The organism is Pseudomonas sp. LBUM1646, from assembly GCF_059716165.1.
Map to the genome: position 1 here is coordinate 5478358 of NZ_CP166810.1, position 57671 is coordinate 5536028.

The following is a 57671-nucleotide window of genomic DNA, read 5'->3' on the forward strand; positions in this document are numbered from 1 at the left end:
TGGTTTCTGCAAGCGCTGCTGACCGTCAGCCTGTTTGCCATGCTGTTCACGTCCGTGGCCGAATGGTTGTTCTGGGACGAATTCGGCGTGCGCTTCAACTTTATCGCCGTGGATTACCTGGTGTATTCCGATGAAGTCTTGAACAACCTGCTGGAGTCGTACCCGATCGGCACGCTGCTGAGCATCCTCGCTGTGCTGGCCGTGGCACTGAGTTTCGCGTTGCGCAGGGCCTTTAGCCGCACTGGATGCACCGCTGCCGCCGCTACGCCAACGACTGGTCAACGCCTTGGGCTTGTTGATCGTCGCCGGCCTGAGCCTGCAACTGCTCAGCCAGGACGCACCGCGCGCCCAGGGTGGTAACGCCTACCAAAATGAATTGGCGAGCAATGGCCCGTACCAGTTCTTCGCCGCGTTTCGCAACAATGAACTGGACTACCCGCAGTTCTATAAAAGCCTGCCGCCCGCCACTGTCGCCGGGCAGATCCGCGCCGAACTCAGTGAACCCAACGCGCGCTTTATCGGCGAAGATCCGCAAGACATCCGCCGCATGATCGACAACCCTGGCACCCCACGCACACCCAACATCGTGCTGGTGACCATCGAAAGCTTCAGCGCCAAGTACATGGGCAGCAACGGCGACGGGCGCAACCTGACGCCAAACCTCGACGCGCTGCGTAAACAGAGCCTGTATTTCAACAACTTCTACGCCACCGGCACCCGCACCGACCGCGGCCTGGAAGCCATTACTCTGGCCATCCCGCCTACACCGGGCCGTTCGATCGTCAAGCGTGTGGGCCGTGAAAGCGGTTTCGCCAGCCTCGGCCAACAGCTCGGTGCCGTGGGTTACGACAGCGTGTTCGTCTATGGCGGGCGCGGTTACTTCGACAATATGAACGCGTTTTTCAGCGGTAACGGTTATCGCGTGGTCGATCAGAGCAGCGTCGATGAAGCGCAGATTAGTTTCAAGAACGCCTGGGGCATGGCCGACGAAGACCTGTACAACCAGACCCTGAAACTGGCCGACGCCGACTATGCCAAGCAGCAGCCATTTCTGTTGCAACTGATGACCACCTCCAACCACCGGCCTTATACCTACCCGGACAACCGGATCGACATCAAGTCCGGCAACGGTCGTGACGGCGCGGTGAAGTACACCGACTACGCCATCGGCCAGTTCCTGGAGCAGGCGCGGCAAAAGCCGTGGTTCGACAATACGATTTTCGTGTTTGTCGCCGACCACACGGCAGGCAGCGCCGGCAAGGAGGACCTGCCGATCAGCAACTATCAGATTCCGTTGTTCATCTATGCACCGAAGCTGATCGAGGCCCGGGAAACCGCACAACTGGCCAGCCAGATCGATCTGGCACCGACCCTGCTGGGCCTGCTGAACCTGGACTACCAATCGACCTTCTTCGGCCGCAACCTGCTGCAGGACAATCCGCTACCACCACGTGTAGTGGTCGGCAACTATCAGCATCTGGGGCTGTTCGACGGCAAGGATCTGGCGATCCTGAGCCCACGCCAGGGGCTGCGTCGGCATGACGATGCGCTGACCGAAAGCCGCGAATCGAAGGCCGAGGCCAGCGATCCGTTGATCACCCGCGCCATCACCTATTACCAAACCGCCAGTTATGGCTTCAAGCAACAGCTGCTTGGCTGGAAAGCGCCCAAGGAGGGCGACAACCAAGTCAGCGAACGTTAATCGAAGGGCCCCGGGCTGATGCCCCGGGGCTTTTTCCCAAGTTCAGGATCCACCATGTCATCAACCGTTGTTCGCCCCGTCTCCCGGCCACTCAACTTCTGGGTGTGTCTTGGGGTTCCCGCCATCGCGGCGATCGTTCTGGTGCTGCTCGAACTGACCGATCTGGACATGAATCTGGCCAGGTACTTTTATGACCCGGTGGCCGGTGATTTCATCGGCCGGCACAGTTACTTCCTGGAAGACATTCTGCATGACCGGGCCAAACAACTCGTCATCGCCTTCTCGGTGTTTGCGGTGATTGGTTTTATCTGTGCGTTTTTTGTCGAGAAACTCAAACCGTTCAAACGGGAAATGGGGTGCCTGGTGCTGTCTTTGGCGCTGGCCACGTCCTTTGTCACGCCGGTCAAGGTTGTGACGGCGGTGCAATGTCCCTGGAGCCTGGAACAGTTCGGCGGCCACGAAACCTACAGCGAGCTGCTCAGCCCGCGCCCGCATACCGACAAACCCGGTCGTTGCTGGCCTGGCGGTCATGCGGCCACCGGTTTCACCTTGTTTGCGCTGTTCTTCGTGTTGCGGGATCGACGTCCACGGCTGGCGCGCAAGGCGTTTATCTTTGCCGCCGCATTGGGCACGGTGTTTTCCATTAGCCGGATGATGCAGGGCGCGCACTTCTTCTCGCACAACGTGTGGACGGCGATTTTCTGCTGGTTGATTTGTCTGGGGTCGTATTACTACATCCTGTATCGACCGGCTTCCAAGGTTGAGCGGGTTACCAAGGCAAAACCGGTTAGCGCCTGAAGATCAAAAGACGTTGACCTTATCGAAGGGAATAAAAAACCCCGCCTGCTTTCGCAGGCGGGGTTTTTTTATAGGGGTAAGGCTGGCTTACATCATGCCGCCCATGCCACCCATACCGCCCATGTCTGGCATACCGCCGCCAGCACCGCCTTCTTCCTTGATCTCGGCAATCATGGCTTCGGTGGTGATCATCAGGCTGGCGATGGAAGCCGCTGCCTGAAGAGCCGAACGAGTCACTTTAGCCGGGTCCAGGATACCCATTTCGATCATGTCGCCGTATTCGCCGGTAGCAGCGTTGTAACCGTAGTTACCCGAACCCTGCTTGACCTTGTCGACGACTACGCTTGGCTCGTCGCCGGAGTTGGCAACGATCTGGCGCAGTGGCGCTTCAACAGCGCGACGCAGCAACTGGATACCAACGTCTTGATCAGCGTTGTCGCCTTTCAGTTCGGAGATAGCCTGCAGAGCGCGAACCAGTGCCACGCCGCCGCCAGGTACCACGCCTTCTTCAACGGCTGCACGGGTAGCGTGCAGGGCGTCTTCAACGCGGGCTTTCTTCTCTTTCATTTCTACTTCGGAACCCGCGCCAACCTTGATCACTGCAACGCCGCCGGACAGCTTGGCCAGACGCTCTTGCAGTTTTTCACGGTCGTAGTCGGACGAAGTGTCGGCCACTTGCTGACGGATTTGCAGAACGCGAGCCTGGATATCAGTCTCAACGCCGGCGCCGTCGATCACGGTGGTGTTTTCTTTGGACAGGATCACGCGCTTGGCATTACCCAGGTGTTCCAGGGTAGTGCTTTCCAGGCTCAGACCGATCTCTTCGGAGATAACGGTACCGCCAGTCAGAACAGCGATGTCCTGCAGCATGGCCTTGCGACGGTCGCCGAAGCCTGGAGCCTTGACGGCTGCGACTTTAACGATGCCACGCATGTTGTTCACAACCAGAGTCGCCAGGGCTTCGCCTTCAACGTCTTCGGCCACGATCAGCAGTGGACGGCCGGCTTTTGCAACGGCTTCCAGTACTGGCAACATTTCGCGGATGTTGGAGATCTTTTTGTCGACCAGCAGGATCAGCGGACCGTCGAGCTCGGCAGTCATGGTCTCTGGCTTGTTGACGAAGTACGGGGACAGGTAACCACGGTCGAACTGCATGCCTTCAACAACCGACAGTTCGTTTTCCAGGCCCGAGCCTTCTTCAACGGTGATCACGCCTTCTTTACCGACTTTTTCCATGGCTTCGGCAATGATGTCGCCGATGGAGTTGTCGGAGTTGGCCGAGATGGTGCCGACCTGAGCGATTGCCTTGGTGTCAGCGCAAGGCTTGGACAGGGCTTTGAGCTCTTTGACAATAGCGATGGTCGCTTTGTCGATGCCGCGTTTCAGGTCCATCGGGTTCATGCCGGCAGCGACGGCTTTCAGGCCTTCGTTGACGATCGACTGAGCCAGAACGGTAGCGGTGGTGGTGCCGTCGCCTGCGTCATCGTTGGCACGGGAGGCAACGTCTTTGACCAGCTGCGCGCCCATGTTTTCGAAACGGTCTTTCAGTTCGATTTCTTTGGCTACGGAAACGCCGTCCTTGGTGATGGTCGGAGCGCCGAAGCTCTTCTCGATGATCACGTTACGGCCTTTAGGGCCCAGGGTCGCTTTTACTGCGTCAGCCAGGACGTTCACACCGGCGAGCATTTTCTTGCGGGCGGAATCGCCGAATTTAACTTCTTTAGCAGCCATGATCGATATTCCTTAAATACTTTGTAGTAGCGGGAAAATGAGCGGGGAATCAGCCTTCGATAACAGCGAGAATCTCGTTCTCAGCCATTACCAGCAGGTCTTCGCCGTCGACTTTCACAGTGTTGCTGCCGGAGTACGGACCAAACACAACCTTGTCACCCACTTTAACGGCCAGTGCACGCACTTCACCGTTGTCCAGCACGCGGCCGGTACCGACAGCGAGGATCTCGCCGCTGTTGGCTTTTTCAGCAGCCGAACCTGGCAGGACGATACCGCCAGCGGTTTTCTTTTCTTCTTCGCTGCGACGGATGACGACGCGGTCATGCAGAGGACGAAGCTTCATTGTCGATCTCTCCTAATTGTGGTTTTCATCGGCCGGTGTATTCCCGGCGGGTTTAACAAATCCGGCGGTGCCGGGTGCGGTTCGTCGAGCGAACCGCGGAAGTCTGTCTGGCATGATCGCCAGAAACCTTGCGGTGACCGTTACATAAGGGCGCATAAGCTTATTACAAGGGCGAGCAAGCAAATTTTTTCATGTTGCTGCCCGCAAACGAACACGGCACCCGAAGGTGCCGTGCAGCTGAAACGCTTTACTTGGGATCGTGGTGTTCGAACTCGCCTTCGATCACGTTGGGCTCGCGGCCCAGCGGTTGCTGTCGTGGAGCAGGACCGCCTCGGGACTGCAGGTCATCGGCGAAGGCACGCTGACGGATCGCCGCCTCTTCAGCGCGTTGGCGCATCTTGTTCGCCAGCAAACGGCGAGACAGAGGCAGCAGCATGATCAGGCCCAGCACGTCGGTGACGAAGCCCGGCAGGATCAACAAGCCGCCGGCCAGGGCCAGCATCAGGCCTTCGAGCATGGTCTGGGCCGGCAATTCGCCGCGGTTCAGGCTTTCACGGGCACGCAGTGCGGTTGCCAGACCGGCGATCCGCAGCACAAACACGCCGAGCATCGAGCCGAGAATGATCAGCAGCAGGGCCGGGAAAAACCCGATTGCCCCGCTAACCTTGACGAATACGAACAGCTCCAACACCGGAAACAGTACAAAGAGCAATAAAAAAGGGCGCATCAAATGGTTCCTCAACGCAAGAATGCCTTGCCAGTAAGCCTTAGATGACGTCGCCACTTCGTGAATTCAAGCGTCGGCTACTTCATTTTTCGGCCAATGCTCGGCGTGAGCCAGGAAAACCAAGGCTTCCCGGACTTGTGTCGGCGTATTACACGGCGCTTGAAACGGCAACCAGTACAGCCCCTGGCCGATGCGCAGGTGCATGCCTTCGGTATCGATGCCGGCCAGTTGCGCCGGGGCTGTCGTCGGCAAACCGGCGAGCTCGACGTAGTGGGCGATGGCTTTGGCGTGGTCGGCATTCATGTGCTCGACCATGCTCACTTCGGCCTTGCCGGCGAACGGGTTGGCCAGAGTCAGTTGATCGACCCAATGAATCGCGCCGAAACCGCCGATATAGCGATGACGTACCGGTTTGAGCACCCAGAAATCGAAATCGTGGGCCTTGTGGTAACTCTGCGAATCCGGGAAATAGCGGTAATAACGCTCGGCCGCCGCTTCGACGGCCGCCTCATCTTCAAGCTTTTCAGCCTCGGCCAGGTAGGTCAGGCGACCGACGGCTTGTGCGTCTTCAGCCCCGCGCTCGCCCACGAACAGTGAGCATTTCGGATCTTTCTGCAGGTTGTGGGTGTGCTGGGCGATGCGGCTGATCAGGATCAGCGGCCGGCCCTGCTCGTCCAGGCAGTACGGAACCACTGAGCCAAAGGGGAAACCGGGCATCGCCTTGGAGTGTGTCGAAAGCACTCCGCGGTATTCCTTGAGAAGCAATTCTCGGGCATTCTTGGCCGCTTCAACGCTCAATTTATGACTCCTTATATAGAATCCGTCGAAAAAACGGACAGGCGCCTGGGGATAAGTTCCAGTACGCCATCGGGGCAGTTCTCATGTGCAGCCAGGCCACATCAGGTGCAGATCGAGAGGCCCTCTAGAAGGAAACCACTTTCTGACCTGCTATTGGGGCATGCGAATGCAACTCACTGACAAAGTAATCATTATCACTGGCGGTTGCCAGGGTTTAGGCCGTTCGATGGCCGAGTATTTCGCCGGCAAGGGCGCGAAGCTGGCGCTGGTCGATCTGAACCAGGAGAAGCTCGACGACACCGTCGCCGCGTGCAAGGCCAAGGGCGTCGAGGCCCGCGCCTATCTGTGCAACGTCGCCAATGAAGAGCAAGTGACGCACATGGTCGCTCAGGTGGCCGAAGATTTCGGCGCGATCCATGGCCTGATCAACAACGCCGGGATCTTGCGCGACGGCCTGTTGCTCAAGGTCAAGGACGGCGAAATGACCAAGATGAGCCTGGCCCAGTGGCAGGCGGTCATCGACGTCAACCTGACCGGCGTGTTCCTGTGCACCCGTGAAGTGGCGGCGAAAATGGTCGAACTGAAAAACACTGGCGCGATCATCAATATCTCGTCGATTTCCCGCGCGGGCAACGTCGGCCAGACCAACTACTCCGCCGCCAAGGCCGGTGTAGCGGCGGCGACCGTGACTTGGGCCAAGGAGCTGGCGCGCTACGGCATTCGCGTGGCGGGCATTGCGCCGGGCTTTATTGAAACCGAGATGACGCTGGGTATGAAGCCTGAGGCGCTGGAGAAGATGACGGCCGGGATTCCGCTCAAACGCATGGGCAAGCCGGATGAGATCGCCCATTCGGCCGCGTACATTTTCGAGAACGACTACTACACCGGCCGGATTCTGGAGATGGATGGCGGGTTGCGCATCTAAAGCAAGATCAAAACCCCGTAGCAGCTGCCGAGGCACGAGGCGGCGTTGCGTGTCCGCAGGACCGCCCTCGGGGCCGCTGCGCAGCCCAACGCAGCCTCGTGCCTCGGCAGCTGCTACGACATCATTTCAGTGGATCAATCGTCGCTGATGGTGATATTCGGCATCGCCGGTGTCGCCGCTTCCTGCAACACGATCCGCGCGCCGACATGGCGGGCCAGCTCCTGATACACCATCGCAATCGGGCTGTCCGGCTCGGCGATCACCGTTGGCTTGCCGCCATCGGCCTGCTCGCGGATGGCCATTGCCAGTGGCAACGAGGCCAGCAGTTCGACGCCGTACTGGGTGGCCAGTTTCACACCGCCGCCCTCACCGAACAAATGCTCGGCATGCCCGCAGTTGGAGCAGATGTGCACGGCCATGTTTTCCACCACGCCCAGCACCGGAATGTTGACCTTGCGGAACATTTCCACGCCCTTGCGCGCGTCCAGCAGGGCCAGGTCCTGCGGGGTGGTGACGATGACAGCACCGGCCACCGGGACTTTCTGCGCCAGGGTCAACTGGATGTCGCCGGTGCCTGGCGGCATGTCGATGACTAGGTAATCAAGGTCGCCCCATGCGGTTTGGGTCACCAGTTGCAACAGCGCGCCGGAGACCATCGGGCCGCGCCAGACCATCGGCGTGTTGTCGTCGGTCAGGAAGGCCATGGACATGACCTCGACACCGTGGGACTGAATCGGAATGAACCACTTCTGATCCTTGACCTGCGGCCGGGTGCCTTCAGGGATGCCGAACATGATGCCCTGGCTCGGACCGTAGATGTCGGCGTCGAGAATCCCGACCTTGGCGCCTTCACGGGCCAGCGCCAGCGCCAGGTTGGCGGCGGTGGTGGACTTGCCCACGCCGCCCTTGCCGGAGGCCACGGCGACCACATTCTTGACGTTGGCCAGGCCCGGGATCTGTGCCTGGGCCTTGTGCGCGGCGATCACGCTGGTGATCTCGACACGCGCAGTGACCACGCCGTCCAGCCCTTCAATAGCCATTTGCAGTAACTGAGCCCAGCCACTCTTGAACAGACCGGCGGCATAACCGAGTTCCAGCTGGACGCTGACGCGATCGCCCTGGATGTCGATGTTGCGCACGCACCCGGCGCTGACCGGATCCTGGTTCAGGTAAGGGTCGGTGTATTGGCGAAGGACGGCTTCCACCGCTGCGCGATTGAGGGCGCTCATGGGCAACTCCGATAGCAAGACTGGAAAATCAGGCGGGTATCGTACCTGTTCTCTCGCTCCGACGGCATGCTTTCAGAATGTGACAAATGTCCTCCATCCAGACGCAATCTGTAGCAGCTGGCGGAGCCTGCATTCGGCTGCGAAGCAGTCGAAAATTCAGGCACCGCGGTGTGTCAGGCTAATCAGGTCGACAGCAATAGCGACTGCTTCGCAGCCGAACGCAGCCTTCGGCAGCGGCTACAAAGGTCCGTGGATGCCGGTCGCGGGGGTGAAAAATATGCGCCAGCGCTTTATAGTGGCCGACCTCCGTTTCATCAAGTAGCCGAGCCCCATGTCCGAGCCACGCAAGATCCTCGTCACCAGCGCCCTGCCCTATGCCAATGGTTCGATCCATCTTGGCCACATGCTGGAATATATCCAGACCGACATGTGGGTGCGCTTCCAGAAGCACCGCGGCAATCAATGCATTTATGTCTGCGCCGACGACGCTCACGGCTCGGCCATCATGCTGCGCGCGGAAAAGGAAGGCATCACCCCGGAACAACTGATCGCCAACGTCCAGGCTGAACACAGCGCCGACTTTGCCGAGTTCCTGGTGGACTTCGACAATTTCCACTCCACTCATTCCGAAGAAAACCGTGAGCTGTCGAGCCAGATCTACCTGAAGCTGCGCGACGCCGGGCACATTGCCCAGCGCTCGATCACGCAGTACTTCGACCCGGAAAAGAAAATGTTCCTGGCCGACCGCTTCATCAAGGGCACCTGCCCGAAATGCGGTACCGAAGACCAGTACGGCGACAACTGCGAAAAATGCGGTGCGACCTACGCGCCCACCGACCTGAAGGATCCGAAGTCGGCCATCTCTGGCGCCACCCCGGTGCTCAAGGATTCCCAGCACTTCTTCTTCAAACTGCCGGACTTCCAGGAAATGCTCCAGGCCTGGACCCGCAGCGGCACCCTGCAAGACGCGGTCGCCAACAAGATCGCCGAATGGCTGGACGCCGGCCTGCAACAGTGGGACATCTCCCGCGATGCGCCGTACTTCGGTTTCGAGATTCCCGGCGAGCCGGGCAAGTACTTCTACGTGTGGCTGGACGCGCCGATCGGCTACATGGCCAGCTTCAAGAACCTGTGCGCCCGTCGTCCGGACCTGGATTTCGATGCGTTCTGGGCCAAGGATTCCACCGCCGAGCTGTACCACTTCATCGGCAAGGACATCGTTAACTTCCACGCGCTGTTCTGGCCAGCGATGCTTGAAGGTGCGGGCTTCCGCAAGCCGACCGGCATCAACGTGCACGGCTACCTGACCGTCAACGGTCAGAAAATGTCCAAGTCCCGCGGCACCTTCGTCAAGGCCCGGACCTACCTGGACCACCTGTCGCCGGAATACCTGCGTTACTACTACGCGGCCAAGCTGGGCCGTGGCGTCGACGACCTGGACCTGAACCTCGAAGACTTCGTACAGAAGGTCAACTCCGACCTGGTGGGCAAAGTCGTCAACATCGCCAGCCGTTGCGCCGGTTTCATCCAGAAAGGCAACGCCGGTGTATTGGTGGCGGGTAATGCGGCACCAGAACTGACCGACGCGTTCCTGGCCGCCGCGCCGAGCATCGCCGATGCCTACGAGGCTCGCGACTTTGCCCGCGCCATGCGCGAGATCATGGGCCTGGCCGACCGCGCCAACGCCTGGATCGCCGACAAGGCGCCGTGGTCGCTGAACAAACAGGAAGGCAAGCACGACGAAGTCCAGGCCATCTGCGCCCTGGGCATCAACCTGTTCCGCCAACTGGTGATCTTCCTCAAGCCTGTGCTGCCGCTGCTGGCCGCCGACGCCGAGGCGTTCCTGAACGTCGCGCCGCTGACCTGGAACGACCACGCCACGCTGCTGAGCAATCATCAGTTGAACGAGTTCAAACCGTTGATGACCCGCATCGACCCGGTAAAAGTGCAAGCCATGACCGACGCCTCGAAAGAAGACCTGACCGCCAGCGCCACCGATACCGGCGATGCGGCACCGGCCGGCAACGGCGAGCTGGTCAAGGAACCGCTGTCGCCGGAGATCGAGTTCGACGCCTTTGCGGCGGTTGATCTGCGCGTCGCGCTGATCGTCAAGGCTGAGCACGTGGAGGGCGCCGACAAACTGCTGCGCCTGACCCTGGACATCGGTGATGAGCAACGCAACGTGTTCTCCGGGATCAAGAGCGCTTACCCGGATCCATCCAAGCTCGATGGTCGCCTGACCATGATGATTGCCAACCTCAAGCCCCGGAAAATGAAGTTCGGGATCTCCGAAGGCATGGTGATGGCAGCCGGCCCTGGCGGTGAAGAAATCTACCTGCTGAGCCCTGACAGCGGCGCGAAGCCGGGTCAGCGCATCAAGTAAGGACTTCGCTGAACCAATCCCACAGTCGTGCCAGGCATGACTGTGGGATTTTCATGTCTGGCCCACCCTCCGTCCTTGCCGGATAATGCCTAACCTTGTTAGACAGGCCTCCTTCTGCCGGCACGATCATGACCGAACTGCTTCTTACGCTTATCAGCGCCGCCCTGATCAACAACCTCGTGTTGCAGTGGCCGCTGGGCGTCGATCCGCTGTTGGGAGCCGAACAACGGCAGGTCCATGCACTCGGCATTGCCACCGCGAGCCTGATGCTGATCGTTGGCATGCTCGCTTACGCGCTCTACCACTGGCTACTGGTGCCACTGGAGCTGACGGCGCTGCGCCTGTTCGTGTTCCTGCCGTTGAGCGTTCTGCTGATCGCCCCGCTGCTGACGTTACTGTCGCGACTATTGCCAAAACTTTCGTTCGAAGGCCTCTGGCCCTTGCTGCTCGGCAATGCCGGCGTACTCGGGCTGACGTTGCTCAATGTCCAGGACGACAAGGGATTTTTCCACGCCAGCGCCCTGAGCCTGGGTGCCGGGCTGGGCTTCTGGCTGGTGCTGGTTCTGTTCAGCGACTTGAGCCAGCGCACACGTGACAACGATGTTCCCCTGCCCTTTCGTGGCTTGCCGATCCAGTTGATCGGCGCCGGACTGATCGCAGTGGCCTTTCTCGGATTCAGTGGACTGATCAAAACATGAGTCTGATTCAACGCATCGACGCCCTCTTGCCCCAGACCCAATGCGGCAAGTGCGGCCACCCCGGATGCAAGCCCTACGCCGAAGGCATCGCCAGCGGCGAGTCGATCAACAAGTGCCCGCCGGGCGGCAGCGAAACCATTGCCGCCCTGGCCGACTTGCTGAAAGTGCCGGTGCTGGAACTGGACATCAGTCGCGGTTCGGCACCGGCGCAGATTGCCTACATCCGCGAGGCCGAATGCATTGGCTGCACCAAGTGCATCCAGGCCTGCCCGGTGGACGCGATTGTCGGTGCGGCGAAACTGATGCATACGGTGATTGTGGATGAATGCACCGGTTGCGACCTGTGCGTGGCGCCGTGCCCGGTGGATTGCATCGAAATGCGCCCACTGCCGCTGGCCACGGTGCTGCCGATTGTTGGCGGCCTGGCGTTCAGTCTTGAAGAACAACGGGCTCGCGCCACCAAGCGCAATCGTGCGCGGCGTCGGTTCGAACAGCGCAACGCCCGACTGCACCGTGAAGAACAACAGAAAGTCGCCGAACGCCAGGCACGCGCACAACGTGCCGCGCAACCCAGCGAAGTGACGGTCAATCCGGTGCAGGCCGCCCTTGAGCGGGTCCGCGCGCAGAAAGCGGCGACCGCTGACGCGGCGTTGAAAAAAGCCAAGATCGATCTGGCGATGAGTCGGGCGCAATTGAACAAGTCGCTCAAGGCCTTCGGGCATCCGCCGACCTTCGAGCAACAGTCGCAACTGATCGTGCTGCAACAGCAGTTCGAAGCCGCCGAGCAGGCGCTGGCGCAACTGGAAAGCACGGCGCCACCCGCTCCGGCACCGGTTGCCCCGGCAAAAGACGCCGAACTGAAACGGGCGAAAATCCAGTTGGCCATGCGCCGCGCCGAACTGAAAAAAGCGCATACCAACGAAGCGTCTGTTGAACAGATCGAAGCGTTGGAGCTGGCATTGAAAAATGCCGAACAGGCCTTGCACGAGGCTGAAGCGGTCAGCGAGCAACCGTTGCCTGACCTGATGCGCGTCGAAAAGCGCCCGATCGACAGCCAGCTTCGACAGCTGAAAACCGAATTGGCCTACGCCCGCGCCGACGTCAGCAAACTTGAACGTCGGGGCGATACGCCCGCAGAGTTGGTGGACAAGGCACGCGTCCGACTACTGGAAGCCGAACGTTTGGTGGAGGCCTATGTCGCCCCTTGAATCGGTGGACGAACGCCTTCAGCAGGCCATGAAGCGGGTATTGCTGGCCACTGTGCCGGGGATGCTGGTGCTGTTTTGGCTGTATGGCTGGGGTGTATTGATCAACCTGATTCTGACGGCCGTGACGGCGCTGGCGGTAGAGGCCGCGGTGCTTAAACTGCGCCAGCGCCCGCTCAAGCCGACCTTGAGTGACGGCAGTGCCTTGGTCACGGCGACGTTACTGGCATTGGCCTTGCCGCCCTATTGCCCGTGGTGGCTGACGGTCAGTGCGGCCGCGGCCGCGCTGCTGTTCGGCAAACACCTGTATGGCGGCGTCGGCAGGAACCCGTTCAACCCGGCCATGCTCGGTTTCGCCCTGGCACTGGTGACCTTTCCCCAACTGATGACGCACTGGCCGTCGTCCCATGGCATGGACCTGCCCGGCGGTCTGTCGCTGGTCTTCGGCTTCAGTTTCAGCCAGACCCCGGATGCCTGGGTCCAGGCCACGGCGCTAGACAGCCTGCGCATCAATAAAAGCCTGACCATGGATGAACTGTTCGCCGGCAACCCGGCGTTCGGCCACTTCGGTGGTCGTGGTGTGGAATGGGTCAACCTGGCGTTTCTGGCTGGTGGCGCCTTTCTGCTCCAGCAACGGGTATTCAGCTGGCATGCGCCGGTCGGCATGCTCGCCAGCCTGTTCCTCATCAGCCTGCTGTGCTGGAACGGCTCGGGCTCCGACTCCCACGGCTCGCCGCTGTTTCATCTACTGACGGGCGCGAGCATGCTGGGTGCCTTCTTCATCGTCACGGAGCCGGTGTCCGGCGCAAAAAGCCCCACTGCCCGGCTGCTGTTCGGCGTGGGTGTCGGGCTGCTGACCTACCTGATTCGAACCTGGGGCGGCTACCCGGACGGCGTGGCCTTTGCCGTGCTGTTGATGAACCTTTGTGTGCCGGCGCTGGAGCGGTTTGTCGACGCCCGGCAGGAGCGAACCGCACCATGAACCGCGCAACAAGCGTCGTGACCCTGGTGTTGTTGGCCTGCCTTGGAATGGCTGCGACCTACCTTGTGCAACACACCAGCGCGGCGCGCATTGCCACTGAACAGCGCTTGATCGACAGTCGCACGCTGCTGGATATGCTGCCGCCCGACAGCTACGACAACCAGCCGCTGGAACAGGCCCTGCCCCTCGAAAACATCCCGCTGAGCAACAGCACGTTGCTGGGAGGGTATCGGGCAACCAAGGCCGGCCAACCCAGCGCCGTGTTGCTGCGCAGCCAGACCTTGGGTTACACCAGCGCCATCGAGTTGCTGATCGTCATCGATGCCAACGGCAAACTGTTGGGAGTCAAAACCCTCAAACAGGCTGAAACACCGGGCCTCGGTGGTCGTCTCGCCGATTGGCCGAATGCCTGGCTGCACAGCTTCACCGGCAAGTCGCGCACCGATCCCGCTGACAATGGCTGGGCATTGAAAAAGGATCAGGGTCAATTCGATCAAATGGCCGGGGCGACCACGACTTCAAGAGCCGTGATCAACGCCATTCATGATGCGTTGCGCTATTTCGATGAGCATCGGCAACAACTGCTGGGGAGCGACTCCCATGAATAAGGCGTCTGTGCAGAACTCATTGATGCTGGCACCACTGATCGGCGCCACCGGCTCCTTGATGACTGCGCTGGGACTGTGGCTGATGTTCGTGGTGGTGATTGCTGTCTATGACGCCGGGATGGGCCCATTACGCGCCCGACTCGTCCCCTGGGCACGCTTGCCTGCCGGCGTCCTGCTGGCGGCCACGCTGACCAGTTGCGCCGAACTCGCCGGGCAATCCTGGTCGCTGCAATGGCAGCAACACCTGGGGTTGTATGCCGGGCTCATCGCCTTGCAATGTGTGGTGCTGGATAACAATGGCTTTTTCGACAACCCCTGGCGTGATCGCTTGCGCCTGTGTGGCCTGTTCGGCGCGCTGATGATGGGCCTGGGCTTGTTGCGCGAGATCATCGGCAACGGCACCCTCGGCGCTCATCTGTCCTGGCTGACCGGTGCGACGGACTGGCCCGGCCTTGTTCTGACCGCCGACGGTGGCCTGCGCCTGGCCACCCTCGCCCCCGGCGGATTCATTCTGCTGGGGCTGTTGATCGCCGGATGGCAGGCCTGGCTTCGCCCAACGCCCTCAAACTGACCCGCTTTCGAGGAAACGCATCACCCATGAATGCCGCAAAACGTTACGAAATCTTCCGCAGGCTTCACGAAGACAATCCTGAGCCGAAGACCGAACTGGCCTATTCCTCTGCGTTCGAACTGCTGATCGCGGTGATTCTGTCGGCGCAGTCCACTGATGTCGGCGTTAACAAGGCCACGGCGAAACTCTATCCGGTGGCCAATACCCCGGCGGCGATTTATGCCTTGGGTGTCGAAGGTCTGTCGGCGTACATCAAGACCATCGGCCTGTTCAACAGCAAAGCTAAAAATGTGATCGAAACCTGCCGCTTGCTGGTGGAGCGCCATGGCGGCGAAGTGCCGCAGACCCGCGAGGAGCTGGAAGCGCTACCCGGCGTTGGCCGCAAGACCGCCAACGTGGTGCTCAACACGGCATTCCGCCAGTTGACCATGGCCGTGGACACCCATATTTTCCGGGTCAGCAACCGTACCGGCATTGCGCCTGGCAAAAATGTGGTCGAGGTGGAGCACAAGCTGATGAAGTTCGTGCCCAAGGAGTTTCTGCTCGACTCTCATCACTGGCTGATCCTGCACGGGCGCTACGTTTGCCTGGCCCGCAAGCCTCGCTGCGGCAGTTGCCGGATCGAGGATTTGTGCGAATACAAGCAAAAGACCTCGGACGATTGAGGCACTATTAGATTTATTGATTTATCGATTGAAAAAATCTTTTTTACCCGCCGGGAGAATGTCGATATAAGGAGCGCCAAAGGCAGTCTTAGCCTGGAGTAACAAAATGAGCACTGGCAAAGAGCAATTGGACGTAGAAGACGACTTCACCCCCGTTGAAGCCGATGACGCTGAACCGGTGGTTGAGGTTGCAAAAACCAACCTGAGCAAGCGCCGCACCATCGACAATCTGCTGGAGGAGCGCCGACTGCAAAAGCAATTGGCCGATTACGATTTTGATCTATGACACCTAAAAGCCTCCCGAAACGGAGGCTTTTTACTTTAAGTCGTCACACCAGGCCATTACGCTGGGCCAGCTCGATCAAATCCACCAGCGAACGCGCATTGAGCTTCAACAACAACCGGGTCTTGTAAGTACTGACGGTCTTGTTGCTGAGGAACATTCCATCGGCAATCTCCTTGTTTGTCTTCCCCCGAGCCAGTTGTTGCAACACCATCATTTCCCGTCCCGACAAACGATCCACCATATCGGCTTCACTGGCATTGCCCAGACTGGACCGAACCGTGTGCAAGGCTTGATTAGGGAAGTAACTGTAGCCTGACAATACAGCCTTTATTGCGCTGAGTAATTCAGTGAGGTCCTGTTGCTTGCAAACATAACCAGCGGCACCCGATTGCATGCAGCGCATCGAAAAATGTCCGGGGGCCTGGGAGGTCAGCACTAACACTTTCAACGGTAACGCCACTGACGTCAGACGCGCGATGACTTCCAGACCATCCAGTTTCGGGATTCCAATATCCAGAATGACAATATCCGGCATATGTTCACGAGCAAGTTGCAATGCATCCACACCATTGTCTGTTTCTGCGATGACTTCGTAGCCATGACGTTCCATTAGCAAACGCACCGCAAGACGAATGACAGGGTGATCATCCACGATCAGCACTTTATTCATGGGCAAGTCCAATTTTCGCTGTTCGAATTTTTAGAGCCCGCACAATAGCCTAGTCGTTTCACCCGTGGCATGCCGTCCCCCCCAGGCACCCGCACCGAGAGACATTCCCTACAAGTAACGCGGATGATTCCTACAAAAAAACCTTGAATATATTGAGCTTGAAAACGTAAAAACCTTAAGAGCGCCGAGCGTCGGGGGCTTTTTTTGTTTCACCTTACATCCAATACAGCGCATAACCGACAGCCTCAAAACTAATCCGGCCTCCATTGACTACGGCGCAATGCTTGAAAGCAGCCGATATTCTCAATATCAAAGCCCATGACCAAATACAAATCGTCAATTATTGGCTATACACCTGTAGAAACAAACACAACCTAAAATAAAACTTTTTGAAACAAGAACATCCAACACACACAAACCCTGAGCATTACAGTTACCCCAAGATACCCACAACCCTTTTATACAAGATCGGACACTTAATAAAAAACAGCATTCAAAACCAAAACACTTATCACTAACAGACACTTTATCTGCACGAGAAAAATATATTATCTTATGAGCAAAAAACATGAAAAAACTCAAAAAAAGAATCTCGAACCCACTGACCATTATTGCTGTATTTGCAGCAATCTCAGAATCATCCGCGGCTGTCTCCCTGCCCTTTCTTGAGAACAATGAACGAGAATTATATATATGGTTTTTGATCAGCTTTCCGTTTTACTTACTTTTTCTTTTTTTTCTCACGCTCAATTTCAACTATCGCTCGCTGTACGCCCCCTCTGACTTTAGTAACGACAAGAGTTTCCTAAAAGTAATTGATAACGTCGAGCATTCAGAAAACAAAAAGTCTGCACCACCAAACGGCTCACCGGCAAAGTTCAAAGATTCCGTTGCCGCCACGGCATCTGAACGCGCCCCTCCAAGCTTTTCAACCCGAGTGAAAGGTGTTCCTTGCTGGTTCTGGAACGCGCAGGATCCGCCAGCCCAGCTGAGTTTGCCGGCGCCGTTAAAAGACTTGAGTATCATCGATGCTCGCGGGGTAAATACGAATGTGGCTTTCGCCGCCTTGATGGAAACAATCCGTAAACCACGGAGCCGACCTGCGAAAGTGATCGTGTTTCTGGTGTGCAGCGAATCGGAGAAATTGCTGAGGGAAGGCACGCTCAAGTATTCAAAACACAGAAATAAAAGCGCTTGCGAGACCTTCTGTATTGTCTACAACTTGAACTCACAGGGCGTGACAGTGCCGGACCAGACGCTTGGTGAATGATCAGGAAAGGTAATGGCTTGAGTCGAAACGAAATAAGCGCTGACAACGAAATGCCGGGCAGAACAACCTATTTAAAGTTGCGGCCCTGTCGACGACAGGGCCACGACCTCAATTACCGCTGCAACGATCTCAGAACAGCTTGCGACCTTTGTTGGCTGCAATCCGCATGCGCAACGCATTGAGCTTGATAAAGCCCGCCGCATCAGCCTGGTTGTAGGCGCCGCCGTCTTCTTCGAAGGTGGCGATGTTGGCGTCGAACAACGATTCATCGGACTTGCGGCCGGTGACGATCACGTTGCCCTTGTACAGCTTCAGGCGCACTACGCCGTTCACGTGGGTCTGGGAAGCGTCGATCATCTGTTGCAGCATCAGACGCTCTGGGCTCCACCAGTAACCGGTGTAGATCAGGCTGGCGTATTTCGGCATCAGCTCGTCTTTGAGGTGAGCCACTTCGCGGTCCAGGGTGATCGATTCGATCGCACGGTGAGCGCGCAGCATGATGGTGCCGCCAGGGGTTTCGTAGCAACCGCGGGACTTCATGCCTACGTAGCGGTTTTCTACGATGTCCAGACGGCCAATGCCGTGTTCACCACCGATTTTGTTCAGCGTCGCCAGCACGGTGGCCGGGGTCATTTCTACCCCGTCCAGTGCGACGATGTCGCCGTTGCGGTAGGTCAGTTCCAGGTACTGCGCTTTATCAGGAGCGTTCTCCGGGGAGACGGTCCATTTCCACATGTCTTCTTCGTGCTCGGTCCAGGTGTCTTCCAGCACGCCGCCTTCATAGGAGATGTGCAGCAGGTTGGCATCCATCGAGTACGGGGATTTTTTCTTGCCGTGGCGCTCGATCGGGATGTTGTGCTTTTCAGCATAATCCATCAGCTTTTCACGGGAGAGCAGGTCCCACTCGCGCCAAGGGGCGATCACTTTCACACCTGGCTTGAGTGCGTAGGCGCCGAGCTCGAAACGAACCTGGTCGTTGCCCTTGCCGGTGGCACCGTGGGAAATGGCGTCAGCGCCGGTTTCGTTGGCGATTTCGATCAGGCGTTTGGCGATCAACGGACGAGCGATGGAAGTACCCAGCAGGTACTCGCCTTCGTAAACGGTGTTGGCACGGAACATCGGGAACACGAAATCACGCACGAATTCTTCGCGCAGATCGTCGATGTAGATTTCTTTTACGCCCATGGCCTGAGCCTTGGCGCGGGCCGGCTCGACCTCTTCGCCCTGACCCAGGTCAGCGGTGAAGGTCACTACTTCACAGTTATAAGTATCCTGCAGCCACTTGAGGATCACCGAAGTGTCCAGGCCGCCGGAATACGCCAGAACGACCTTGTTTACGTCCGCCATGCCATCACTCCACGGGGTTTACGGAAAGCCGTGAAGTCTACCGCTCATACGAAATAATTTACAGTACCGCGACAGCTTATGACGACGAAGCGACAGATTCTGTCGAGCTGGCGACGAACACAACAGGTTCAGGAGGTCGCTGCAGCGCTCGCGGCAGAGGCGGATTGCGGGGCCGGTTTCTCGGTGGGCGCCACACGTTCGAGGCGTACCGCGACTCGACGGTTTTTCGCCCGGTTGGCGGCATTGGTGTTCGGCACCAGCGGGTAGCGCTCACCGTGGAAGCGCATGGTGATCTGTGATTCCTGGAAGCCATTGGCCTTGAAGAAGTCCATCACCGCCAACGCGCGACGGCGAGACAGCTCACGATTGGTCAGGCGATTGCCGCTGTTGTCGGAGTGTCCGTCGAGCTCGATGTGATTGACCGTCGGATCGGCTTTCATGAACTCCAGCATCACCTGCAACTTGGCCTTGGCTTGCGGATCCAGGTCGACGCCTTCGCCAGGGAAACCGATTTCCGATTGTTTCACTTGTTCAAAATTCTGTGGCAACAGCTTGGCCACGCAACCCTGATAGTCATTGAACGCCTTGTTGAACTTGACCGGCAGCAAACGGACTTCGGACACTCGACCATCACCTGAAGCGCGGCGAATGACCGGGCTGCGACCGTCCATCAAACCGTTGATCAGACGCCCGGCCTGCACCTGCGAACTGTTGAACAGCACGTTGCCGCTGCCAATATTGACCGATCCCAGGTTGAGGTCGCCACGCCCCGGCTGCCACGGCGCAGCGGCTGCGAGCAAGGTCGCGGACCCGCCGCCGATCACCGAGTTGTAGGCCTTGAGACGAAAGATCGCCTGTTCGCCGGCACGACGCACGAACTCACCGGAACCGAAATCGGTAATCGGCTGGGTCAGGCGGCATTCGAATTTGTCACCTTCGACCGTCCACTCGATGCTCTCCAGACGGGTCTGGAAAGTGAGCGCCATCGCGGGAAGGCTGGCAAACACACTGAGCAAGGCTAAATAACGCTGGCGCACGGGAGGCTCCACTGGCTTCTACAACAAAAAGACCGACACACACATGTTTACGGCATACCTAGTTCATATCGGTACGTTCCTGCAAAACTTGATAGCGAGTGCCTGAGAGAGTCTTTTCCGGTAGCATTCCCCTCAGTTTGACCCGCCTGGAATCCCCTCATGTCCGACCGCCTGACCCTGCTGCGTCCCGACGACTGGCATATTCATCTTCGCGATGGTGCTGTTTTGTCCAATACCGTTGCGGATGTCGCGCGCACCTTTGGTCGCGCCATCATCATGCCCAACCTGGTACCTCCGGTGCGCAACGCCGCTGAAGCCGACGGCTATCGCCAGCGGATTCTCGCTGCACGCCCGGCCGGCAGTCGTTTCGAACCGCTGATGGTGCTGTACCTGACCGACCGCACCCAACCCGAAGAAATTCGTGAAGCCAAGGCCAGCGGTTTCGTTCACGCCGCCAAGCTGTACCCGGCCGGCGCCACCACCAACTCGGATTCTGGCGTCACCAGCATCGACAAGATCTTCCCGGCAATCGAGGCCATGGCCGAAGTCGGGATGCCGTTGTTGATTCACGGTGAAGTCACCCGTGGCGATGTCGACGTGTTCGACCGCGAAAAAATCTTCATCGATGAGCACATGCGGCGTGTGGTCGAGCGTTTCCCGACGCTCAAAGTGGTGTTCGAACACATCACCACCAGCGATGCCGTGCAGTTCGTCAACGCGGCTCCGGCCAACGTCGGCGCAACCATCACTGCTCATCACCTGCTGTACAACCGCAACCACATGCTGGTGGGCGGGATTCGACCGCACTTCTACTGCCTGCCGATTCTCAAGCGCAACACCCACCAGGAAGCCCTGCTCGACGCCGCCACCAGCGGCAGCGAGAAGTTCTTCCTCGGCACCGACTCGGCGCCGCATGCCCAGCACGCCAAAGAAGCCGCTTGCGGCTGTGCCGGTTGCTACACCGCTTATGCTGCGATCGAGATGTACGCCGAAGCCTTCGAACAGCGCAACGCGCTGGACAAGCTCGAAGCCTTTGCCAGCCTCAACGGCCCGCGCTTCTATGGCCTGCCGGTGAACACCGATCGCATTACCCTGGTCCGCGATGAGTGGACCGCCCCAACCAGCCTGCCATTTGGCGAGCTGACCGTAATCCCGCTGCGCGCCGGTGAAAAACTGCGCTGGCGCCTGCTGGAGGAACACGCGTGAGTGAAGACCATTTCGACGACGAACAGGACGGTCAAGGCGGCGGAGGCAGTCCTCGTCATCCAATGGCGGCCCGATTCCGTGGTTACCTGCCGGTTGTCGTCGACGTAGAAACCGGTGGTTTCAACTCGGCCACCGACGCCCTGCTGGAAATCGCGGCGACCACCATCGCCATGGACGAAAAAGGGTTTGTGTACGCCGATCACACCTACTTCTTCCGCGTCGAGCCGTTCGAAGGCGCGAACATCGAAGCGGCGGCCCTGGAGTTCACCGGGATCAAGCTCGATCATCCGCTACGCATGGCGGTGAGTGAAGAAACCGCGCTGACCGATATTTTCCGCGGCATCCGCAAGGCCCTGAAAGCCAACGGCTGCAAGCGGGCGATCCTGGTCGGGCACAACAGCAGCTTCGACCTGGGCTTCCTCAACGCCGCTGTGGCGCGCCTGGACATGAAACGTAACCCGTTTCATCCTTTCTCCAGCTTCGACACCGCCACCCTCGCCGGCTTGGCTTACGGTCAGACCGTATTGGCCAAGGCCTGCCAGGCGGCCGATATCGACTTCGACGGTCGCGAGGCCCATTCGGCTCGCTACGACACCGAGAAGACGGCCGAGCTGTTCTGCGGCATCGTCAATCGCTGGAAACAAATGGGCGGTTGGGAAGACTTCAACGACTGATCCAGTCGCCGGGTTTATTCCGCCCACAAAAAAACCGGCCTCAACGGCCGGTTTTTTTATGCCTGACGCTTGGGCTTACAGGGCCGCAGCGTGCTCGGTCAGGTAAGCCGCAACACCTTCGGTGGAAGCGGTCATGCCTTTGTCGCCTTTTTTCCAGTTGGCAGGGCAAACTTCGCCGTGCTCTTCGTGGAATTGCAGAGCGTCGACCAGACGGATCAGCTCTTCCATGTTACGGCCCAGCGGCAGGTCGTTGATGATCTGCGAGCGGACAACGCCTTTGTCGTCGATCAGGAACGCGCCACGGAATGCAACGCCGTCAGCGGACTGAACGTCGTAGGCCTTCATGATTTCCTGCTTGATGTCGGCAGCCATGGTGTAACGGACCTGGCCGATACCGCCATTGTTGACCGGGGTGTTGCGCCATGCGTTGTGGGTGAAATGCGAGTCGATCGACACGGCAACCACTTCAACGTTGCGGGCTTTGAAGTCAGCCATGCGGTTGTCCAGAGCGATCAGCTCGGACGGGCAAACGAAGGTGAAGTCCAGCGGGTAGAAGAACACCAGGCCGTATTTGCCTTTGATGGCCGACGACAGAGTGAAGCTGTCTACGATCTCGCCGTTGCCAAGTACGGCCGGTACGGTGAAGTCTGGGGCTTGTTTGCCTACGAGTACGCTCATTGGATATCTCCTGGTCTAATAACGTGAAGAACTGGGTCCGCGTCAGCCTGCCACCCGCAAGCGACATCCCTGTGACACGAACCGCCTTCGCAAGGACCGACCATCATACACGGCGTTTTTGAGCTGTCCTTAACGGTTTTTCAGCGGCGGCAGAAATTCAGACTCGCTGCCGTTACTGTCGCAATGCCATGTTGGAAACCGTTCGTCAGCCATCGACGCTTATAACGCGAAGCTTTCAGAAAGCACTTTGACAATCATTCTCGTTAACATTAAGATCCATCGCAATTGAGTCACAACCAGCGACGGTTCTCACTTATGTATGTCTGCCTCTGCACTGGCGTCACCGACGGTCAAATCCGCGATGCAATCTATGAAGGTTGCTGCAGCTATAAAGAAGTCCGTCAGGCCACCGGCGTAGCGAGTCAATGCGGTAAATGCGCCTGCCTTGCCAAGGAAGTGGTGCGCGAAACCCTGACCAAGCTGCAAACCGCCCAAGCCGCGATTCCATTTCCTGTTGAATTTACTGCCGCATAATTACCGTATTTCAAAGAACCGGACTCAAGTCCGGTTTTTTTATGCCTGAAAATCAACCGCTTAGGGTCAAAACGCGGAACACAAACATTCTTATTCCGATTAATTTTCATATAATTTTCAATAACTTAGGTTTGACACTCCTAATTACGCGGCTCAAACTCTGCCTTATAGTCAGTTAATAAAGGGCAGGACCCCATCATGAAAGGCGACATTACAGTCATCCAGCATCTCAACAAGATCCTTGCCAATGAGCTGGTCGCGATCAATCAATACTTTCTGCATGCGCGCATGTATGAAGATTGGGGTCTGAACAAGCTCGGCAAGCATGAGTACAAAGAATCCATCGACGAGATGAAGCACGCGGACAAGCTGATCAAGCGCATCCTGTTCCTTGAAGGCCTGCCGAACGTCCAGGACCTGGGCAAGCTGCAGATCGGCGAACACACCAAGGAAATGCTTGAGTGCGACCTGCGTATCGAACTCGCCGGTCACGCGGACCTCAAGGTCGCGATCGCCCATTGCGAAACCGTCGGCGACTTCGGCAGCCGTGAGCTGCTTGAAGATATTCTCGAATCCGAAGAAGAACATATCGACTGGCTGGAAACCCAATTGGGCCTGATCGATAAAGTCGGTCTTGAGAACTATCTGCAATCGCAGATGGGCGAAGAGTAAGTTAGCCTTCGCTAAACTCGAGACACTAAAAAGCCCCGCCCTCTTATGAGGTGCGGGGCTTTTTATTGCCCGGGTTTCAGGCTTGCCTGAAACCCATGCAGAAGCGGATCAGGCTTCGGTCTTGCCAGCAGCGGCTTTTTCAACAGCGGCTTTGATCGTGGCCTGCAACGAACCGTCAGCAGCCATTTCAGTCATGATGTCGCTACCGCCGACCAGCTCACCACCGACCCACAGTTGCGGGAAGGTTGGCCAGTTGGCGTACTTTGGCAGATTGGCGCGAATTTCCGGGTTCTGCAGGATGTCCACGTAGGCGAATTTCTCACCACACGCCATGACGGACTGCGCGGCTTTCGCGGAGAAGCCACACTGCGGGGCATTCGGCGAGCCTTTCATGTAAAGCAGAATGGTGTTGTTAGCAATCTGCTCTTTAATCGTTTCGATGATATCCATGGAGCACCTCGGCTGAACTTTCCGACTCAAGGGTCGGCACGGTGGCGCATTGTAACGGAAACCCGAGCGCCATGCTCGGTCTCCCCGACAGACATGCTCAAGCCGCCGCCACGGTCACCGGCACGCCGTTCAACGCCGCATTTCCCGACAACTCATCGAGCTGACACTCGTCAGTCAGGTCATTGGCGCTGGACCCCGGCTGGCTGCTGGCGATCGTCATCTGCACCCCAGGCCGCGCATGGCCCCAACCATGCGGAAGGCTGACCACGCCTTTCATCATATCCAGACTGCCGAGCACTTCAACTTCGATCACCCCGACCCGCGAACTGACCCGCACCCGCTGCCCATCGCTGAGCCCACGGCTGGCCAGATCGTCGGGATGCATCAAGAGTTGATGGCGCGGCTTGCCCTTCACCAGACGGTGATAGTTGTGCATCCACGAGTTATTGCTGCGCACATGTCGGCGGCCAATCATCAGCAGCTCGTCGGCGGCCGGTGCTTGCAGTGCCGCGAAGCGTGTCAGGTCAGCCAGAATCGCCGCCGGCGCGGCCTGGATATGCTGGTTCGCAGTCTTGAGCCGTGGCGCGAGATTGGATTTTAGCGCGCCCAAATCAACGCCATGCGGATGATCGAACAAAGTCGCCAGCGACAGCTTGTGCTCCGACCCATCGCCATATAGCCCCATTCGCAAGCCACGGTCGATCATCTGCGCCGGGGCAATGGTCGGCTTGAGTTCCTTGCCGGTCTTCGCCGCAAACGCCTTGGCCAGGCCGACGAAGATTTCCCAGTCGTGCAACGCGTCTTCCGGCTTGGCCAGAATCGCCCGGTTGAAGCGCGTGACGTTACGCACGGCAAACATGTTGAACGTGGTGTCGTAGTGATCGTTTTCCAGGGCTGAGGTGGACGGTAGGATCAGGTCGGCGTAGCGGGTAGTTTCATTGATGTAGAGGTCGATGCTGACCATGAACTCCAACCCGTCCAGCGCCTGCTCCAGTTGCCGGCCGTTGGGCGTGGACAACACCGGATTGCCCGCCACGGTGATCAGCGCTCGAACCTGCCCTTCCCCACCGGTGAGCATCTCTTCGGCCAGGGCCGACACCGGTAATTCGCCGCTGTACTCCGGACGCCCGGACACCCGACTCTGCCACCGATTGAAATGCCCGCCCGAGGTGGACGCCACCAAATCCACCGCCGGTTCGGTGCACAGCGCACCGCCCACGCGGTCGAGGTTGCCGGTGACCAGGTTGATCAACTGCACGACCCAATGACACAACGTACCGAAAGCCTGGGTCGAGACCCCCATGCGGCCGTAGCAGACCGCTGTCGGTGCTGCGGCAAAGTCCCGGGCCAGTTGGCGGATTTGTTCTGCGGGCACGGCGCACAGCGGGCTCATGACCTCGGCGGTGAAACCCGCGACCGCCTCACGCACCTCATCCAGACCGTCCACCGGCAAATGACTGTCGCGAGTCAAGCCTTCAGCGAACAAGGTATTGAGCAGCCCGAACAGCAATGCCGCATCGCCGCCGGGACGCACGAACAGATGCTGATCGGCAATGGCTGCCGTTTCGCTGCGGCGCGGATCGACCACCACTACTTTCCCGCCCCGGGCCTGAATCGCCTTCAGCCGTTTCTCCACATCGGGCACGGTCATGATGCTGCCGTTGGACGCCAACGGGTTACCGCCCAGGATCAACATGAAATCGGTGTGATCGATGTCCGGGATCGGCAACAGCAAGCCGTGGCCGTACATCAAATGACTGATCAGGTGATGGGGCAACTGATCGACCGAGGTCGCGGAAAACCGGTTACGGGTTTTCAACAGGCCGAGAAAGTAATTGCTGTGGGTCATCAGCCCATAGTTGTGCACGCTGGGATTACCTTGATAAACCGCCACCGCGTTCTGCCCGTGACGCTCCTGAATCGTCGCCAGACGTTCGGCTACGAGGCTGAAGGCGTCTTCCCAAGCGATAGGCTGCCATTCACTGCCCACGCGCTGCATCGGCTGATGCAGGCGATCCGGGTCGTTCTGGATGTCTTGCAGGGCCACCGCTTTGGGGCAGATATGCCCGCGACTGAAGGTATCCTGGGCGTCACCCTTGATTGAAGTGATCTGTACCCGGCCTTCGGCCTCGGTGGTTTCGATGGTCAGGCCGCAAATGGCTTCACACAGATGGCAGGCACGGTGATGGAGAGTCTTGGTCATGGCCAGTCTCTATTTTGTTCTGGGCGGGCACTATCAGCCGCGGGAACAAAACTATGGCGCGTGCCCCGTCGCTGCGCCAGCGACGTTCGTCTTGTGAATCGGTGGCCATCAGGCCAGTCGATGGCCGCTGGCGATCAGTTCGGCGGCAACCTGGGTGGCGCCTGCAACTGGATTTCCTGGATGGTTTCGATCTGCTCATGGGCGACATGCACGCCGGTGAGCTCGCCAATCAGGCGCCAGTGCTCGTCAAGCCCGGCGCTGATAGTCGCCATACGGTCGATCATGCGTCGACCGGCGGCTTTGGTCACTTCGTCTTCACTGCGCATCAACTCAAAGGACATTGACGTCATCGAAGCAGTGAGATGGGTCAGAGAGCGGGCTGTAAGGCCGAGTAATTCCATTAACTGCTGTTCTTTCGATTCCATTCCGGAGGCTTCCTGCGTCGCTCGAGACTTAGTTATAACCCAGCACTTTGCATAAGCAAATGTTTCAGACCAGACACACTGCACAGAAATACCGAGTGAGCCTCACTGGGCCTGGGAAACTTTCAACGCTTTCTTTTTGAACGGAGAGGTCAGTGCTGTCCATATACCGCCGATGGCCAGCCAAAGCATGACGCCGGACCCGATCAGGATGATAGCTTTCTGGTTTGCCAGGATGCCCAGTTGATGAGGTTCGGCTTGATACACCTGCAAAGCAATATCAATGACGCTCACGACGGTAAACCAGGCGACCACCAATGCAGCACCGTGCTTGAGATCGGGTGTGGATCGGGCCAGTAGCGAGGCCCCCAGGTAAATTCCAATTGCGATCAATCCGCCAATTACCAAAAATTGGGTGGAATCAATCTGCACTCGCATCATCCCTGAAATTCTTCACACCGATAAAAGCGCCGACAATGGCCCCCACCAGTGCGCTTGGAACGCCAGGGTAAATAGAATTGGCGATAATCGCGAAGCCCATGACCGTGGACAGCACCGCCATATCAAACGCCGGAGACACACGACGCAGACGTGTCAGGCCAATGTTTCCGGTTTTATTGATCGACACAGAGCTCCCTCCTTGGGTGTTTGACTGGATTGAGTCGAAGATCCGCAACGGCGCCGATAATACCGGACCGCGGCCCCACCACCGGCACGCAAAACCGTAACAGCAAGCAACGCGCGCCATTAAAACCTGGCCCTCATTGGCCCGCCACGCTGCACTTGATTTGCAAACCCGCTTGGGCACCGTGTACAAATGCGGCATCCGGTTGTGAATCTCGAAACATCTGTGAAGCCGGAAAAATAAGCCTCCTATTGGTAAGACGCGACATTTAATTATAAGATCGCGCCTTCCCCTATTTCGTCGCCCCGTGCGGCTTACGCCGCAGGTCTCGCCCGTTTTTCAGTTAAACAAGGCTTTGAGTATCTGCGGTCTGTTGCAAAAAGGTAGTCAATGATGAGCGCAAGGCACTTTCTCTCCCTGATGGATTGCACGCCCGAAGAGCTGGTCAGCGTGATCCGTCGAGGCGTTGAGCTCAAGGACCTGCGTAACCGCGGTGTACTGTTCGAGCCTCTGAAAAACCGCGTCCTGGGGATGATTTTCGAGAAGTCCTCGACCCGTACGCGCATCTCGTTCGAAGCCGGCATGATCCAGCTCGGCGGCCAGGCGATTTTCCTCTCGCCCCGCGATACCCAACTGGGTCGTGGCGAGCCGATCGGCGACTGCGCCATTGTCATGTCGAGCATGCTCGACGCGGTGATGATCCGTACCTTTGCCCACAGCACCCTCACCGAATTTGCTGCCAACTCCCGTGTTCCGGTGATCAACGGCCTATCCGATGACCTGCACCCGTGTCAGTTGCTGGCCGACATGCAAACCTTCCTCGAACATCGCGGCTCGATCCAGGGCAAGACCGTGGCCTGGATTGGCGATGGCAACAACATGTGCAACAGCTATATAGAAGCGGCGATCCAGTTCGACTTCCAGTTGCGCATTGCCTGCCCGGAAGGTTACGAGCCTAGCCCCGAGTTCGTGGCCAAGGCCGGCGATCGTGTGACCATCGTCCGCGATCCACAGGATGCCGTGCGCGGCGCGCACCTGGTGAGCACCGACGTCTGGACCTCCATGGGCCAGGAAGAAGAAACCGCCAAGCGCCTGAAGCTGTTCGCCCCGTTCCAGGTCAACCGCGCCCTGCTCGACCAAGCCGCGACGGACGTGCTGTTCATGCACTGCCTGCCGGCCCACCGTGGCGAAGAAATCAGCCTCGACCTGCTGGATGACCCGCGCTCCGTGGCCTGGGACCAGGCGGAAAACCGTCTGCACGCACAAAAGGCCCTGCTGGAATTCCTGGTCACACCGGCGTACCACCACGCATGAGCCAGCCATTACTGCTCAACCTGCGCAACCTTGCCTGCGGCTATCAAGACCAGCGGGTCGTGCAAAACCTCAACCTGCATTTGAATGCCGGCGATATCGGTTGCCTGCTGGGCTCATCCGGGTGCGGCAAGACCACCACTCTGCGGGCCATCGCCGGTTTCGAACCGGTGCACGAAGGTGAAATCCAGCTGGCGGGCGAGACCATTTCCAGCGCCGGTTTCACCCTCGCCCCGGAGAAGCGCCGGATCGGCATGGTCTTTCAGGACTACGCCCTGTTTCCGCATTTGAGCGTGGCCGAAAACATCGCCTTCGGGATCCGCAAGCATCCGCAAAAGGAGCGCGTCACCGAAGAGCTGCTCGAACTGGTCAACCTGAAAAACCTCGGCAAGCGCTTCCCCCATGAGCTGTCCGGCGGTCAGCAGCAACGCGTCGCACTGGCTCGCGCCCTGGCGCCGGAACCACAACTGTTGTTGCTCGACGAACCGTTCTCCAACCTCGATGGCGAACTGCGGCGCAAGCTCAGCCATGAAGTGCGCGACATCCTCAAGGCCCGTGGCACCAGTGCGATTCTGGTGACTCACGACCAGGAAGAAGCCTTCGCCGTCAGCGATCATGTCGGGGTTTTCAAGGAAGGTCGCCTGGAACAATGGGATACGCCCTACAACCTGTATCACGAACCGCTGACACCGTTTGTGGCCAGTTTCATTGGCCAGGGTTACTTCATTCGCGGCCAGTTGAACACGCCGGAATCGGTGCAGACAGAACTCGGTGAGTTGCGCGGCAATCGGGCCTACACCTGGCCGATTGGCGGCGCTGTTGATGTGTTGCTGCGCCCGGACGACATCGTTTATGCGCCGGACAGTGAGTTGAAAGCGCGGATCATCGGCAAGACGTTCCTTGGCGCTTCAACCTTGTATCGCTTGCAGTTGCCGACGGGCGCACAGCTGGAATCGATCTTTCCGAGCCATGCCGACCATCAGGTGGGTGCGCAGGTGGGGATTCGTGTAGCGGCGGAGCATTTGGTGCTATTCCAGGCATCCGGCAGCACAGCGGCGCAGATCCCAGCGGTCGAATCCGGTGTCCGCCGCTACAGCACCGCCAGCTGATAGCTACCCTTGCAGGAGCAAAGCTTGCTCGCGATGAACGATAACGCGGTGTGACTGATCAACCGTATCAAGCCCATCGCGGGCAAGCCTTGCTCCTACAAGGTCAACTCAGCATCAGCGTTCCGCGCGCAACAAGCGTCGCCTTCCCGCCAATCTTCACCCGATCCCCTTCCATCCGACAGAACAACTCCCCGCCCCGGGCCGAGCATTGATAAGCCGTCAGACTCGATTTACCCAAGCGTTTCGACCAGTACGGAATCAAGCTGCAATGGGTTGAGCCGGTCACCGGGTCTTCATTGATGCCGATCGCTGGCGCGAAATACCGGGAGACAAAATCATGCTTGCCGCCCTTGGCCGTGACGATTGCCCCCGGCCACGGCAGTTTCGCCAGTGCCGCCATATCTGGCCGACAATCGAGCACCGCCTGCTCGGACTCCAACACCACCAACAGTTCATTCGAACCCAGCACATCCACCGCTTCCACACCCAGAGCGCGCTCGACATCCAAGGTCACACCGACTTCCGAGGGTACGATCGCCGGAAAGTCCAGCCACAGCAGCCCGCCTTCACGGCTGACGCTCAGCGGGCCGGACTTGCAGATGAAATCCAGGCGCTCGGCCGGTTCCATATAGATTTCAAACAGCACGAACGCGCTGGCCAGGGTCGCATGCCCGCACAGCGGCACCTCAGTGGTCGGGGTAAACCAGCGGATATGCCAAGCCTGACCTTCACGCACCACGAAGGCGGTTTCGGCGAGGTTGTGCTCGGCGGCGATTTTTTGCATCAACTCATCGGAAAGCCAGGCATCGAGCCGATAGACCATCGCCGGATTGCCACTGAACGGACGATCACTGAACGCATCGACCTGATGATATTCAAGCTGCATAACCTTCTCCCTAAGTCAGATCAGACCCGGCCGATATCAGCGAACTTCGCCTGGGTGTGCTCAGCCAGTACCGCGGGCGCCAACTCTACTTCCAGACCACGCCGCCCCGCACTGACAAAAATGCTGGCAAAGGGTTGCGCCGAATTATCGATAAAGGTGCGCAGACGCTTTTTCTGCCCCAACGGACTGATACCACCCAACAGATAACCGGTCGCGCGTTGAGCGGCCGCCGGATCGGCCATTTCGACTTTTTTCACCCCGGCGGCATGCGCCAGGTGCTTTAAATCCAGACTTCCGACGACCGGCACCACCGCCACCAGCAATTCACCTTTCTCACTGGCCGCCAACAGGGTCTTGAACACCTGCGCCGGGTCCAATCCCAGTTTTTCCGCAGCCTCCAGACCATAGGACGCCGCCTTCGGATCATGTTCGTAACTGTGCACGCGATGTTCGGCGCGAACTTTTTTCAACAAATCCAATGCGGGCGTCATGGCAGCTCCAGGCTTGGCGGCAGAAGAAAAATACTGCGCCAGATTCTAGGTCATTGAACCGCAAAAGGCTCTATTGCGCGGCTAATTCAAAGGCTTGGCGCGGCCCTGCTTCACGGGTTTACAGCCAACTCATCAGGCCATCAACACGATCATTCACAGGGCGAATAGTTTAAATGTGACCGATGGTTCACTTTCGACCTTTGACAGCAGCGTTTCTTGTCTATATTTTTTCGAATGCGAATACTGTAGGAATGATCCCGAAGTAGTACTCGGCAGTAAACCAAGATCAGGATGGGGATCCTGACTCGGTGAAAATCGCGCTTTGACCAAGATGACAAAGCGCCAGACAACAACAAAAATGAGGTTTTCGATGACAACTGCTTTGAAACAACCGCCACTCTCGAGCCAATGCATGGCTGAGTTCTTGGGTACTGCGCTGCTGATCTTTTTCGGGACGGGTTGTGTTGCCGCGCTCAAGGTCGCGGGCGCCAGCTTTGGCCTTTGGGAAATCAGTATCATCTGGGGTGTTGGCGTCAGCATGGCGATCTACCTGACCGCCGGGGTTTCCGGGGCTCACCTCAATCCTGCCGTGAGTATTGCCCTGAGCATTTTCGCTGACTTCGAAAAGCGCAAACTGCCCTTCTACATCATCGCCCAAGTAGCCGGCGCGTTCTGCGGAGCGTTGTTGGTTTACACGCTTTACAGCAATCTCTTCTTCGATTACGAACAAACTCACCATATGGTTCGTGGCACCCAAGCCAGCCTTGAACTGGCGTCGGTGTTCTCCACCTTCCCGCACCCGGCCTTGTCCACAGCCCAGGCGTTCCTTGTTGAAGTGATCATCACCGCCATCCTGATGGGCGTGATCATGTCCCTGACCGACGACAACAACGGCCTGCCGAAGGGGCCGCTGGCTCCGCTGCTGATTGGCCTGCTGATTGCGGTGATTGGCAGCTCGATGGGTCCACTGACTGGCTTCGCAATGAACCCTGCGCGTGATTTCGGTCCTAAGCTGATGACTTTCTTTACTGGCTGGGGTGAAATTTCCTTCACCGGCGGACGCGATATCCCGTATTTCCTGATTCCGATTTTTGCACCGATTGTCGGTGCCTGCCTCGGCGCTGCTGCCTATCGCGGGCTGATTGCCCGTCATTTGCCAAGCACCGAACCTGCTACAAAGGACGCAACACCGGCCATTGACGGCAAACCAAGAACTTCTTGATACCGTTGGCGCGTGATCCTGCCCTTTGATCGCGCGCCTGACCTCACTCCCTTATTTCGTCCAAGGCAATCGACATGACCGATATTCAGAATAAGAACTACATCATTGCCCTCGATCAGGGTACGACCAGCTCCCGCGCGATCATTTTCGACCGCGACGCGAACGTGGTCTGCACCGCCCAACGCGAATTCGTGCAGCATTACCCGCAAGCCGGTTGGGTCGAACATGACCCGATGGAAATCTTCGCGACCCAAAGCGCCGTGATGGTCGAGGCCCTGGCACAAGCCGGCCTGCATCACGACCAGGTCGCCGCCATCGGTATCACCAACCAGCGCGAAACCACCGTCGTCTGGGACAAAACCACCGACCGCCCGATCTACAACGCGATCGTCTGGCAGTGCCGCCGCAGCACCGAGATTTGCCAGCAGCTCAAGCGCGATGGCCACGAGCAATACATCAGCGAGACCACCGGCCTGGTCACCGACCCGTACTTCTCCGGCACCAAGCTCAAGTGGATCCTCGACAACGTCGAAGGCAGCCGTGAACGCGCACGCAACGGCGAACTGCTGTTCGGCACCGTCGACAGCTGGCTGATCTGGAAATTTACCGGCGGCAAAGTCCACGTCACCGACTACACCAACGCCTCGCGCACCATGCTCTTCAACATCCACACCCTGGAGTGGGACGCGAAGATGCTGGAAGTCCTCGACATCCCGCGCGAGATGTTGCCAGAAGTTAAATCGTCGTCGGAAATCTACGGCCACACCAAGAGCGGCATCGCCATCGGCGGTATCGCCGGTGACCAGCAAGCGGCCCTGTTCGGCCAGATGTGCGTCGAGCCAGGCCAGGCGAAAAACACCTACGGCACCGGCTGCTTCCTGCTGATGAACACCGGCGACAAAGCCGTGAAGTCCAAGCACGGCATGCTGACCACCATCGCTTGCGGTCCAAAAGGCGAAGTGGCTTACGCCCTGGAAGGCGCCGTGTTCAACGGTGGGTCGACCGTGCAGTGGCTGCGTGACGAACTGAAGATCATCGCCGATGCCACCGACACCGAATACTTCGCGAGCAAGGTCAAGGACAGCAACGGCGTGTACCTGGTGCCAGCCTTCACTGGTCTGGGTGCACCGTACTGGGACCCGTATGCCCGTGGCGCGCTGTTCGGCCTGACCCGCGGCGTACGCGTGGATCACATCATTCGCGCAGCGCTGGAGTCGATTGCCTACCAGACCCGCGACGTACTCGACGCCATGCAACAGGACTCCGGCGAACGCCTCAAGTCCCTGCGCGTAGACGGCGGCGCGGTGGCAAACAACTTCCTGATGCAGTTCCAGGCCGACATCCTCGGCACGCAGGTTGAGCGTCCGCAAATGCGCGAAACCACTGCACTGGGCGCCGCTTACCTGGCCGGCCTGGCGTGCGGCTTCTGGGGCAGCCTGGATGAGTTGCGCGGCAAGGCCGTCATCGAACGCGAGTTCGAACCAGCACTGGAGGAAAGCGCGAAGGAAAAACTCTACGCCGGCTGGAAAAAAGCGGTCAGCCGCACCCGCGACTGGGAACCTCATGAAGGCGCTGAATAAGCCAACGTAAGTACTCGTATCGGTATGTAACTGGTAGGGAGCAGATTCCTGCGGCATCATGGGCAAATTTTGCACGGCAGCCCAAAGGAAGCCCCATGAATCTGCCTCCCCGTCAGCAGCAAATCCTCGAACTGGTCCGCGAACGCGGCTATGTGAGTATCGAGGAAATGGCCACGCTGTTCGTCGTAACACCGCAAACCATCCGCCGCGACATCAATCAGCTCGCGGAAGCCAATTTGTTGCGTCGCTACCATGGCGGCGCAGCTTACGATTCCAGTGTCGAAAACACCGCCTACGCCATGCGTGCCGACCAGATGCGCGATGAAAAACAGCGTATTGGCGAAGCCATTGCGGCTCAGATCCCCGATCACGCCTCGCTGTTCATCAATATCGGCACGACGACCGAATCGATTGCCCGGGCGTTGCTCAACCACAATCACCTGAAAATCATCACCAACAACCTGCATGTCGCTTCAATGCTCAGCGCCAAGGATGATTTCGATGTCCTGCTGACCGGCGGCAATGTGCGGCGCGACGGCGGTGTGGTGGGTCAGGCGAGTGTCGACTTCATTAACCAGTTCAAGGTCGATTTCGCGCTGGTCGGCATCAGTGGTATCGATGAAGACGGCAGCCTGCTGGATTTCGATTATCAGGAAGTGCGGGTGTCCCAGGCGATTATCGCCAACGCCCGGCAGGTGATTCTGGCGGCTGACTCCAGCAAATTCGGGCGCAACGCCATGATTCGTTTGGGGCCGATCAGTTTGATTGATTGCCTGGTCACCGATCAGCAGCCAGTGCCGGCGTTGGCGCAGCTGTTGAGTCAGCACAAAATTCGGCTCGAAGTCGTTTAACCTCCCGTCGACACAGATCGTTCCTACGCTCCGCGTGGGAATGCCGCCTGGGACGCTCCGCGCCCCGCCTCAAGTGCCGACGCAGAGCGTCTATCGATGCATTCCCACGCAGAGCGTGGGAATGTTCTGTGCGTGAATGTTCGTAAATTTTCCTTTTTGGGCCCTTCGATCAGTATTTTCAATCGAAGTTGACTGGCTGTGGGCGGCTTTATGGGCTACCATTTTCGAAAATGAACATTAATGTTCGAATTCCAATATCGAAAATCATAAAAGCCCGAGGCCAGCCGATGCCCACTTCTACCTTGCCTACGCCCCCTCTCGCCGAGGTCTACGATATCGCCGTCATCGGTGGTGGGATCAATGGTGTGGGGATCGCAGCGGATGCCGCCGGTCGCGGTCTTTCGGTGTTCCTTTGTGAAAAGGACGACTTGGCCAGCCATACGTCGTCGGCCAGCAGCAAGCTGATCCACGGCGGCCTGCGCTATCTCGAACATTACGAATTCCGTCTGGTGCGCGAAGCCCTCGCCGAGCGCGAAGTGCTGCTGGCCAAAGCCCCGCACATCGTCAAGCAAATGCGCTTCGTGCTGCCACACCGCCCGCACCTGCGCCCAGCGTGGATGATCCGCGCCGGTTTGTTCCTTTATGACCACCTGGGCAAGCGGGAAAAACTGGAAGGCTCGAAAAGCCTGAAGTTCGGCCCGGACAGCCCGCTGAAAAGCGAAATCACCAAAGGCTTCGAATATTCCGATTGCTGGGTCGACGATGCACGCCTCGTAGTCCTGAACGCCATGGCCGCCCGCGAAAAAGGCGCCCACGTGCACACCCAGACCCGTTGCGTCAGCGCCCGTCGCGCCAAAGGCCTGTGGCACCTTAACCTGGAACGTGCCGATGGCAGCCTGTTCTCGATCCGCGCCAAAGCACTGGTGAACGCCGCCGGCCCGTGGGTGGCCAAGTTCATTCGTGACGACCTGAAGATGGATTCGCCGTACGGCATCCGCCTGATTCAGGGCAGTCACCTGATCGTGCCGAAACTGTACGAAGGCGAACACGCGCACATTCTGCAGAACGAAGATCAGCGCATTGTCTTCACCATTCCGTACCTCAACCACTTCACCCTGATCGGCACCACCGACCGCGAATACACCGGCGATCCGGCAAAAGTGGCGATCACCGAAGGCGAAACCGATTACCTGCTCAAAGTGGTCAACGCTCACTTCAAGAAGCAAGTCAGCCGCGACGACATCTTGCACAGCTATTCCGGTGTGCGTCCGCTGTGCAACGACGAGTCTGACAACCCGTCCGCCGTGACCCGCGACTACACCCTGGCGCTGTCCGGCACGGGCGAAGAAGCTCCGTTGCTGTCGGTATTCGGCGGCAAGCTGACCACCTACCGCAAACTGGCCGAGTCGGCGCTGGCGCAACTGGCCCCGTACTTCACGCAGATCAAGCCGAGCTGGACCGCGACGGCCACCCTGCCCGGCGGCGAAGACATGACGACCCCGCAAGCCTTGTGCGCGAAGATCCGCGACCAGTTTGACTGGGTGCCTACCGAGATCGCCCGCCGCTGGGCCACCACCTACGGCAGCCGTACCTGGCGCATGCTCGAAGGCGTACAGAGCCTCAGCGACCTGGGCGAACACATCGGCGGTGGTCTCTATACCCGCGAAGTCGATTACCTGTGCAGCGAAGAATGGGCCACCACCGCCCATGACATTCTGTGGCGTCGCAGCAAGCTCGGGTTGTTCACCACCCCGGACGAGCAGCAGAAGCTGGTGGCTTACCTGGGCAAGGTCGAGCAGAACCGCAGCAAGATCGAAGCGGCCTGATCGGGAATCCGGTTAAACGAAAGCCCCTGAATCGTGAGATTCAGGGGCTTTTTTGTACCTGCCCCGGTAGGAGCGAGCGATGCGGCGACCCGACTTGCCCGCGAAGGCATCACCTCGGTTTGCCTGATGTACCGCGTTTTCGTTCTTCGCGGGCAAGCCTCGCCCCTGCAGGTTACACGTGCATGCATTCGGTTTTCCGAACGCGACCCGCCAGTCGATTCGGTTTACCGGATAGCCAAGCCGTAAATCCAACGCCAAAAAAACTTAATACCCTTTTAAATCAACAAGTTGATTCATATCGCCTGGCCTGGCACGAGTCATGCTCTACACTCTTGGACGAATGTTCTGTCGTGCCCACCGTTCAGGTGCCGCCACGCATTCGAAGCACAAAAGGGCCGACGAACTGGCTCCATAAAAAAAACAATGTCGAGGAAAATTTGATGCGCATCGTTCCCCATATCCTGGGCGCAGCCATTGCTGCCGCTCTGATTAGCACTCCAGTTTTCGCTGCCGAGCTCACCGGCACACTGAAGAAGATCAAAGAGTCCGGTGTGATCACCCTCGGGCATCGCGACGCTTCCATCCCGTTCTCCTACATCGCTGATGCTTCCGGCAAACCGATGGGCTACTCCCACGATATCCAACTGAAAATCGTCGAAGCCATCAAGAAAGACCTCGACCTGCCAAACCTCCAGGTCAAATACAACCTGGTCACCTCGCAAACCCGTATCCCGCTGGTGCAGAACGGCACCGTGGACGTCGAGTGCGGCTCCACCACCAACAACGTCGAGCGTCAGCAGCAAGTTGACTTCTCCGTCGGCATCTTCGAAATCGGCACCCGCCTGCTGTCCAAGAAAGATTCCGCTTACAAAGACTTCGCCGACCTCAAAGGCAAGAACGTCGTGACCACCGCAGGCACCACGTCCGAGCGCATCCTCAAGTCGATGAACGCCGACAAGCAGATGGGCATGAACGTCATCTCCGCCAAAGACCACGGCGAGTCCTTCCAGATGCTGGAATCGGGCCGAGCTGTTGCCTTCATGATGGACGACGCCTTGCTGGCCGGTGAAGCGGCCAAGGCCAAGAAGGCCGATGACTGGGCCGTGACCGGTACTCCACAGTCCTACGAAATCTACGGCTGTATGGTCCGCAAGGGCGACGAGCCGTTCAAGAAGGCTGTAGACGACGCCATCGTGGCGACCTACAAGTCGGGCGAGATCAACAAGATCTACGACAAATGGTTCATGGCGCCAATCCCGCCTAAAGGCCTGAACCTGAACTTCCCGATGAGCGACGAGCTCAAGAAGCTGATCGCAAGCCCGACCGATAAAGCGGCTGACGACAAGAAGTCCTGATTTCTGACTAACCTTATCTCCTGAGAGGGCCACTGCCCTTTCAGGAGGTTGTCACTCCCTGCTGGCATATTTTGGAAACACTCGAACCGGTGGCTGTCGAGCCGATCGAGTGTGCCTGATCTTCAAGATCAGGCGGGAACGGAGCTTCCCCAGGCGGGCACCTGTACTTTGATCGATCCGAGGGGAGACCCTAATGAATTACAACTGGGACTGGAGTGTGTTCTTCAAGTCCACCGGCGTGGGCAGCGAGACTTATCTCGACTGGTACATCTCCGGGCTGGGCTGGACCATCGCCATCGCCGTCGTGGCCTGGATTATCGCGCTGTCGCTGGGCTCGGTCCTGGGTGTCATGCGCACCGTGCCGAACCGCGTCGTATCGGGCATCGCGACCTGCTACGTCGAACTCTTCCGTAACGTGCCGCTGCTGGTTCAGCTGTTCATCTGGTACTTCCTGGTGCCCGACCTGCTGCCGCAAAACCTGCAGGACTGGTACAAGCAGGACCTGAACCCGACCACCTCGGCCTACCTGAGCGTTGTCGTGTGCCTGGGCCTGTTCACCGCCGCGCGGGTTTGCGAACAAGTGCGCACCGGCATCCAGGCGTTGCCCCGTGGTCAGGAGTCCGCCGCTCGCGCGATGGGCTTCAAGCTGCCGCAGATCTACTGGAACGTGCTGCTGCCCCAGGCCTACCGGATCATCATTCCGCCGCTTACCTCGGAATTTTTGAACGTGTTCAAGAACTCGTCGGTAGCCTCGCTGATTGGCCTGATGGAGCTGCTTGCGCAGACCAAACAGACCGCCGAGTTCTCCGCCAACCTGTTCGAAGCGTTCACCCTGGCCACGCTGATCTACTTCACCCTGAACATGAGCCTGATGCTGCTGATGCGCCTGGTCGAGAAGAAAGTCGCCGTACCGGGCCTGATCTCCCTAGGGGGTAAATGATGGAATTCGACTTCTCGGGCATCGTTCCGTCCCTGCCGGGTTTGTGGAACGGCATGGTCATGACCCTGCAACTGATGGCGCTGGGCGTCGTCGGCGGGATCATCCTCGGCACGATCCTCGCGCTGATGCGCCTGTCCCACAACAAACTGCTGTCGAACCTCGCCGGCGCCTACGTTAACTACTTCCGTTCGATCCCGTTGCTGCTGGTCATCACCTGGTTCTACCTGGCAGTGCCGTTCGTACTGCGCTGGATCACCGGCGAAGACACGCCGATCGGCGCATTCGCTTCCTGCATCGTGGCGTTCATGATGTTTGAAGCCGCGTACTTCTGCGAAATCGTCCGGGCGGGCGTGCAGTCGATTTCCAAGGGCCAGATGGGCGCAGCCCAGGCCTTGGGCATGACTTACGGCCAGATGATGCGGTTGATCATCCTGCCGCAAGCGTTCCGCAAGATGACCCCGCTGTTGCTGCAACAGAGCATCATCCTGTTTCAGGATACCTCGCTGGTCTACGCGGTCGGTCTGGTGGACTTCCTCAATGCCTCCCGTGCCAGTGGCGACATCATCGGTCGCTCCAACGAGTTCCTGATCTTCGCAGGGCTTACGTACTTCACAATCAGCTTTGCCGCCTCGCTGCTGGTCAAGCGTCTGCAAAAAAGGTTTGCCGTATGATCTCTATCAAGAACATCAACAAGTGGTATGGCGACTTCCAGGTACTGACTGATTGCAGCACCGAGGTCAAAAAAGGCGAAGTGATCGTGGTCTGCGGGCCGTCCGGCTCGGGCAAATCGACCCTGATCAAATGCGTGAACGCCCTGGAACCGTTCCAGAAAGGCGACGTGATCGTAGATGGCACGTCCATCGCCGATCCGAAGACCGACCTGCCGAAACTGCGTTCGCGGGTAGGCATGGTGTTCCAGCATTTCGAGCTGTTCCCGCACCTGTCCATCACTGAAAACCTGACCATCGCGCAGATCAAGGTGTTGGGCCGCAGCAAGGAAGAAGCCACCAAGAAAGGCCTGCAACTGCTGGAGCGCGTCGGCTTGTCGGCCCACGCGCACAAGCACCCCGGCCAACTCTCCGGTGGTCAGCAACAGCGTGTGGCAATTGCCCGTGCGTTGGCCATGGACCCGATCGTCATGCTGTTCGACGAACCGACCTCAGCGCTCGACCCGGAAATGGTCAACGAAGTGCTCGATGTGATGGTGCAACTGGCCCACGAAGGCATGACCATGATGTGCGTGACCCACGAAATGGGCTTCGCCCGCAAAGTGGCGGACCGCGTGATCTTCATGGACCAGGGCAAGATCATCGAAGACTGCAAGAAAGAGGAATTCTTCGGCGACATCAGCCACCGCGCCGAGCGTACGCAGCATTTCCTCAACAAGATTTTGCAGCACTAAAAGCTACACGGCCGCCCCCGTAAGAGCTGCCGAAGGCTGCTCCTACGGGGGTTTCTCAGGGCTTGTAGTGGTTGACCCAAGGCATCTGTGATGAAATGCGACCCCACTCTCTATCGCGCAGCGCCGCCATCACTCGCCGTGAAACCCCGTCTGATTCGTCATCTGTTCCTGCCGCCGCTGGTCATCGCCCTGATGATCGGGTTGGGTTACATCGGCTTCTGGGTCAGTGAACACTACGGGATTCGCAGCCTCAGCGAGAACGGTCAGCGTCAGCTTGAACTGCACGCCCGCGCCGTCGAGAGCGAGATCAGCAAGTACACCTACCTGCCCAGCCTGCTGGAACTCGAATCGAGTGTTTCAAAACTGCTGGACGACCCGACGCCGGAATACCGGCAAACGGTCAACGATTACCTTGAAGGCCTGAACCGGCGCAGCCGCAGTCGGGCCATCTATGTGATGGACACCACCGGTCGCGTGCTGGCCTCCAGCAACTGGCGCGACGTCGATAGTTACCTTGGTGAAGACCTGTCCTTCCGCGCCTATTTCCAGAACGCCGTGCGCGGTCAGCCGGGACGCTTCTACGGCATCGGCAGCACCAACGGCGAACCCGGTTATTACCTGGCCCACGGCCTGGAAGAACACGGCAAGATCATTGGCGTGGCCGTGGTCAAGGTACGCCTCGAAGCCATGGAAGAACGCTGGCAGCGTGCACGCCTGGAAGCCTTCGTCAGCGACGAGAACGGCATCATCATTCTCTCCAGTGATCCGGCACGCCGGCTCAAATCCGTGGTGCCGCTGAGCGACGAGACCAAGGAAAAACTCGCCCGCAGCTTGCAGTACTACTGGTTCCCGCTGAATGAACTGCAACCGCTGGCCCGGGAAACCCTGGCCGAAGGCGTGGAGAAACTGACCTTCCCCGCCAACAGCGAACTGGCCTCCGACGAACAGGACATCACCTACCTGGCCCAGACCCGGCCGTTGAGCGACACCCCGTGGAATTTCACCCTGCTCACGCCCCTGGCGGATCTGCGCCGTGAAGCGATCAACCAAGGGATTCTGGTGGCAGTGGCGTTTGCCCTGGTGGCGTTCCTGCTGATCGCCTGGAACGAGCGGCGCAAGGTGATCGCCACGCGTCTCGCCGCCCGGGAAGCCTTGCAGGAAGCCAACAATCAACTGGAGCGTCGGATTACCGAACGCACCACCGACCTGCGGGCCAGCAACGAACGGCTCAAGGGTCAGATCCGCGAACGACGCCAGGCCGAAGAGACCTTGCGCCGAGCCCAGGATGAATTGGTCCAGGCCGGCAAATTGGCGGCGATCGGCCAGATGTCCACCAGCATCGCCCACGAATTGAACCAGCCGCTGGCAGCGTTGCGAACCTTGTCCGGCAACACCGTACGCTTCCTTGAGCGCGGTCAACTGGATGTCGCCAGCACCAACCTCAAGACCATCAACGAACTGATCGACCGCATGGGCCGGATCACCGCCAGCCTGCGCTCCTTCGCTCGTCGAGGTGACGACAAGGGCCAGGCCAGCCTCGGCAAAGCGGTAGAGGCAGCGCTGCAACTGCTCGGCAGCCGAATGGAAAGCGCCCATCTGCAACTGCATCGCGACTTCAAGGATGTTCAGGTGCAGATCGACCAGACCCGTCTGGAGCAGATCCTGGTCAACCTGATCGGCAACGCCCTCGATGCCATGCAGTCGCAACCCCTGCCCGCGCTGTGGCTGGAAGGCGAAGAGTACGACGGTAAATATCGCCTTCGCGTGCGCGACAACGGCCACGGCATCGACGCCGAAGCGCGCAAGCATCTGTTCGAACCCTTCTTCACCACCAAACCCGGCGAACAGGGCCTGGGCCTCGGCCTGACCCTCTCCGCCAGCCTGGCTGCGGCCACCGGCGGCCATTTGGGTGTCGAGCACCCGGCCAGCGGTGGTACCACTTTCGTCCTCAGTTTACCGTTGGTAAGCCCCACTCCCGCCGAGCCAATATGAACAACGACCTTAGTGTGCTGATCGTCGAAGACGACCCCCATGTGCTGCTCGGCTGCCAGCAGGCGCTGACCCTGGAAGACATTCCCTGCGTCGGCGTCGGTAGCGCCGAAGAAGCCCTGGAGCGGGTCGGCGACAACTTTGCCGGGATCGTCATCAGCGACATTCGCCTGCCCGGCATCGATGGCCTGGAACTGCTGACCCGGCTCAAGGCCCGGGACCGCAGCCTGCCAGTGGTGCTGATCACCGGCCACGGCGACATCTCCATGGCCGTCGGCGCGATGCAGAAAGGCGCCTACGATTTCATGGAGAAACCCTTCTCCCCCGAACGCCTAGTGGACGTGGCCCGTCGCGCGCTGGAACAACGCAGCCTGGCTCGCGAAGTCTCCTCGTTGCGCCGGCAACTGGCGGAACGGGACTCCCTGGAAGGCCGGATCATCGGCCGCTCGCCGGCCATGCAGAACCTGCGCGAACTGATTGCCAACGTCGCCGACACCTCGGCCAACGTGTTGATCGAAGGCGAGACCGGCACCGGCAAGGAACTGGTTGCCCGCTGCCTGCATGATTTCAGTCGTCGCCATACTAAACAATTCGTCGCGCTGAACTGCGGCGGCCTGCCGGAGAACCTCTTCGAAAGCGAAATCTTCGGCCATGAGGCCAACGCCTTTACCGGTGCTGGCAAGCGGCGGATCGGCAAGATCGAACACGCCGACGGCGGCACGTTGTTCCTCGATGAAGTGGAAAGCATGCCGCTGCCATTGCAGATCAAACTGCTGCGTGTGTTGCAGGAACGCACCCTCGAACGCCTCGGTTCAAACCAGAGCGTGGCGGTGGATTGCCGGGTGATCGCGGCGACCAAGTCAGACCTCGACGAGTCGAGCAAAAAGGGCGAATTCCGCAGCGACCTGTATTACCGCCTCAACGTGGTGACCCTGGAGCTGCCGCCGCTGCGCGAACGCCGCGAAGACATCCTGCAACTGTTCGAACATTTCCTGCAGCAGTCATCCCTGCGCTTCGACCGTACCGTGCCGGAGCTGGACAACCAGACCCTGTCGAACCTGATGAGCCACGACTGGCCGGGCAACGTGCGCGAACTGCGCAACGTCGCCGAGCGCTACGCCCTCGGCCTCCCGGCCTTCAAGAAGTCCGGCGCCAGCGGCAGCAATCAGGGGCTGGCCTTCGCCGAAGCGGTGGAAGCCTTCGAACGCAACCTGCTCAACGACGCCTTGCAGCGCAGCGGCGGCAACCTGACCCAGGCCAGCCTGGAACTGGGGATGGCCAAGACCACGCTGTTCGACAAAGTGAAAAAGTACGGGCTGAGCCACTGATGGACCTGATTCTGAAAGCGGCGCTGGGCGCGGCGGTGGTGCTGATCCTCGCCGCGTTGGCCAAGACCAAAAACTATTACATCGCCGGGCTGGTGCCGCTGTTTCCAACCTTTGCGTTGATCGCACACTACATCGTCGGCAAGGGCCGTTCGCTGGACGATTTGAAGACCACGATCGTGTTTGGCATGTGGTCGATCATTCCGTATTTCATCTATCTGGCAACCTTGTACGTCATGGTGGACCGGATGCGGTTGGAGGCTTCGCTGGCCGTCGCGGCAGTAGCCTGGTTGATGGCGGCCAGCGTGTTGGTGTCGGTGTGGGTCAGGTTGCACAGCTGACAAAAAAGCCGCCCTCCCCTCTGTCAGAACAAAGCCTCGAAATAGCGGATCGCCAACGGCTTGCCGATCGGGCCGCGCCAGATGGGATCAACCTTCGCGCCTCTGTCGGCCAGCATCTGCTGCCATTTCAAACCCTGATCGCGCTGCTCGGGGGTTTTCAGATGGGCCTTGTCGAAGCGGCTGAACACCGAGCTGGACGAACTGTAATGGAAATGGGCATACCACAACGGCGTGGGCGTGGGCTGAGTCAGGTCGAGCACCTCGTACTCTTGCATGAAATCGGGTAGGCCATCGGTGCGCCTGCCCTGCGCCACCCATGTGCCGACCTTGCGGATTTCAATAATGGGCTGCCCCGGTTCCGCCAATTGATGCAGGTCATCCAGATAACCTTCAGTCGGCGTCTTGCTTTTCAGTATTTGCGCAATCCGCAGTTCACGTCCTTGTTGAGTAAGCGCCTGAGCCTTGGCGTTCAGTTGCGCGATGATCGGCTCCTGCGCCGACACCCGAGCGATACGCCGGGCACGCAGACGCAGCTCCGCAGCTTCGCTGGTCATCATGTGGTCAAGATCGGCCGGCCGCATGTTTTGTCGGGCATAGCCGTCGACCTTCAGTCGATAGCTATCCACCGCAGCCAGACGTTGCCGAGCCTCGGTCAATAACACCTGGCGGTCGACAACGACGTCTGGCTGCAAGGGCCTGGCAGGCAGCTGACGGTAATACTTGCCGGCGCTGGAGGGCAGCCAGTTTTCAACGCGCCCGCCTTCGCCGGTCATCGTGAATCGGGTCTGCCGGGTCACCGGGTCCACCTCTTTTGTACCAACCAATAGACGATTGCCATCGGTTTCAAAGATTGCCTTGCCACTGTTTTTAGCGTTCGCGGCTTGCTTGATACCGCTCTTGATTCCGTGACGCGCATGGTCGCTCATCTTCTCCAGCAGTGCCTGCACCGATGGCAACCAAGCCAAGTCAAAGTGCTGCTCATAGCCCGTCGTCCACACCTTGAGGTCGCGACCAAACTGTTCGTATACCTCCAGACACTCCCCCAGTATCTGATTGCGCCGACTCACGTCGGCAACGACATCGGGCAGGCTGTCTTGTGTGTTTAATGCGTCATACACCTTGGCGCGAGCCTGGCCCATTCGCTCGTGCAGGTACATCCAGGAAGGGTCGAAGATCCGGTCGTAGCGGGTGAGCAAGGGCATGTGGTTGAGGGTTTTGAGGTAATCGCGCTTAACGATGGACAGCGAAGTGTCCATACGGTCCAGGTCCGCGGTCACGCTGGACTTGTCCGCGCGAACCTTGATACGCCGACGCCACAGCTCGACCTGTGCCAGATGGGCATCGATCCCTTGCAGTTCATGGATCAGCTTAATGCGCAGTTGCCGCATTTGCCCGGTCAGGTGCAAGGAGCTCTGGATGCTGCCGGCTGGCAATTTGAGCATCTGGTCGCTTATGGCACTGATGTCATCCAGGTAATGCAGGCATCGATCCCTGGCCAAGTCCGTGCGGTAAATGGTCCTTTCGACCACCACCAGCGCTGACTGGCTTGAAATCTCTTGGGTTTGTTGACGTCGATTACCGTGACTCAGGGGCAGCATCTCGCCCGTTCGCGCATAACGCTGGGTGGCCAGATCGATGTCGTTGACACATCCAGCGTCCACCGAATCCAGGGTCAGGCGACGTGTGGCGTTATTACTGGCGTCGTAGCGTTGGATGGCCGCGTTGTTAGTTCTGTGCTGGATGGCGAGTTGCCGCGACAAGGCATCGATGGTGTCGCCCAATCTGCGTTGGCGATCAGCGCCGCGATCAATTAACCAACGCGGTAACCATCGGCGTATGGCGGCGGGCCAGATCGGCTCAAGGTTATCGGCCAGATGCCCGACCAGGTTACCGCCTCCAGCCAGACCTTGATTGAACAACGTTCCGTGTACCGCAAAATAGGTATCCCAGCAGCCCGTTTCATCGACGGCGATTGGCTGCTGATAGGCCCTGCGCCGTGTGCCATACAGGCGCAATGTCCGGTTCAGCAGCCGCACCTGATAGACCCGCCCTTGCCGGAGAATGAAGTCGCCCTGCGCATGGCGATAGACGTTGCGGTAAAGACCTTCGTTGACCGGTTGCAGGCCGGCCAGAGAAATCGCCCCCTCGTACTCGTAACCCTCAAACCGATCCATCAGCCGTCGGGCCTGGCGCAAGGAGGGACGCTGCAGGGTTGCGGCGCCCTTGAGCAAGGCGTTCACCTGACGTTGTCGGGTCAAGGCACGCGCCACGCTCGGGCCAGCGGAAATACTGGGCAAGATGTCCATGGCTGCGTCGATCAGCGATAACAGCACCGACTCCAATTGCGCAAGACCATGGCCGACATCCCCCCTGAAGAACGCCGCCACCGCCAGATTGGCGCTGTCCCAGGCGTCGTAAAGTGCTATCGCGCTGCCAACAAACGGCACCATGCCCATGGCCATTTTCAGGTAATTGAACATCACGCCACCCTGTAACGCATAGCGCTCCAGGCACAACGCGGAGTTGGAGCGCGACGTCGCGCGGTGCGCTTCGATCAAACGGCCCATATGGGCATTGAGCAGATGAGCGCCCAGCGAGGTGGTCGCCGGCCAAGGCGTGCCGGCCCCGATCAATGCATCGAAATTGCGCTGACGCGCCTGGTTGATCCGGCTGAGATGACGACTGTGATCACCATTCAATGCGCGACCCGCCAGGTAGTCGACCATCGCCGGGCGCAAGCACAGATCAAACAGCAACTGACGCGCCAGTGCCAGCGTGGCGCGCTGGTAGAGAAAGCGATCATCGGGGCTGTCAGGCAAATAGAGCACTGTCACCCCACTGACCTGTTCCTCGATAAAGGTGACGCCCGACAACCCGGTCGTGCCGTCCTGGGTATCCGTCCCGCCGACCGTCAGGCAGGCCGGGCGCAACACAATGCGTTGGCCAACAGATGCACAGGCTTGCGCGGTATTGGCGTCGATGGCGCTGTTCAGAATTTGCCAGCCGTCCGGTTCAATCTGCTTTTGCAACAGGGCCGAGTCGCCGCGCATTTTCAGCATCAGGCGAAACGGTTCGGTCAGGCATTCGCGGCGATGGGCGTTGTTGAATGCGGGCGCCGACGTCGAGCCCATGAAAGCCCGGTATATCAGCCCCTCGTAGTGCCCGGCCAGGTCCAATTCAGTCACCAGCGTGCGCAGATACGACGCGGTCAGGCCCCTGATCAGTGTGTTGCGCTCAGTGGCCGAATCGGCGGTGACCTCGACCTTCATGAACGTCATTCGCCACCACAACGCCTGATCGATATTGGTGTGCGCCAGTTGGGCAATCGACAACGTGCTGCGCGCAGCACTGGCGATCAGCACATTCTTTTGCGGCGTGCCCGGGGCCGCTCCTTCCAGCAAGGTTTTTTGCCAGGTGGTCGAATCCGGCAGGTCCAGGGTGACGCTGAAACCTTGTGTGAGTGCGAAGTCCTGGCGCAGGCGCTCATCGACCCGCTTGCGACTGAAATCATCGCGGTGCGGCAGGTCTCGCTCGATCAGCCCATGGGAGCGTTTCATCGCCGTGATGAAGGCCGTGATCGAAGCCTTGAGCCGCGCACGCTCAGCGTCAGACGACCGACCGAGCCACTGCGGCAGGTGACCGGCCAGGGTGTGGGTCTGCTGCTGCTCGAGGATCTCCGCGTACGCCTGCTCTCGGGCGTCATGCACCGATACGCCGAGGCTGTCGACGGATTCCAGTACACATTTTTCCAGTTCGATCCGGCGCTGTTCCTGATGGGGCGGCACCGGGTAGTCAGCCAGCAACGTAGCGACCTGCTGTTCGCAGGCATACAACTGGAGCTGCAAGCCGTACTCAAAGGGGTCGCCGCCCACGGGCGTGAGGTGCAAGGTCAGCCCGGTGTCGATGGCGTGCAGTTTGAACACCGCCTGTTCCAGCGCCCGACGCGAGTCAAAGCGTTGCAACCCGCCCGCGCTGCCCGGCCAGTAAAGCAGCAGGCTGTGTCCCGAGGCTTCAGGGGTGAAAACCAACGGTCCGTCCAGCGCCGCTTCTTGCGCGTCACTGAGTGACAGACTCAAACGGGCGGCCATCACCTCCAACGTACGGTCGGCGCGTTTGGGGTTATCCAGCACGGCTTCCAGCCAACGGTGCTCTTCGTCACTGATGTGCCGCAAAAGCCTCTGCACCGCGGCTTCGGCCCGCACGCCCGCCAGCCGCGCCTGATACAGCGCATCGTAATGGGCGTTTGGCCGCTGGCGCAGTTCCAGCATTCGCGTGGCCGGGCTTCGATCAAGCAACGCGACCGCTGCGGTGCGGGCGTCCTCTTCGGCCCGGTGCAATGCGTCAAGCTGTTCCTGGAGCGGTACCAGACGGGTCGCATCCGGCATGCCCTCGGCATCATCGAGCAAGGTTTCGATGGCCAGCCGTTGCTGCTGCAACGCTTTGCGATGATCGCTTAAAGGGAGGTCGGCACTCAGCGAACCGAACCGCGCGGTGGTGTCCTCTTCAGTCTCCTGCGCCGAGAACTCGGCGCAGTCCGGTGGCGCGGCAAAAAACGCGAAAGCTCCGCCCTGAGCCTCGACGTAGTGCGAACGCAACCGACTGAGGGCCGCCAGCAATGGATCGTGCTGCGGGCTGTCGGCAAGGATGGACAACCGTTCCCGGCTCAAGTGTTCTTCAAGCGCCGAACGCTGGTTGAACGGCACTAACGCCGGCTGCCGCGTGGGCAGGTAGAGCAAGGGTCCGCTGGCCATCGTGATCACCAGGGCGGCGGGCCACTCGGCATGTTGCAGCGCCGGCGGACCAGCCAGTCGCTCGGTGGTAATCGGAGCCTGATCTTCAGCAGGATCAACCAGCGCTTGCAGGGTTTTTAATTGCTCGGCATCGAGCTGCCCTTGCGCGAAAGCCACCTGCGCGGCGGCGCCCAAGTGCGTGCGAAACAATTGATTCGCCCGCTCCCACCGAGACACCGCAGTGCCCGGCGCCCGTCCGGCCCACCAGGCGTCCCAGTGCTGTTCCAATCGGAGAGCGTCGGGGGCGTCAGCCATGAGCTCAAGAAACTGCTGGCGACATTCCTCCCACCGCGCCGAAGCCGTCAGAAACAGGCGTTCGTCACGGCGCGGTCGGTCGCTGAGGGCATCGAAGCGCATTTCAAGAGGTGCTGCGTGATCGTTGGGTTGTCTGTCCATTCGGAGCCGGGCTCTGCTGTCGGTGAGGCCGATCCTCACCGCTGTTGGCCGCATTAGAAGGACTTGGCGACAAAGCCGGGCGGTACATAGTTATCGCATTGGCTACTTGATATGTCGGCTGGCCCGACGCTTGCATTTGCCCCGCAAGCCCTCTCGGCCGGCCTTCATGCTCGATGACGCCGGTGTCGGGGAGGATCCGCCAAGGGTGAATCCTGACTGTGCACATCTTAGATCCCGACCTGACCTTCACCGTCCTCCTGCTGGTCGCCTTTTCCATCGTGCTGGACGTTATCGGCCAGCTCTGTTTCAAGCTCGGCCTGGACCGTTTGCCGGAACTCGAAGGCGGTTTTCGGCTGAACGCGTTCTGGGGCCAGGTGTTCAATGCCCCGTTGCTGTGGTGCGGGATCGGCGCCTACACGCTGGAGTTTTTCGTCTGGCTTGAAGCCTTGTCCCGGGCGCCCCTGAGCCTGTTGTTCCCGGCCGGGGCCCTGGCCTATTGCGGCGTGGTGCTGGCAGGCAAAGTGGTGCTGGGGGAAACCGTCAGCCGCCGGCGCTGGCTCGCAACGCTGGTGATTACGGTGGGCGTGATGCTCGTGTGTGCCGGCCATGCGTGATTCTGGATCGATGGATTGGCTGCATGGGCGACTGGGCACGGTGGTGCTGTGGGCGCTGCTGATTTTTCTGGAAAGTGCCGGGCAGATTGCAACCAAGGTTGGCGGCGATCAGTTGGGTCAGATGACTTTCACCTTGCACTGGCTACAGGCCGTGGTGGTCGACCCCGGTGTGCTGTTTGCGGTGGGCTGCGGTATCGGCGCGTTCTTTGTGTGGATGCTGATTTTGCGCCGTAGCAGTTTGTCCCTGGCGTTTCCGCTGAGTTCATTGGTGTTTGTCGGGGTGTTGCTGGGGTCGTGGCTGGGATTGGGTGAGCAGATCAGCCTGCTGCACTGGGTGGGCGTGGCAGTGATTATTGGCGGGATTGCGTTGCTGGCCGAGGGCGAACAAACCTGAACCAGATCGTTCCCACGCTCCGCGTCACTAGTGTCCGGTAAACATGTTTCAAAGCTGAAGGTTGCCCTGGGCAGCCTTTAGTTTTTCTTGTTCCTGCCTTCGTCGGTCTTTGAATTCTTGGGTAGCGGGCCGTTCATGCAGGACATGTGCAATCCGCACCGTCAGCTCAAACAACGAGCCGGGAAACCCTGAGCGACGGTGAAAAAGGTGCAGTAACAAGTAGCTGATCAAAGCACTGTAAATCTGCAGGCGAACGGCATTTTCGGAGAAAGCATAGAACCGCTTGAGTTTCAGATGTTGCTTGATCCACTTGAAAAACAACTCGATCTTCCAGCGATTCTTGTACAAACCCGCGATTTCTTCAGCTGTTCTGGCAAAGTCGTTGGTCACCAGGATTAACGGTGTCACGTGCCCTTCGCGTTCAATCACGACACGTCTTACTGGTTCGTCTCGATAGTCATTCACACGTTTGCCACCCAGACGTTTTTTGCCGAACTGAACGACCTCATCACTCATGACCGGGCTTTGTTCGGCAACGGTTGAGTGCTCGTGCAGCACCTCGTAGTTGGCATTTTTCTTAAACCGAGTGACGAAATAAGCACCTTTGCTCTGCAACTGGTACCACCAGTTGTAATCGCAGTAACCTTTGTCAAAGACATAAGTCATGCCGGCCTGAATCGGCATATTCAGCGCATCGCTCATGTCGTTGACGTTGGCGGGGGTAATGTTCACGTACACCGGGGCCAACTGAGCCAGATCCAACCCTACGTGTACCTTGAGGCCTTGTGTGATGCGGGTTTTAGTTGCGGCAGTCCAGTCATCAAAGTGAGGTCCACGCAAGGTAATCGAAGTGGAATCAATCAGACTAACCATGGCGCCGACTTCCTTGCGCTGTTGACGGCCGACACCGCGCAACAGGTTCTCACAGAGGTCTTGGAACGGCCGGTAATCACGCTTGTTCAACGCATCTGACAGGGTCGAGCGGGCAATGGGGCCGGCTTGGAGATGGTAGCTATGCGCAGCCAGCGTTTCGGAGAAAGTCGCCAATGACCGCAGGCTTAAGGCTTGGGTTACATGGCCGCTGACCAGTGTTACCAGCAATTGCCAGGATGTGCAGCGTTTGACGTAGCGATCCGCCTGGTACTTTTCGGTGGATTGCTGGAAGGACGGGCGAGGGATCGCACTGAGCAGTTGGGCTAAACGGGTGCTGGAGAACATGAGTCAAAATCGAGTCTGAAAAATCCGATTATGACTGAAGTCCGCCAACAGCAAGGGGGAGCAAGCTCCCCCTTCAGTTTTTACCGGACACTAGTGACGCTCCGCGTGGGAATGCAGCCCGTGACGCTCCGCGTCACTGGACGCAGAGCGTCCCTAGAGGCATTCCCACGCAGAGCGTGGGAACGATCAATTCTTCAGTTGAACTTGTAGGCAATCGCTGCCTGTACCTCCCCCTGATTGCTATCCCCCACCTGTTTGACGATGCTGCTGTCCGCTGCCGAACCGGTCAGGTGAATCCAACTGGCGCTGGTCAGCAGCGACCAGTGGGTTGCCAGAGGAAACTCGAAGCTCTGGGTCAACGCCACGTTCTGCAACCCACCCCCGGCGTTGTACCGGGCAATGCCCGAGGCCTGCGACGCTGAAGCACTGACGCCGTAAAACGCCTGGTTTTGCTGCCCATCGGCAAAGTGTGCGGTCAGGTTGCTGCTGCCGATCACGCCGCCTCCCAGTGGATAACCCACCTCGCCACCCAAGCGGCCCACTACGCCATCAGGTCCGCCGACCGCCTCGCCCACCGAGGCAAACACCCGCCAGAAATCAGCCGGCGCGTACTGCACAAAACCACCGACGACGCCCATGTCCGGCACATCGTGCAAGCCTTGCAAGCTGCCGTTGGCAGTCCGTCCCGGCAGGTAATTCAGAAATGGCCCGGCGCTGAAACCGTTGGTCTTCAAGGCGCTCCACGTCAACCCGTCATCGGTACTGAGGCTGACGTCACCCCAATCCAGATCGAAATACGGCACCGGGCGAATTTCATGACGGCTGCCGGTCGGGTCGTGGGGTTGATAGCTCAGCCCCGCGCCTGCTTCACCGGTGATGCCATCGGCCATGGCATGGGCTGACAGGCACGTCAGCGCCGCAAACAGAGCAACAGTAATCCTCGACATGAGGCCTTTCCCTAACAAGATATGCGCGCATCAATCCTCTTTTAGCCTTCCCTGCGCAAGCACTCATGTTGTTTGTAGCAACCTACAAAAATTGTAGCTTCGTCGACACAAAACCCCGCCACAACCCCATGAATACGGGGCAAAACCCGGTTGGCACAGTCCCTGCTCTACCCCCTTGGCAAGCGCAAACAGCGCGCCCTGCCCAATAGGTAATGAGATGAATGATTGGCATATCGTGTGTGATTTCGACGGGACCATCACCCGCACCGACGTGATCGACAGCATCCTCCAACAGTTCGCCGACCCGAGCTGGGAAGCGATCGAAGACGAGTGGCTGCAAGGCGATATTGGCTCCCGTGAATGCCTCAGCCGCCAGCTCTCGCTGGTCAAGGCCACGCCGACCGAACTGCTCGCGTTCTTCGACACGATCGAAATCGACCCGGACTTTCCCGACTTCGTCGACCACGTGATCGGCCTCGGCGCGTCCCTGGAAGTGGTCAGCGACGGCATCGAGCAAGGCATCGCACGAATCCTCGCCCGCAACTACGTGACCCTGCTGCCGATCCTCGCCAACCGCTTGCGCCAACTCGGCCACGACAGCTGGCGCATCGACTTCCCGTATTCCAGCGACGCCTGCCGTGCCGCGTCCGGCAACTGCAAATGCAAGTCCACGCCCAAGAGCAAACGGGTGCTGGTGATCGGCGACGGCCAGTCGGACATGTGCGTGGCGTCCACCGCCGATTTCGTGTTCGCCAAGGATCGCCTGGCCGAACACTGCGAGCGCAACGGCATCGCCTACGCCCGCTTCGACAGCTTCGCCGAACTCCCGGCCCTGCTGGCCAAATTGCCTGCCGCCAGCGCCGCCAACACCACCCCTTTCAACGTCGAAACACAGGAACTCTTCCATCATGTCTGATATTCGAATCGCTACCGCCGAAGACCAGATCCTTCTGGACAAAGAAGCCAAATATTGCTCCTACGGCGACACCGTTCACTACATCGACCCGCCGCGCATTTTCAGCCGTTGCGAAGGCTCCTACGTGTGGGACACCGAAGACCAGGCCTACCTCGACCTGCAAATGTGGTACTCGGCGGTCAACTTCGGTTACGCCAACCCGCGCCTGAACAACGCGCTGAAACAGCAGATCGATACCCTGCCGCAGATCGCCAGCCAGTACCTGCACAAAGGCAAGATCGAGCTCTCGGAAATGATTGCCGTCGATGCGAAAAAGAAATTCGGCCTCGACGGTCGCGTGCACTTTAACGTCGGCGGTTCACAGTCCATCGAAGACTCGCTGAAAGTCGTGCGTAACGCCACCAACGGCAAAAGCCTGATGTTCGCCTTCGAAGGCGGCTACCACGGCCGTACCCTCGGCGCGTCGTCGATCACCTCCAGCTTCCGCTATCGTCGCCGCTACGGCCACTTCGGCGAGCGCGCCAACTTCATCCCATTCCCGTACCACTTCCGCGGCCCGAAAGGCATGACCAAGGAAGAATACGGCAGCCAGTGCGTGCAGAATTTCGCTCGCCTGTTCGAGACTGAATACAACGGCGTTTGGGACCCGAAAACCAACCAGTGCGAATACGCAGCCTTCTACGTCGAGCCGATCCAGGGCACCGGCGGCTACGTGATCCCGCCGATGAACTTCTACAGCGAACTCAAACATGTGCTGGATCAGCACGGCATTCTGATGGTGGTCGATGAAATCCAGATGGGCTTCTGGCGCACCGGCAAGCTGTGGTCGATCGAACATTTCGACGTCAAACCGGACGTGATCGTCTTCGGTAAAGCGCTGACCAACGGCCTCAACCCGCTGGGCGGCATCTGGGCCAAGGAAGAGCTGATCAACCCGAAAATCTTCCCGCCGGGTTCGACTCACTCCACGTTCGCATCCAACCCGCTGGGCACTGCGGTCGGTCTGGAAATGTTCAAGATGACCAGCGAAGTCGATTACGGCGCGATGGTCATGGCCAAGGGCAAATACTTCCTTGAAGGCTTGAAAGACCTGCAGAAACGCTACCCGATCATCGGCGATGTCGATGGCCTGGGCCTGGCCCTGCGCTGCGAAATCTGTGGCCCGGACGGCTTCACCCCGGACAAGGCCACCCTGGATTTCATGGTCGACGAAGGCATGAAGGGCGACATCGAAATCGACGGCAAACGCCTGGGCCTGATCCTCGACGTGGGCGGCTACTACAAGAACGTGATCACCCTGGCGCCATCGCTGGAAATCAGCTACCCGGAAATCGATTTGGGTATCGCCCTCCTCGACCGTCTGCTGCATCGAGCCATGAAACGATGAATGACGTAGAGATCGATATGGGCGAAGGCAGCGCCGGTTTCGTTCTTGGCTCGGGCGAGGTCGCGGTGCTGTTGATCCACGGCCTCACCGGCACCCCGACGGAACTGCGTCGGGTGGCCATGGGCCTGGCGAAAGCCGGGCACACGGTCTACGTGCCGACCCTGGCCGGCCACTGCGGCGGTAACGCCGACCTGCAAGCCACCGGCTGGCGCGACTGGTACGAGAGCGCGCGCAACACCTTCGTCGGTGTGCGGCGCAAGCACGAGCGGGTCTTCGTCGGTGGTTTGTCCATGGGCGCGGTGCTGTCGATGTATTTGGCGGCCGAGCATCCGGGACAGATCGAAGGTTTGCTGCTGTACTCCACGACCTTGCGCTACGACGGCTGGAGCATCAACAAACTCGCATTCCTCACGCCGTTGCTGATGAAAATCCCATTCGGCGTCCACCTTTGCAGCTTCGAAGAAAAACCGCCCTATGGCATCAAGAATGAACGCCTGCGCAGCATCGTCGAACGCCAGATGAAAGCCGGCGAAAGCAGCCAGGCCGGCCTGCTGACCATGGAAGGCGTCACCGTGCGCGAACTGCACCGGCTGAACGCCGTGGTGAAAAAATGCATGCCGGAAATCACCACACCGACGCTGGTCCTGCACTCCCTCGAAGACGACATCACCAGCCGCTGGAACGCCGATTACGTCGAGCGCAAGCTCGGCGGGCCGGTGGTCAAGGTGTTGCTGGACGACTGCTATCACATGATCACCGTCGACCTGCAATACCACCGGGTGATTGAACTGAGCGTGGACTTCATCCAGCAACGTTTCATCCAGCAGCGCTGCGCCCCGCCACCCCTGCGCCGGGAATATCGACAACTGGCCTGAGACCTTGGCGAGCCCGGTTGCAGACGGGTCGCCACTGGCGGGGCAATGTCGGCTACTGTATTGAACCAGGTAACACGATTGATCCCGCCATGGCTTTCGACAAGCGAAACCCGATGACCAAACGATCCGCCAACGCCCGACCCTTCGCCCTCTCCGGCTGGAGCCTGCAACGCAAACTGGTGCTGGCCTTCTGGCTGGTCAGCGTCATTCCGACCATGATCGCTGCCGAACTGGCGGCCACCACGCTGTCGCAGATTTTCGACAGCAACGTGCGCATCTGGCTGCAGGAATCGACCAAGATCGTCGAGGACGAGATCAGCGAAATCCTGCGGGACAACGCCCGGGCCGCGCAGTTGTTCCTGCGTTATACCCGCCCACCGGTGGATAAGTTATCGGTGCGCCATGACCGACTGACCACCGACATCGCCGATTCCATGGGCATCGACGTGGTGGCCCTGGTGCGCGACAGCGATCACAAAGTGGTGTTCAGCACCGCTGCCGATGACATCGTCCGGCAGATCAGCACCGCCCCCAAAGCCGTGTTGCAAACCTTGCAAATCGGCGGCGTCGCGACCGGCACGGTGGTCTCGACCTTTGAGACCGAACAGGATGGCGTCGATTACAAACTGGTGATTGCCACCTACCTCGACAACAGCTTCCTGACCAGCGTCTCCGATGTGCATTCGCTGGATTTGCGCCTGTACCTGGCCAAGGGCGATGACTTTTCCGAAATCTTTTCCAGTCAACGCTTCGAGGATCACCCCGCAGCCGTGCCGGAGAACATCGAGCATATCCTGCGCACCACCAAGCTACCGACCGAACAATTCACCAGTCGCTACAGCGGTATCTACCGGCCGATTCTCAACGAAAACGGCGACCTGCAAGGGGTGATTTTCAGCGGCCTGCTGCGCCATACCAGCCTGGTGGGGTTGGTGAACCAGAGCAACCTGTTCATCCTGATTTTCCTCCTCAGTTCGGCGGCGTCCCTGGCGGTTGGCTGGCTGGTGTCCCAGCGCTTGACCAAGCCATTGCGCGGATTGTCCAACGGCGTACAAGCGGTGATTGCCGGGGACTATCGCCAGCGCTTGCCAGTGACTGGCGGTGATGAACTGGCCGAGCTGAGCAGCACCTTCAACCACATGAGCGAACGCCTGGGTGAGTTGCAACACTTGGAATCGCAACTGCGTCGCCGCGACCGCTTGCATGCGCTGGGCGAAGTCGCGATGGGCCTGGCCCATGAAATCCGCAACCCGCTGGGCATCATCAAGACCGCCACGCAACTGCTGCACCGACGCGCCGATTTGCCCGAGACCGACAAGCGTCACCTGGAATACGTGGTCAGCGAAGTCAGCCGCATCAATGACCTGATCACCGATTTTCTCGACTTCGCCAAACCCAGCGCGCCGCTGCGCTCGACCCAACCGGCGCGACCGTTGGTGGATGAGTTAGTGGGGTTCTGCGCCCCGGAACTGGCCAGCCACAACATCGAGGTGCACATCGACGATCAGGCCCCGGGCGCGACCCTGTACGCCGATGCGCGCCAACTCAAGCAGGCCGGGCTGAACCTGATCGTCAACGCCATCGACGCCATGCCCGACGGCGGCCACCTGACCCTGGGCATCAACCGCGACGCCACCCACACCATCATCAGCGTGGCGGACACTGGCCAGGGCATCGAGCCGGACATGCTCGAACGGATCTTCACCCCGTTCGTCACCACCAAGGCTTCCGGCACCGGCCTCGGTCTGGCCAAGGTGTTTTCGATCATGGAAAACCACGACGGGCACATCGACTGCGTCAGTGAAAAAGATGCCGGCGCCACCTTCAGCCTGTACATTCCGGCCCATGGCGAAGACTTCGACGAGGCGAGCGATGACACATAACATTCTGGTAGTCGACGACGAGCCCAAGCTCTGCGACCTGCTGGCCTCGGCCCTGAGTCAGAACGGCATCACCGTGTTCACCGCCGGTAATGGTCTGCACGCGCTCAAAGTGCTGGAGTGCGAAGACATCGACCTGGTGATCAGCGACTGGCGCATGCCCGGCATGGACGGCCCGCAACTGCTG

Annotated in this window: 53 protein-coding genes and 2 pseudogenes (2 of these 55 only partly in view); 36 read left to right on the forward strand and 19 right to left on the reverse strand. The window is 59.1% G+C overall.

What is annotated here, in order from left to right; all coding sequences use genetic code 11:
- Both ACA071_RS24915 and ACA071_RS24920 read left to right on the forward strand, forming a co-directional pair.
- Window positions 1-1702: pseudogene (locus ACA071_RS24915) on the forward strand (LTA synthase family protein) (it extends 246 nt beyond the left edge of the window).
- Window positions 1703-1756: 54 nt separating this feature from the next.
- Window positions 1757-2500: a phosphatase PAP2 family protein gene (locus ACA071_RS24920; RefSeq protein ID WP_497641548.1), complete on the forward strand. Its 744-nt coding sequence runs from the start codon at window positions 1757-1759 to the stop codon at window positions 2498-2500.
- Window positions 2501-2587: 87 nt separating this feature from the next.
- On the opposite strand, the gene groL is transcribed toward ACA071_RS24920, so the two are convergent.
- The 4 genes from groL to ACA071_RS24940 form a co-directional block, all read right to left on the reverse strand.
- Window positions 2588-4231: a chaperonin GroEL gene (groL, locus tag ACA071_RS24925; protein WP_149657969.1), complete on the reverse strand. Its 1644-nt coding sequence runs from the start codon at window positions 4229-4231 to the stop codon at window positions 2588-2590.
- 49 nt (window positions 4232-4280) lie between these two features.
- Complete coding sequence (locus ACA071_RS24930; protein ID WP_019827816.1) at window positions 4281-4574, reverse strand: co-chaperone GroES; 294 nt, start codon at window positions 4572-4574, stop codon at window positions 4281-4283.
- A gap of 247 nt (window positions 4575-4821) precedes the next feature.
- Window positions 4822-5301 carry an FxsA family protein gene (locus ACA071_RS24935; protein WP_213938341.1) on the reverse strand — a complete coding sequence of 160 codons (480 nt, stop codon included), beginning with the start codon at window positions 5299-5301 and terminating at the stop codon, window positions 4822-4824.
- Between the two features lie 66 nt (window positions 5302-5367).
- The gene (locus tag ACA071_RS24940; protein WP_169373329.1) at window positions 5368-6099 is read right to left on the reverse strand and encodes a HugZ family pyridoxamine 5'-phosphate oxidase; all 732 of its coding nucleotides are present in this window, start codon (window positions 6097-6099) and stop codon (window positions 5368-5370) included.
- A 166-nt stretch (window positions 6100-6265) separates the two neighbouring features.
- On the opposite strand from ACA071_RS24940, the gene ACA071_RS24945 reads away from it, so the two are divergent.
- Window positions 6266-7024 (forward strand): SDR family oxidoreductase, encoded by a 759-nt coding sequence (locus ACA071_RS24945; protein ID WP_497641549.1) that lies wholly within the window; start codon window positions 6266-6268, stop codon window positions 7022-7024.
- Window positions 7025-7158: 134 nt separating this feature from the next.
- Here ACA071_RS24945 and apbC read toward each other — a convergent pair whose 3' ends face one another.
- Window positions 7159-8253, reverse strand: a complete 1095-nt coding sequence (gene apbC / locus ACA071_RS24950) for an iron-sulfur cluster carrier protein ApbC (RefSeq protein ID WP_497641550.1) — start codon at window positions 8251-8253, stop codon at window positions 7159-7161.
- Window positions 8254-8584: 331 nt separating this feature from the next.
- On the opposite strand from apbC, the gene metG reads away from it, so the two are divergent.
- From metG to ACA071_RS24990, 8 genes and pseudogenes are all read left to right on the forward strand, one after another.
- Window positions 8585-10636, forward strand: coding sequence for a methionine--tRNA ligase (metG, locus tag ACA071_RS24955; protein WP_497641551.1), 2052 nt, complete (start codon window positions 8585-8587; stop codon window positions 10634-10636).
- A gap of 128 nt (window positions 10637-10764) precedes the next feature.
- The gene (locus ACA071_RS24960) at window positions 10765-11334 is read left to right on the forward strand and encodes an electron transport complex protein RnfA (RefSeq protein ID WP_497641553.1); all 570 of its coding nucleotides are present in this window, start codon (window positions 10765-10767) and stop codon (window positions 11332-11334) included.
- A 17-nt stretch (window positions 11335-11351) separates the two neighbouring features.
- Window positions 11352-11726: pseudogene (gene rsxB, locus ACA071_RS24965) on the forward strand (electron transport complex subunit RsxB); the annotation flags it as partial.
- A gap of 802 nt (window positions 11727-12528) precedes the next feature.
- Window positions 12529-13521, forward strand: coding sequence for an RnfABCDGE type electron transport complex subunit D (locus ACA071_RS24970; RefSeq protein WP_497641554.1), 993 nt, complete (start codon window positions 12529-12531; stop codon window positions 13519-13521).
- On the forward strand, window positions 13518-14129 hold the full coding sequence (locus ACA071_RS24975) for an RnfABCDGE type electron transport complex subunit G (RefSeq protein WP_497641555.1): 612 nt from the start codon (window positions 13518-13520) through the stop codon (window positions 14127-14129). Before ACA071_RS24970 ends, ACA071_RS24975 begins: the two co-directional genes overlap by 4 nt.
- On the forward strand, window positions 14122-14700 hold the full coding sequence (locus ACA071_RS24980) for an Rnf-Nqr domain containing protein (protein ID WP_497641556.1): 579 nt from the start codon (window positions 14122-14124) through the stop codon (window positions 14698-14700). Before ACA071_RS24975 ends, ACA071_RS24980 begins: the two co-directional genes overlap by 8 nt.
- A 26-nt stretch (window positions 14701-14726) precedes the next feature.
- Window positions 14727-15365 (forward strand): endonuclease III, encoded by a 639-nt coding sequence (gene nth / locus ACA071_RS24985; RefSeq protein ID WP_497641558.1) that lies wholly within the window; start codon window positions 14727-14729, stop codon window positions 15363-15365.
- A 106-nt stretch (window positions 15366-15471) separates the two neighbouring features.
- Window positions 15472-15651, forward strand: a complete 180-nt coding sequence (locus ACA071_RS24990) for a PA3496 family putative envelope integrity protein (RefSeq protein WP_007898493.1) — start codon at window positions 15472-15474, stop codon at window positions 15649-15651.
- A gap of 43 nt (window positions 15652-15694) precedes the next feature.
- Here the strand turns inward: ACA071_RS24990 and ACA071_RS24995 are convergent, their stop codons facing one another.
- Complete coding sequence (locus ACA071_RS24995; protein ID WP_054045186.1) at window positions 15695-16321, reverse strand: response regulator transcription factor; 627 nt, start codon at window positions 16319-16321, stop codon at window positions 15695-15697.
- 568 nt (window positions 16322-16889) lie between these two features.
- Between ACA071_RS24995 and ACA071_RS25000 the strand changes: the two genes are divergently transcribed.
- Window positions 16890-17591, forward strand: a complete 702-nt coding sequence (locus ACA071_RS25000; protein ID WP_497641559.1) for a hypothetical protein — start codon at window positions 16890-16892, stop codon at window positions 17589-17591.
- 129 nt (window positions 17592-17720) lie between these two features.
- Here ACA071_RS25000 and ACA071_RS25005 read toward each other — a convergent pair whose 3' ends face one another.
- Together ACA071_RS25005 and ACA071_RS25010 are read right to left on the reverse strand one after the other, a co-directional pair.
- Window positions 17721-18938, reverse strand: coding sequence for an argininosuccinate synthase (locus ACA071_RS25005; RefSeq protein WP_497641560.1), 1218 nt, complete (start codon window positions 18936-18938; stop codon window positions 17721-17723).
- Window positions 18939-19066: 128 nt separating this feature from the next.
- Window positions 19067-19975 carry a flagellar protein MotY gene (locus ACA071_RS25010; protein WP_497641561.1) on the reverse strand — a complete coding sequence of 303 codons (909 nt, stop codon included), beginning with the start codon at window positions 19973-19975 and terminating at the stop codon, window positions 19067-19069.
- 159 nt (window positions 19976-20134) lie between these two features.
- Here ACA071_RS25010 and pyrC point away from each other — a divergent pair, with 159 nt between their 5' ends.
- Window positions 20135-21181, forward strand: a complete 1047-nt coding sequence (gene pyrC / locus ACA071_RS25015) for a dihydroorotase (RefSeq protein ID WP_497641562.1) — start codon at window positions 20135-20137, stop codon at window positions 21179-21181.
- Window positions 21178-21855 (forward strand): ribonuclease T, encoded by a 678-nt coding sequence (gene rnt / locus ACA071_RS25020; RefSeq protein WP_497641563.1) that lies wholly within the window; start codon window positions 21178-21180, stop codon window positions 21853-21855. The genes pyrC and rnt overlap by 4 nt, the downstream gene beginning before the upstream one ends.
- A 75-nt stretch (window positions 21856-21930) precedes the next feature.
- Here the strand turns inward: rnt and ACA071_RS25025 are convergent, their stop codons facing one another.
- Window positions 21931-22533, reverse strand: coding sequence for a peroxiredoxin (locus tag ACA071_RS25025; RefSeq protein ID WP_054045198.1), 603 nt, complete (start codon window positions 22531-22533; stop codon window positions 21931-21933).
- A 315-nt stretch (window positions 22534-22848) separates the two neighbouring features.
- Between ACA071_RS25025 and ACA071_RS25030 the strand changes: the two genes are divergently transcribed.
- Window positions 22849-23067, forward strand: coding sequence for a bacterioferritin-associated ferredoxin (locus tag ACA071_RS25030; protein ID WP_008057530.1), 219 nt, complete (start codon window positions 22849-22851; stop codon window positions 23065-23067).
- A 198-nt stretch (window positions 23068-23265) separates the two neighbouring features.
- Window positions 23266-23739: a bacterioferritin gene (gene bfr, locus ACA071_RS25035; RefSeq protein ID WP_497641564.1), complete on the forward strand. Its 474-nt coding sequence runs from the start codon at window positions 23266-23268 to the stop codon at window positions 23737-23739.
- Between the two features lie 108 nt (window positions 23740-23847).
- Here the strand turns inward: bfr and grxD are convergent, their stop codons facing one another.
- The 5 genes from grxD to ACA071_RS25060 all read right to left on the reverse strand — a co-directional run bounded on the left by grxD (window position 23848) and on the right by ACA071_RS25060 (window position 27442).
- On the reverse strand, window positions 23848-24189 hold the full coding sequence (grxD, locus tag ACA071_RS25040) for a Grx4 family monothiol glutaredoxin (RefSeq protein WP_497641565.1): 342 nt from the start codon (window positions 24187-24189) through the stop codon (window positions 23848-23850).
- A 97-nt stretch (window positions 24190-24286) separates the two neighbouring features.
- Window positions 24287-26392 (reverse strand): molybdopterin oxidoreductase family protein, encoded by a 2106-nt coding sequence (locus tag ACA071_RS25045; RefSeq protein ID WP_497641566.1) that lies wholly within the window; start codon window positions 26390-26392, stop codon window positions 24287-24289.
- 134 nt (window positions 26393-26526) lie between these two features.
- On the reverse strand, window positions 26527-26817 hold the full coding sequence (plzR, locus tag ACA071_RS25050; protein ID WP_213938357.1) for a PlzR type 4 pili assembly inhibitor: 291 nt from the start codon (window positions 26815-26817) through the stop codon (window positions 26527-26529).
- A gap of 102 nt (window positions 26818-26919) precedes the next feature.
- Window positions 26920-27246: a hypothetical protein gene (locus ACA071_RS25055; RefSeq protein ID WP_497641567.1), complete on the reverse strand. Its 327-nt coding sequence runs from the start codon at window positions 27244-27246 to the stop codon at window positions 26920-26922.
- Window positions 27236-27442 carry a hypothetical protein gene (locus ACA071_RS25060; RefSeq protein WP_497641568.1) on the reverse strand — a complete coding sequence of 69 codons (207 nt, stop codon included), beginning with the start codon at window positions 27440-27442 and terminating at the stop codon, window positions 27236-27238. The genes ACA071_RS25055 and ACA071_RS25060 overlap by 11 nt, the downstream gene beginning before the upstream one ends.
- 390 nt (window positions 27443-27832) lie before the next feature.
- Here ACA071_RS25060 and argF point away from each other — a divergent pair, with 390 nt between their 5' ends.
- Together argF and ACA071_RS25070 are read left to right on the forward strand one after the other, a co-directional pair.
- Window positions 27833-28753, forward strand: coding sequence for an ornithine carbamoyltransferase (gene argF / locus ACA071_RS25065; RefSeq protein WP_497641569.1), 921 nt, complete (start codon window positions 27833-27835; stop codon window positions 28751-28753).
- Window positions 28750-29859 (forward strand): ABC transporter ATP-binding protein, encoded by a 1110-nt coding sequence (locus ACA071_RS25070; RefSeq protein WP_497641570.1) that lies wholly within the window; start codon window positions 28750-28752, stop codon window positions 29857-29859. The genes argF and ACA071_RS25070 overlap by 4 nt, the downstream gene beginning before the upstream one ends.
- A 103-nt stretch (window positions 29860-29962) precedes the next feature.
- Here ACA071_RS25070 and ACA071_RS25075 read toward each other — a convergent pair whose 3' ends face one another.
- Together ACA071_RS25075 and ybaK are read right to left on the reverse strand one after the other, a co-directional pair.
- Window positions 29963-30745: a PhzF family phenazine biosynthesis protein gene (locus ACA071_RS25075; RefSeq protein WP_497641571.1), complete on the reverse strand. Its 783-nt coding sequence runs from the start codon at window positions 30743-30745 to the stop codon at window positions 29963-29965.
- 20 nt (window positions 30746-30765) lie between these two features.
- A complete protein-coding gene (gene ybaK, locus ACA071_RS25080) occupies window positions 30766-31236 on the reverse strand; it encodes a Cys-tRNA(Pro) deacylase (protein ID WP_213938361.1) in 471 nt (156 codons plus the stop codon).
- Between the two features lie 370 nt (window positions 31237-31606).
- Between ybaK and ACA071_RS25085 the strand changes: the two genes are divergently transcribed.
- From ACA071_RS25085 to ACA071_RS25135, 11 genes are all read left to right on the forward strand, one after another.
- Window positions 31607-32458 (forward strand): MIP/aquaporin family protein, encoded by an 852-nt coding sequence (locus tag ACA071_RS25085; RefSeq protein ID WP_497645381.1) that lies wholly within the window; start codon window positions 31607-31609, stop codon window positions 32456-32458.
- 74 nt (window positions 32459-32532) lie between these two features.
- Entirely contained in the window at window positions 32533-34038 is a 1506-nt protein-coding gene (gene glpK / locus ACA071_RS25090; protein WP_497641572.1) for a glycerol kinase GlpK, read from the forward strand.
- Between the two features lie 95 nt (window positions 34039-34133).
- A complete protein-coding gene (locus tag ACA071_RS25095) occupies window positions 34134-34889 on the forward strand; it encodes a DeoR/GlpR family transcriptional regulator (protein WP_007916700.1) in 756 nt (251 codons plus the stop codon).
- A gap of 287 nt (window positions 34890-35176) precedes the next feature.
- The gene (gene glpD, locus ACA071_RS25100) at window positions 35177-36715 is read left to right on the forward strand and encodes a glycerol-3-phosphate dehydrogenase (protein ID WP_497641573.1); all 1539 of its coding nucleotides are present in this window, start codon (window positions 35177-35179) and stop codon (window positions 36713-36715) included.
- A gap of 440 nt (window positions 36716-37155) precedes the next feature.
- A complete protein-coding gene (locus ACA071_RS25105) occupies window positions 37156-38070 on the forward strand; it encodes a glutamate/aspartate ABC transporter substrate-binding protein (protein ID WP_497641574.1) in 915 nt (304 codons plus the stop codon).
- A 193-nt stretch (window positions 38071-38263) separates the two neighbouring features.
- Entirely contained in the window at window positions 38264-39010 is a 747-nt protein-coding gene (locus ACA071_RS25110; protein WP_497641575.1) for an amino acid ABC transporter permease, read from the forward strand.
- Window positions 39010-39681 carry an amino acid ABC transporter permease gene (locus tag ACA071_RS25115; RefSeq protein ID WP_123410323.1) on the forward strand — a complete coding sequence of 224 codons (672 nt, stop codon included), beginning with the start codon at window positions 39010-39012 and terminating at the stop codon, window positions 39679-39681. Before ACA071_RS25110 ends, ACA071_RS25115 begins: the two co-directional genes overlap by 1 nt.
- Window positions 39678-40412 carry an amino acid ABC transporter ATP-binding protein gene (locus tag ACA071_RS25120; RefSeq protein ID WP_497641576.1) on the forward strand — a complete coding sequence of 245 codons (735 nt, stop codon included), beginning with the start codon at window positions 39678-39680 and terminating at the stop codon, window positions 40410-40412. Before ACA071_RS25115 ends, ACA071_RS25120 begins: the two co-directional genes overlap by 4 nt.
- Window positions 40413-40502: 90 nt before the next feature.
- Window positions 40503-42404: a two-component sensor histidine kinase AauS gene (gene aauS, locus ACA071_RS25125; protein WP_497641577.1), complete on the forward strand. Its 1902-nt coding sequence runs from the start codon at window positions 40503-40505 to the stop codon at window positions 42402-42404.
- Window positions 42401-43729, forward strand: coding sequence for a two-component response regulator AauR (gene aauR, locus ACA071_RS25130; RefSeq protein WP_497641578.1), 1329 nt, complete (start codon window positions 42401-42403; stop codon window positions 43727-43729). The genes aauS and aauR overlap by 4 nt, the downstream gene beginning before the upstream one ends.
- An 8-nt stretch (window positions 43730-43737) precedes the next feature.
- Window positions 43738-44067 (forward strand): GlpM family protein, encoded by a 330-nt coding sequence (locus ACA071_RS25135; protein WP_497645382.1) that lies wholly within the window; start codon window positions 43738-43740, stop codon window positions 44065-44067.
- Between the two features lie 23 nt (window positions 44068-44090).
- On the opposite strand, the gene ACA071_RS25140 is transcribed toward ACA071_RS25135, so the two are convergent.
- The gene (locus ACA071_RS25140; protein ID WP_497641579.1) at window positions 44091-49253 is read right to left on the reverse strand and encodes a dermonecrotic toxin domain-containing protein; all 5163 of its coding nucleotides are present in this window, start codon (window positions 49251-49253) and stop codon (window positions 44091-44093) included.
- A gap of 239 nt (window positions 49254-49492) precedes the next feature.
- Between ACA071_RS25140 and ACA071_RS25145 the strand changes: the two genes are divergently transcribed.
- Window positions 49493-49867, forward strand: coding sequence for a DMT family transporter (locus tag ACA071_RS25145; protein WP_497645383.1), 375 nt, complete (start codon window positions 49493-49495; stop codon window positions 49865-49867).
- A complete protein-coding gene (locus tag ACA071_RS25150; RefSeq protein WP_497641580.1) occupies window positions 49860-50261 on the forward strand; it encodes a DMT family transporter in 402 nt (133 codons plus the stop codon). Before ACA071_RS25145 ends, ACA071_RS25150 begins: the two co-directional genes overlap by 8 nt.
- Window positions 50262-50309: 48 nt before the next feature.
- Here the strand turns inward: ACA071_RS25150 and ACA071_RS25155 are convergent, their stop codons facing one another.
- Window positions 50310-51479, reverse strand: coding sequence for an IS4 family transposase (locus ACA071_RS25155; protein WP_497641581.1), 1170 nt, complete (start codon window positions 51477-51479; stop codon window positions 50310-50312).
- A 194-nt stretch (window positions 51480-51673) separates the two neighbouring features.
- Window positions 51674-52426 carry a MipA/OmpV family protein gene (locus tag ACA071_RS25160; protein WP_497641582.1) on the reverse strand — a complete coding sequence of 251 codons (753 nt, stop codon included), beginning with the start codon at window positions 52424-52426 and terminating at the stop codon, window positions 51674-51676.
- 217 nt (window positions 52427-52643) lie between these two features.
- Here ACA071_RS25160 and ACA071_RS25165 point away from each other — a divergent pair, with 217 nt between their 5' ends.
- From ACA071_RS25165 to ACA071_RS25185, 5 genes are all read left to right on the forward strand, one after another.
- Entirely contained in the window at window positions 52644-53342 is a 699-nt protein-coding gene (locus ACA071_RS25165) for an MtnX-like HAD-IB family phosphatase (protein WP_497641583.1), read from the forward strand.
- Complete coding sequence (locus ACA071_RS25170; protein WP_497641584.1) at window positions 53335-54729, forward strand: aspartate aminotransferase family protein; 1395 nt, start codon at window positions 53335-53337, stop codon at window positions 54727-54729. Before ACA071_RS25165 ends, ACA071_RS25170 begins: the two co-directional genes overlap by 8 nt.
- Window positions 54726-55604, forward strand: coding sequence for an alpha/beta hydrolase (locus tag ACA071_RS25175; protein ID WP_497641585.1), 879 nt, complete (start codon window positions 54726-54728; stop codon window positions 55602-55604). The genes ACA071_RS25170 and ACA071_RS25175 overlap by 4 nt, the downstream gene beginning before the upstream one ends.
- A gap of 113 nt (window positions 55605-55717) precedes the next feature.
- Window positions 55718-57487, forward strand: coding sequence for a sensor histidine kinase (locus tag ACA071_RS25180; RefSeq protein ID WP_497641586.1), 1770 nt, complete (start codon window positions 55718-55720; stop codon window positions 57485-57487).
- Window positions 57477-57671, forward strand: partial view of a sigma-54-dependent transcriptional regulator gene (locus ACA071_RS25185; RefSeq protein ID WP_497641587.1) — the beginning only. The gene runs 1197 nt beyond the window's last position; the window shows 195 of its 1392 coding nt (coding positions 1-195); it begins with the start codon at window positions 57477-57479; the stop codon falls past the right edge of the window. Before ACA071_RS25180 ends, ACA071_RS25185 begins: the two co-directional genes overlap by 11 nt.

Coding starts and splice junctions, on each gene's coding strand:
- groL (WP_149657969.1), bottom strand. CDS start 4,231: ATGGCTGCTAAAGAAGTTAAATTCGGCGATTCCGCCCGCAAGAAAATG.
- ACA071_RS24945 (WP_497641549.1), top strand. CDS start 6,266: ATGCAACTCACTGACAAAGTAATCATTATCACTGGCGGTTGCCAGGGT.
- grxD (WP_497641565.1), bottom strand. CDS start 24,189: ATGGATATCATCGAAACGATTAAAGAGCAGATTGCTAACAACACCATT.
- ACA071_RS24930 (WP_019827816.1), bottom strand. CDS start 4,574: ATGAAGCTTCGTCCTCTGCATGACCGCGTCGTCATCCGTCGCAGCGAA.
- ACA071_RS25160 (WP_497641582.1), bottom strand. CDS start 52,426: ATGTCGAGGATTACTGTTGCTCTGTTTGCGGCGCTGACGTGCCTGTCA.
- ACA071_RS25025 (WP_054045198.1), bottom strand. CDS start 22,533: ATGAGCGTACTCGTAGGCAAACAAGCCCCAGACTTCACCGTACCGGCC.
- ACA071_RS24990 (WP_007898493.1), top strand. CDS start 15,472: ATGAGCACTGGCAAAGAGCAATTGGACGTAGAAGACGACTTCACCCCC.
- ACA071_RS25140 (WP_497641579.1), bottom strand. CDS start 49,253: ATGGACAGACAACCCAACGATCACGCAGCACCTCTTGAAATGCGCTTC.
- ACA071_RS25155 (WP_497641581.1), bottom strand. CDS start 51,479: ATGTTCTCCAGCACCCGTTTAGCCCAACTGCTCAGTGCGATCCCTCGC.
- metG (WP_497641551.1), top strand. CDS start 8,585: ATGTCCGAGCCACGCAAGATCCTCGTCACCAGCGCCCTGCCCTATGCC.
- ACA071_RS24935 (WP_213938341.1), bottom strand. CDS start 5,301: ATGCGCCCTTTTTTATTGCTCTTTGTACTGTTTCCGGTGTTGGAGCTG.
- ACA071_RS25075 (WP_497641571.1), bottom strand. CDS start 30,745: ATGCAGCTTGAATATCATCAGGTCGATGCGTTCAGTGATCGTCCGTTC.
- ybaK (WP_213938361.1), bottom strand. CDS start 31,236: ATGACGCCCGCATTGGATTTGTTGAAAAAAGTTCGCGCCGAACATCGC.
- nth (WP_497641558.1), top strand. CDS start 14,727: ATGAATGCCGCAAAACGTTACGAAATCTTCCGCAGGCTTCACGAAGAC.
- plzR (WP_213938357.1), bottom strand. CDS start 26,817: ATGGAATCGAAAGAACAGCAGTTAATGGAATTACTCGGCCTTACAGCC.
- ACA071_RS24975 (WP_497641555.1), top strand. CDS start 13,518: ATGAACCGCGCAACAAGCGTCGTGACCCTGGTGTTGTTGGCCTGCCTT.
- bfr (WP_497641564.1), top strand. CDS start 23,266: ATGAAAGGCGACATTACAGTCATCCAGCATCTCAACAAGATCCTTGCC.
- apbC (WP_497641550.1), bottom strand. CDS start 8,253: ATGAGCGCCCTCAATCGCGCAGCGGTGGAAGCCGTCCTTCGCCAATAC.
- ACA071_RS25170 (WP_497641584.1), top strand. CDS start 53,335: ATGTCTGATATTCGAATCGCTACCGCCGAAGACCAGATCCTTCTGGAC.
- ACA071_RS25120 (WP_497641576.1), top strand. CDS start 39,678: ATGATCTCTATCAAGAACATCAACAAGTGGTATGGCGACTTCCAGGTA.
- glpD (WP_497641573.1), top strand. CDS start 35,177: ATGCCCACTTCTACCTTGCCTACGCCCCCTCTCGCCGAGGTCTACGAT.
- ACA071_RS25115 (WP_123410323.1), top strand. CDS start 39,010: ATGGAATTCGACTTCTCGGGCATCGTTCCGTCCCTGCCGGGTTTGTGG.
- aauS (WP_497641577.1), top strand. CDS start 40,503: ATGAAATGCGACCCCACTCTCTATCGCGCAGCGCCGCCATCACTCGCC.
- ACA071_RS25030 (WP_008057530.1), top strand. CDS start 22,849: ATGTATGTCTGCCTCTGCACTGGCGTCACCGACGGTCAAATCCGCGAT.
- ACA071_RS25005 (WP_497641560.1), bottom strand. CDS start 18,938: ATGGCGGACGTAAACAAGGTCGTTCTGGCGTATTCCGGCGGCCTGGAC.
- ACA071_RS25175 (WP_497641585.1), top strand. CDS start 54,726: ATGAATGACGTAGAGATCGATATGGGCGAAGGCAGCGCCGGTTTCGTT.
- ACA071_RS25150 (WP_497641580.1), top strand. CDS start 49,860: ATGCGTGATTCTGGATCGATGGATTGGCTGCATGGGCGACTGGGCACG.
- argF (WP_497641569.1), top strand. CDS start 27,833: ATGAGCGCAAGGCACTTTCTCTCCCTGATGGATTGCACGCCCGAAGAG.
- ACA071_RS25165 (WP_497641583.1), top strand. CDS start 52,644: ATGAATGATTGGCATATCGTGTGTGATTTCGACGGGACCATCACCCGC.
- ACA071_RS25110 (WP_497641575.1), top strand. CDS start 38,264: ATGAATTACAACTGGGACTGGAGTGTGTTCTTCAAGTCCACCGGCGTG.
- ACA071_RS24960 (WP_497641553.1), top strand. CDS start 10,765: ATGACCGAACTGCTTCTTACGCTTATCAGCGCCGCCCTGATCAACAAC.
- ACA071_RS25085 (WP_497645381.1), top strand. CDS start 31,607: ATGACAACTGCTTTGAAACAACCGCCACTCTCGAGCCAATGCATGGCT.
- ACA071_RS25045 (WP_497641566.1), bottom strand. CDS start 26,392: ATGACCAAGACTCTCCATCACCGTGCCTGCCATCTGTGTGAAGCCATT.
- ACA071_RS24920 (WP_497641548.1), top strand. CDS start 1,757: ATGTCATCAACCGTTGTTCGCCCCGTCTCCCGGCCACTCAACTTCTGG.
- ACA071_RS24970 (WP_497641554.1), top strand. CDS start 12,529: ATGTCGCCCCTTGAATCGGTGGACGAACGCCTTCAGCAGGCCATGAAG.
- ACA071_RS25070 (WP_497641570.1), top strand. CDS start 28,750: ATGAGCCAGCCATTACTGCTCAACCTGCGCAACCTTGCCTGCGGCTAT.
- ACA071_RS25095 (WP_007916700.1), top strand. CDS start 34,134: ATGAATCTGCCTCCCCGTCAGCAGCAAATCCTCGAACTGGTCCGCGAA.
- ACA071_RS24995 (WP_054045186.1), bottom strand. CDS start 16,321: ATGAATAAAGTGCTGATCGTGGATGATCACCCTGTCATTCGTCTTGCG.
- pyrC (WP_497641562.1), top strand. CDS start 20,135: ATGTCCGACCGCCTGACCCTGCTGCGTCCCGACGACTGGCATATTCAT.
- ACA071_RS25105 (WP_497641574.1), top strand. CDS start 37,156: ATGCGCATCGTTCCCCATATCCTGGGCGCAGCCATTGCTGCCGCTCTG.
- aauR (WP_497641578.1), top strand. CDS start 42,401: ATGAACAACGACCTTAGTGTGCTGATCGTCGAAGACGACCCCCATGTG.
- ACA071_RS25000 (WP_497641559.1), top strand. CDS start 16,890: ATGAAAAAACTCAAAAAAAGAATCTCGAACCCACTGACCATTATTGCT.
- ACA071_RS25180 (WP_497641586.1), top strand. CDS start 55,718: ATGACCAAACGATCCGCCAACGCCCGACCCTTCGCCCTCTCCGGCTGG.
- ACA071_RS24980 (WP_497641556.1), top strand. CDS start 14,122: ATGAATAAGGCGTCTGTGCAGAACTCATTGATGCTGGCACCACTGATC.
- glpK (WP_497641572.1), top strand. CDS start 32,533: ATGACCGATATTCAGAATAAGAACTACATCATTGCCCTCGATCAGGGT.